The sequence below is a fragment of the Sphingobacterium sp. SGL-16 genome (assembly GCF_011043515.1).
GTDB lineage: Bacteria > Bacteroidota > Bacteroidia > Sphingobacteriales > Sphingobacteriaceae > Sphingobacterium > Sphingobacterium litopenaei.
This window is the reverse complement of the sequence record NZ_JAAKGQ010000015.1, coordinates 1-57,671: the sequence shown is the minus strand read 5'-3', so window position 1 is coordinate 57,671 and position 57,671 is coordinate 1. Positions and strand designations below refer to the sequence as shown.

The following is a 57,671-nucleotide window of genomic DNA, read 5'->3' as shown; positions in this document are numbered from 1 at the left end:
TATCTCGAGATAGGGAATAGGTGGTTCCTTTCCATGATGCAATACTGTGTGAACCATCTAATTCATTGAGCGCTTCTGCGTACATCAATAGTATATCGGCGTAGCGAATAGCCGGTTCGGCTTTTTGCACAATACGCTCTGCAATACCTCCCTCATAAGTATCACTTGGATGAACATATTTTTTAATACCGAATCCTGTTCTTAACCAGTATGCATTCGAGGAATTGAAACCGTTTCCACGTGAATCTTCTCTATAATAGAATACTTGTTGATTTCGGTTACGTTCTTGCGTTTCATTGAAAAGTGTCCAGAAACTACCGTTGAAAGCTACAGAAGCATAAAACCTTGGTTCTCTATTTGCGTATTGGAGAGATACACCTTCCATCAACGGTCTGTATCGACGCGCTGCAACGTCATTGGCCGTTACATAACCTGTTGCCCGGTTGGATCCATTTCCACGTCCTATTTCTTTATCTTTACCCGGTACATCCGTACCGTCATTCATGTAGTAGGCATCTACCAATTTTTGCGTCAATCCATGCGTATTCCAACCTGTTGCTGATCTTGGCAAGGCATGCGCAACCATCATTCTTATATCTTCCGAGCTTTGATTGTTTCCTCTGGTAAAGATCAGTTCTGGATTACCTGAAGGTACAAGTGTTCCATCAAATACTTGTGCATAAGATTTCGTAGGATCTATGTTCGCCCAACCCAATGGCCAATCCTTGTTGGCAAAATTACCATCGTTTGGTGGGATAATAGTAGCATCATTTCCCGTTACTTGGATAGGAACAGTATATAATTCATATACACCGAGCTCCATAACATCACGAGCAGCAGCAGCAGCTTTAGCCCATTTTACTTCTTGATATTCTGCTGACAATAATCTTTTACCTTCATGATCCACAAGCTTTGCAGCAAATTCAGAATTATTACCGTTTGCCATTGGACTTGCAGCATATAGTAAGGCTTTAGCACGTGTGGCTAATGCTGCACCTACTGTAGGTCTAGCGGAAGCATCTTGTCCTCTAGATAAGCCCAATTTTTCCATTTCTTTGGCCGCTTGTAGCATTTCACTACTGATAAATTCGGCACATTCTTCGTAAGTATTTCGTGGTGTAGCTAATTCGTCATAACTATCCGTATAATCCAATCCCTCATCTGGAAGTATTGGAATAGGACCGTATTTACGAAGCAATAGCCAGTACAGGTAAGCACGTGCGAAGCGCGCTTGTCCACGATAATCTTCGATTTCATCAGCAGACATTTCTTTATTCATGTATATCTTATGAATAAATGTTGTCGCATTTCGTATCCCACGATACGATTGCGTCCATGAACCTTGCTTGTCGTTTTCGGTATACAATCCCATTTTGAACATATTGTACGATAGTTCATTTTTCGAGGGATCATAATCTTTGTCACGGTCACCGTAATACATATCATCCGAAAAATTGTGCGGTGTATTACCTTTACTCGCTACGTCCGCATTAATACCCTTAAATTCTTCAAAGATGTGAGCTAGCCATTGTTCAGCATAGTTTTTGCTTTCAAAAACTTTCTCCTCAGTCATTCTATCTTTAAATAGTGTGTCGGATTCTAAGTATCCTTTTTGACAGGAACTAATACAGATAAAAGCTATTAGTATAGGTAAATAATATATTGATTTTCGCATTTCTTTTACTTTTACAGGTTTATGTTTACACCAAAAGTTACTGATTTTGGCAATGGATAATCTTCTCCTCGAGGTGTCGCCAATTCCGGATCCCAAAGTTTGAATTCTGACCAAGTCAACAAGTTGTGGCCTGCTAAAAAGAGTCTAATATTGTTGGTTCTGATTCTATTAGTAAGACTTTTAGGCAGTGAATAACCAATATCAATGTTTTTAAGTCTTAAGTATTTACCATTTCTTAACCAATAAGTAGATTCTCTGAAATTATTTGGATTTGAGCCATAACTTAATCTTGGGTAGGAAGCATTTGGATCTTCTGTAGAAGGATCTCCTGAAATATCTGCTGAAATCCATCTGTTATCTCCCATAATCCCTTTCATGACCTGTCCCCATTCACCTTCACTAAACACATATACTGTCTTTCCGTAGGTAGAAAAAGTGGATTTTCCCGCACCTTGAATATGCAAATTGATGTCGATTCCTTTCCATTGAAATGAAGATCCTAAACCATATATTAAATTGGGTCTTCTAGTCGCACCAATAGCTACAATATCACCATTGTCGACCACGCCATCTCCGTTTACATCTTTGTATTTGATATCCCCAGGTTGGTAAACCCCGAAGGTCTGTGTAGGGCTGTTTCTGATATCTTCATAGTCTTTAAATAGACCCAATGCTATCAAACCTTTCGCTTGATCTACACGAAATCCTTCTGAATTTTGGTACGGATAAACATTGTTTTCTTCGTCTCTTTCTATTATTTTATTTTTGCTATAGGTGACATTTCCACGGGCTGTAATGTTTACTTCACCTATTTTTTGTCTATAAGAGAATCTTCCTTCGAAACCTTTAGAACTAACCTCTCCAACATTGGCGCGAGGAATACTTTCTAATCCTACAATTTCAGGTAGGAAATTTCTTGGCATATAAATGTCGGTACGTTTCTCATCAAACAATTCAATAGAACTTTCAAATTTGTTTTTGAATAGATTGATGTCGAAACCTAAGTTTTTCTTAATAGATACCTCCCAAGATACATAAGGTGAAGCTACTTGGGAGTATCTTAATCCTCCATATCCTCTATCAGATCCGAAGTCAGCCCATTGGTATCCTCCTGCCGTAGAGATATTGTAAAGATAAGGGAAACGCTCACCTCCCATGAGTTGGTCATTACCTGTTTTACCATAAGAGAATCTTACTTTTAGCAAATCCATCCAATCGGCATTTTCTTTAAATATTTTTTCTTCTGAAATATTCCAAGCAAAGGATACAGCAGGGAAGAAGCCGTATTGATTGCCGCGAGAAAAGTTTTCAGAACCTGTATATCCAAAGTTGAAATCTGTAAAGTAGCGATTTCTAAAATTGTAGGTTAGTCGACCAGCTAAAGCTTCATTTCTGCGCGCTATACCATTTTTAATATCATTTCCTAAATTAACTGTTTGAACAAGTGCATCACGCGTAAAGCGTGCTACAGCACCTACATTGTGCCCATTGAATCCACGGTCATAATTAAACATGAAATCTAAGAATTCCCTTCTATTACCACTAGCAGAACTCTCTTGATACATTTCTCTTGGATCCGATACTTTATAGAAAATAATTTCTCCAGTATTCACATTACGTGCTCGATCTGCGCGCCATTGTTCTGGCCATTTTAACCTTCTAATATTATTGTTGTTCCAAGTATCATAGCCAATTATTCCCCTTCCGCGAAGACCTCTTGTAATAAAATCTAAATTTTGTTCAACATTAATGTCAATTTGAATATTATTAGTCCAGTTTTCGTTATAGCCTGACTGTGTAGCCATTACCCAAGGATTGGTTTTATTTCCTTCACCTGCAGCAGGAATCCGTCCATTGGAATAGGTTATCGGATAATTAATTGGGGAATATCCAAATAAGGCACCCCAAAAGTCTCCATCTCCTAAGCCCGGACTATTGCGCTTTCCTAAAGCTCCCGCTACGCCGACTTTTAATATTGTAGTTTTGGTGATGTTCATATCAGTATTAAGACGGTAATTCCATCTTTTGTAATTGGCGTTGGTATTGTAATCCTTTTTTAGATTTTCATCAATTTTATACATACCACCTTCCTCGATATAGCTACCTGAAACGAAATATCGTGCAGTCGAACCACCACCACTCATATTCAAATTAGCACGGTAGGTCATAGCGCCGTCGTTTAATAATTTATCTTGCCAATCTACATTTGGATACAAATCGGGATCAAGCCCTAATCGTAAAATTTCAAGTTCTTCGGGTTGGTAAACTGGCTCAAAATTTCTTGTAATACGCGCTTCATTTAAAAGCTTAGCGTAGGTAAAACCATCTTCAAACTCCGGCGTGATGGTACGCGTATTATAAATGGTTTCACTTTTGACACTGATGTTGATTTTACCTTCTTTACCACGTTTTGTAGTGATTAAAATTACACCATTAGCTCCTTTGGAACCGTAAATTGCTGTTACTGCGGCATCTTTAAGTACGGATATGGATTCGATATCTTCGATGTTAATATCATTGATGTTTCGTTCGATATTGTCCACAAGAACTAATGCCGATGTTCCTCCTCCAAAAGTAGATATACCACGAATCCAGAATTCAGATATATTTCTTCCAGGTTGTCCGGATTGCATCATCGCCATTACACCAGCTACATTTCCCGCCAAAGCATTCGTAATACTAGAAGTAGGATTCGATTTCAAATCATCAACATTCACTGTTGTGACAGCTCCTGTGAGGGTCAGTTTAGTCTGGTTACCCATACCCGTCACGACTACCTCTTCTAATACATTGGATTCATCTTCGAGTAGGGTAATATTAATCTTGAAATCATCTTTAATCAGAATCTCTTGGGTTTTATAACCTACTGATCTGAAAACTAATTTTTTATAGCGTTCTGCTTTAATTTTGTATTGTCCTTTATTATCTGTGATTGTTCCCAGGCCAGGTGCATCCAGTACATGGACAGTAACACCTGGTAAAGGATTTTTTTGTGCATCTAAAACAATACCAGTTACTTCAACTATTTCCTGTGCTAACGTCAGACTGATGACGCTAAGAAGTAAAAAACAGGTTAGTAAGAATTTATTCATAATTCTATGCTGTTACTAAGGTTGTGATTTTTTGAATATTACGTGTTATTTGGTTAGCTTAATTATCACCTTCCAAAGCAATTTTTCTGAAGCGTCTATTGGCACGATCACCGATATAGAATGCTTTCTCTTCCTCACTGTAGGCAATACCGGTAGGTCTATCAAAGCGAGCTTCCAATCTTAAATCACCGTCCACATAACCCCATGGATTACCGTTGAGACTAGAACTTCCGCGTCCAGCAAAAGTGGATACAATACCATCTGGTGTAAGTTTGCGAATCGCGTGATTTAATTGGTCAGTGAAATAGAAATCATATTCATCAGTTTTGCCAGCAGCGGCATAATCCTCATTTTTCACGAATACACCTTGATAAGGCTCATTAAGTCTTACGCTTGCTCCTACACCATCTGTATAACCCGCACTTTTTAACTGCCCACAAACCAGATAAGGTTGGTTAAATTGTTTCTTTTCCCAGTTGTAGTCCACGCGCAATATATAATGTCTATTAATCACAATGATATACGCATAGTTCCCTGTTGGATGAATAAATGTCTTATATTCCCATTGTGGATCATGTACAAAGAATAGAGTTTCATAATCTTTCTGCCCTAAACCCTGAGAGAAATACTTATTCATATCAAATTTGAAAAATTGACCTTTTTCGTAACTGTTGAAATACATCTCTCCATTGACTGGATGTACAGTAGCGCCGTTGCATTGACGGTAGCGTGTTAAAATTTCTGTATCTAAAAAGTTTCTTCCACGAGATAATAGGGTGGTGGCACCATCATTTTCACCTCCGCGATCTTCTGCAATAATCATATGATCTCCATCTAAAGTGAAATCTACGCTGCGTGGTCTATTGAAGTTGGATCTCACTTTGGTTACGGTACTGTCCTGAAAATTCAGTAAGTATAGCCCATTATTATTGTCAAAAGTTACCCACAAATGCTTTGGATTTTTAGGATCAAACTTCATGTGTGAAGGTTCCCAAAATCCACTGGCCATTTTATTTTGGTCAGGATCTTTGAATTTTCCATCTCTCCAAGGTTCATCTCCGCGTTCATTGCGGTAGCCTATTACGGTAGATACTACCATTTTACGTTGATAGGCAAACTTTTCGTTTGCTTTACCAATAACTGGAGTTTGATTTTCCCCAATACGCACCTCGATATCCCCTTCATATGCCTTAGATGGAACTAAGCAATAAATAGATTCTCCTTGTGCACTAATCACAATTGCTGGTTGTCCACCAATAGTGACATTAATGATAGAAGGATCGTTCCCAAAGTTTTTGCCATAAATTACTAAGCGTTGGCCCGCTCCACCAGTTTTCGGTGTAAAATCGGATACCACTACGGGTTGGCTAGGGTTGAAGGGTGTGACCGTTTCTGTGGTTTGTTGTTCTGATTTGCATGACCATAATCCAAATGCAATGGTTAATACCATCCATAGCAAATGTTTGTAATTATGGGTAAAGCTTAATGTAGTTATGTTTCTCATAAGCGATATAATTGGCTAAATGTTTTTCTTAGAAATAACTTAATTATTTAAGAATAGCTAAATCGTTTTAGTTAATTGACTTTAACTTTCGATTTTTTTAGCTGACAAGAACCAAATAATTCATTATCCTATTTGGTTGGGCTTGCGTGCGACAATAATTAAATTTATTATGCTAATTTATTTATAATTGATTACTCAAAGTTAGCTTATAATGAATTGGTTGGGATGTCAATTTTTCTCATTAAAGATGTAATTTGTCTCATATATTTTACATACGATTTATTAATTAATATCTTCGAAATAGAAGGGTATAACAACCTGACCCTATGAATTTTATTTGCTAAATTATAAACTATAATGAATATTTCCCTTAAAAGAGCTCTAGCCTGTTGTTTTTGCATTTTATTGATGTGGTGTAATACAGAAGCTTTAAAGCTAAAGGCTTCAACTACAGATACATTTCAATTGAAGCCCCATAATTCGGATCTAAATAAAAGTATGGAATTGCTAGATAATGCATTACGCTATTACTTTTCGCAAGATTATTCAACCATGTATAGATTTTACAATCCGTTTACGCAAGAGCGTTCGCGAGAAAAGGCAAGCGTGTGGATGTATACTTCTGCTATTGAGGCTGTGAATTCGATTTTAAAATCTTTGCACCAATCTTCTTCACAAGATTTGGAGACCATTAAAAAGTATAAAAATCTACTCGAGAAATTATATGATAACGCGGATTATTATTTAGGCACTTTTGAGCTTACCTCATTTACACAAACAAATACCTGGAGTGTATATGCTGTGGACAGAGTGAATGAAAAAGGAAAGGCTAGAGTATCAGGTATTTATAATGTATATGACGATCAAATGTGGTTGATTCGCGAGTTGTTAGATTCGTATCATTTAACAAAAAATGAAACATACTTGCAAAAAGCAGAATATTTAACATCTTATGTACTGGATGGCTGGGATGCGACGCGGGACGAAAATGGTAAAGAATATGGCGGGATTCCTTGGGGACCAGGTTATGTCACCAAACACGCCTGTAGTAATGGTCCAATGATTAGTCCGCTTGTTTGGCTGCACGAAATCTATAAAGGAAAAAAGGATAAGGTCTTTGAGCGATATATTGATACCAAAGATCGTAAAACTAGAAAGACTAGGTCGATAAACAAGAAAGACTATTATTTGGCTTACGCTGTAAAAATATATGAATGGCAAAAGAAGTATTTACTAAATGATAATGGAGTGTATACGGATATGATGGGAGGCTGTGACCCGAATTGTTCTATTGTTTATGAAGAAATAAATGGAGAAAAGTTCAGAGCACACACCGCATTGAATAAGCCAATTGGTAAAAATTTTACCTATAATAGTGGCACTATGCTTTCAGGAGCTGTAGACTTATATCGAGCAACAAAGAAAAAAGTCTATTTGGAAGAGGCCAAAAATTTGGCTAAGGCGAGTTTTGAGCATTTTGCAAAACCTAATTTACAAGTACAAAATCATTACACTTTTCCACATGAGGGATTTAGCAATTGGTTTAATATTGTCCTTTTAAGAGGTTACATAGATTTGGCCCCATTTGATAATTCAGTAACTCCATATATTGAAGCATTCCATAAGAATATAGCGTATTCGCATGTTAATTTTAATTATAAAGGTTTATTGCCTTCAGATTTGTTAGGAGGATGGAATAAAGACGAAGCGAAAAACCAAGTCGAGGGCATGTTTATGTTCTCCTTTGCGACGCAATGGGCATTATGCGATCAATTCAAGAAGAATAAGAAATAGCAAATAAGGACATACTAATCGAGAGGTATGTCCTTATTGTTTTGTTTATTTTGAAATTCACTCGGACTTAAACCAAACTGTTTTTGAAAATTCCTAGAAAAATGCTGAGCAGAGCTATAACCTAACAGGTTGGATATTTCGTAGATTTTTAATTTTCCTTGCGTAAGTAATTCAGCCGAACGACGAAGTCTGGTCAGATTAATTAATTCATTGGGTGAGAGACTAGAAACCACATTAATCTTTCTATATAAAGTAGGTCTACTCATACAAAGAATATCAGCCATTTTATCGACATTAAATTGCGAATTATCCAAATTCTCCAAGATAATTTCTTCAATTTTCATCAAAAACTCTTTGTCGCTCTGATTTTGTCCAATTTGTTGTATTTGCGAAGTCGGATTCTTAAAAAAGAATTCTCTTACGCGCGTACGGTTATTCAGTAAACTGCTTATTTGTGCACGTAAAAAGGCTAATGAAAAAGGTTTTTCGATGTACGCATCAGCGCCGTATTCCAAACCTTTGATTTTAGACTCCAAGGTATTTTTCGCCGTAAGCAGAATGATTGGAATGTGCGCTAAATTCATGTTAGTTTTGACTTTTTCACAAAATTCAAAACCATCCATATCCGGCATCATCACATCGCTGACTATAAGATCGAAATTTTCATGCTCAAAGAGGGCATAGGCTTCGACTCCATTTGATGCTTTGGTGATATGGTAATCTTCCATCAAATCATCGGCAATGAATTCGAGCAATTCAGCATGATCATCTATTAATAAAATATTGGCTTTAGCATTCATAGACATAAGTTTGGTTTAAAGGTAGTCGTAGCGTAAAGGTATTAAGATTTTTATTATCAATATTGTAATTAATTATTCCATTCATTTTGAGTGCCAGAGATTGCGATAATGCCAGTCCTAATCCGCTTCCAGGTATGCTTTTGTTGTGTTCTAAGCGGTTAAAAGGCTCGAAAACGTATTCTCTATCTTCATCAGGGATAAGCAGTCCATCATTTTTAATGGTTAATAGTAATACACTGTTCTCTTCATCTTTTTCAAGATGTAATTCAATTATCTTTTTGGAATATTTCAAAGCGTTGTTGAGTAAATTATTGCAAATAATTTCATAAGCATCCAAATCGATATACGATTCAATGTTTTTTGCTATGACATATGTCAATTTCTTATGTTGTGAATCTAGAGTCTCTCTGAAGTTATCAACAATATCCTGCGTCGCGAGGCTAATGTTTTTTAGTTCAAAATGGAATTTAAAACCTTTGGTTTCTACTTTTCTAAAATCCAACAGTTGATTGCTCAGCGATATCAAACGTTCTGTATTATTTTGAATATTCTTTAGCAATTTATCCGTAATTGGATTTTCAGGTACTTTACTAATCAATTTCTCCAGCGGTGCTTTTATCAACGTAAGGGGTGTACGAATTTCGTGTACTACATCCGTATAAAAATTGATTTTTGCTTGATAAAGCTCTTGTTCACGTTGATTTTGAATGGTCAATAAATGTTCTTTATTCTTTTGCTTTATTCGTTCACTGAAATGATATGCTACAAATAAAATAAGTCCTATAATAATAATGAAGTAAAGAATGAAAGCTGGAATACTTGCCCAAAATGGAGGTAGTATTTTTATTTTAAGTTTGCGTTCGCTGCTGATGGCTATGCCATTTGGATCCTCAGCTTTCACGACGAAATCGTAATTTCCTGGCAGTAATTTAGTAAAATGTGCGCGATTGGAACCATTTGTTGTGACCCAATCTTTATTTATACCATCTAATTTATAACTGTATTTTACGGATTGTGGCGAATCAAATAGTAAAGCTGTAAAATCCAGGCTAAATGAGGACTGGTTGTATTGAAGAATGATTTCATCAGTAAATAGTATAGAATGTTTCAATAGTGAATCAGGATCATATTGATGGATTTCCTTATTATTGATGGTTAATTTGGTAATATAAATAGGCGTATTAGCATTGTATTTTATTTGATTAAGTTTTTCTGGATTGAACCGAATCAAACCATTGATAGTGCCGAAATAAAAATTTCCCTCTCCATCATCAAATGCTGAGTTATAATTAAACTGAATCGAGGGCAATCCTGATTCTATATTAAATAATCGTGTATTATTTGATGTAGGGTTATATCTAGTTAGACCTTTAGATGTAGTAATCCAAAGGTTATTACTTTTATCTTCTAATATCGCGAAAACAATTTTACTAGGAAGCGATATTTTAGGCTTAACAAATTCAAAATCACCATTTTTGTATATTAACTTACTCAGGCCACCTTCGGTAGCTATCCAAATATTTCCCTTGGAATCTTCAGCAATAAAATTAATCTTATTGTTGGGTAGTGAATTTGGGTTGTCTGCTTGATGAATAAAATGTTTTTTAATTTTTTTGTTTGGGTGATACATATATAGCCCATTTCTCCAAGTGCCTAACCATACATATCCATTGCTATCTTCGAATACCGTAGTATAAGACATTCTAAAAGGAACATCTAGTATGGGATGAAAGAATTTGTTTTTTATATCGAAGGAATAATGCCCACGCGTCGAAGCAAGTAATATTTTTCCAGATTTACTCTTTTTTATATCATATAAGAAGTTGCTTTTTAATGAAGTTGAAGAGTTGCCATCATATTCGGCGTGGTAAATAACCCTTTTTTGTGTAGAATTGAAAATATCCATACCGTAGACGAAGGTGCCAAGTATGATATTGTCTTCATATGTTAGGAGACCGTGTATATTATTGTCTGCTAGACCTACATTTTCAACACTATAGTTTTCTATCTTATTAGTAAGGGGATCGAGCTTACTCAGTCCTCCATTTTCTGTACCCAGCCAGATTTTACCATTTTTATCTTTGTTGATGACTCGAACTACTGTTCCTAACAGATCTCCTCCTTGCATTTTGGACATGAATTTCTGAATAAGATTATTATTCTTATGGTAGTAATTAATGCCGCCAAAATATGTGCCCAACCAAATTCCTCCATCTTTATCTTTTAGAATGTTGTAAATAGCGTTGTCGGATAGACCCCAAGGATTATTTTCTGCTTTCTTGATATTGATGAATTTTTTACTTTCAATATTATATATGAATAGCCCTGATTCGGTAGCAAACCAATATTCTTGATTATTCAATTGAAAGATGTCGCGTACATATAAAAATTGCCTCAGATGTTCGATTCCTAACAGCCAATTTACTGTTTTGTCACCTTTTGATATGGATCCAACCCCTGCCTTAGAGGTGCCAAAAATTAATTGTCCTCGATCATTTTCAATAATTTTTTGAATGGCAAACCAATCTTTAGGGCCATATATGCGTTCAAGGTCGAGAATGGTTTTTGATTCAAATTGTTCTAATAAACATATTTTTCCAGTGAATGTTCCATAATATAATTTACCTTCATTCGTACAGTATAAAGCAGAAATATTATTTTGGTCAGCGGTTATTTTTTTGATTATTTTTTTAGTGAAATCATAAAAATAAAGATTTTGGTTAGCGATAAACCAAATATTATTTCTGTAATCTTTTTTGATTACGGGGACGTCAGAATTAGCGAATTCTTGATTCAGTAATGTAAAAGTTTCATATAGCGGATTATAAATGTAAATTCCCTGATCGGTGCCGATCCAAATTTGTTTGTGGTCATCTTCTACTAGCGAAATTATATTGTTAGCAATTGTATTGCGTAGTTGATTCTTGATATCAAAATGTTTGAAGCTATTTCCATCAAATCGATCGAGACCATCTTTAGTTCCGAACCACAAAAAACCGTAACTGTCTTGCATGCTACAGATAACTGTATTATTGGAAAGACCATCATTGATTTGGTAATGATTGAAGTAATAGGGCTGGGCATACAACGCTGTAGGAAGTATAATAACTATGAGGGCGCATAACCATAGACCTATATATTTCATCATGCTGTCGTGAAAATTTTTGTTTATAATGGTATCTGTAATTGTTATAAATATATAACCTATTTCTACAAAAATATACAAAGAATATATCTATAGTAGCATTCGAAGGGATAAATAGGGTGCATTGATACAAAACGATATTATTTTGAGATAAATTGTTGACAGGATTAGGAATAAGGCTTTTATATTTGAGTAATCAATTATTTCAAAATTATAATCCTATCTACAGATGAAAAGGCATTTATTTCTTGCACTAGTTTTAGGCTTGACTTTTTCTAATTTATCTGCGCAGCAGGAAACAATTGGTAGTATACAAGACTTGCCAGTAGAATCTAGCAATGTTTATTATATTAATAATCGTCAGCCTTTGAAGCAAAATGTGCTTATTAAGCTTCCTGTCGGAAATATTCGACCATCAGGATGGTTAGGACGCTATTTGGAATTGCAAAAAGAAGGCTTAACAGGTAATTTGGGCGAGATCAGTGCTTGGCTTTCAAAGAAAAATAATGCTTGGTTAAGTAAAGATGGTTCGGGAGATCATGGTTGGGAGGAAGTTCCGTATTGGCTAAAAGGCTATGCGCATCTGGGCTATATCTTGAATGATCCAAAGATAATTGAGGAATCCAAAATTTGGTTGGAGGCAGCGATTCAAAGCCAACGTCCTGATGGTTACTTTGGACCTCTAATTCTTCGAAACAATAAACCTGACTTGTGGGGAAATATGATTATGCTTTGGTGCTTGCAATCCTATTATGAGTACAGTGGAGATGAGCGCGTATTGACATTGATGACCAATTATTTCAAATGGCAATATAATTTACCAGATAGTTTCTTATTAAAAGATTATTGGGAAAATAGTCGTGGCGGGGATAATATCTTATCCGTGTACTGGTTATATAATCGCACTAAAGGAAATGAGTGGCTGCTTGATTTAGCGGAAAAATTACATCGCAATACGGCGGATTGGACAAAGCAAAATGATTTGCCGAATTGGCATAATGTGAATGTGGCGCAATGTTTTCGAGAGCCAGCAACCTTTTATTTACAAAGCCAAGATGCAAAACATTTAAAAGCTACGTATGACAATTTTCATTTTGTTCGCGAAGTATTTGGACAAGTTCCAGGCGGAATGTTTGGCGCTGATGAAAATGCTCGACCTGGTTACACGGATCCGCGACAAGGCGTAGAAACTTGTGGTATGGTGGAACAGATGGCTTCCAATGAGATTCTATTAGGCATCACGGGCGATCCATTTTGGGCTGATCATGCGGAGGAAGTGGCTTTTAACACTTATCCAGCAGCTGTGACGGCAGATTTTAAAGCTTTGCGATACATCACTAGTCCTAATATGACGATTAGCGACAGTAAAAATCATGCGCCTGGTATAGATAATAGTGGACCATTTTTGATGATGAATCCATTCAGCTCTAGGTGTTGTCAACATAACCACAGTCAAGGTTGGCCTTATTATGCCGAACATTTATATATGGCAACGAATGATAATGGTGTAGCTGCGGTTCTATATGCTGCATCGACGGTCGATGTGAAAGTCGGAAATAAAAGCGAAGTAAGTATTAAGCAAACTTCTAATTACCCATTTGAGGAAGTGATAAACTTTGAAGTGAACACCAAACAGAAAAATGTTCAGTTTCCCTTTTATTTACGCATTCCAAATTGGGCTGAAAAAGCTGAGGTAAAAATCAATGGAAAAAAATATAACGTGTCACGTGGAGCAAAATACTTCAAAATTGATCGTATGTGGAATAATGACGATAAGGTAGAACTTATTTTGCCTATGGCTGTAAAAGTCAAAACTTGGGAAAAGAATAAAAATGCAGTAAGTATCATGCGTGGCCCTTTGACTTATTCTTTAAAAATAAAGGAGCAATACGTTGAAAAAGACAGTAAGGTGTCAGCTATCGGGGATTCGAAATGGCAAGAGAATGCCGACCCTTCAAAATGGCCTTCTTATGAAATTTTGCCTGCCAGCGATTGGAACTATGGTATTGTAAAAAGTGAGTTGGAGCGTCCAGAGAATTTGACAGTCAACAAAAAAGCGTGGCCTAAGGATTCATTTCCTTTTGAAGCGAATACTGTTCCTATATCCATCACTATAAAAGCTAAACAGCTGAAAGAATGGTTAGTTGATCGGCATGGATTGACAGGTGAGCTCCCTTTAAGTCCGCTTGTGGTAGACAGCAAAGAGCAGGTCGTAGAATTGATACCGATGGGCGCAGCAAGATTGCGTATATCAGCATTTCCAGTTGTAAAATAATAATTAACATAATAACACAAATTTGATGAAAAGAAAGATTTTTGTAGCATGCCTAATGCTGGCGGGCCAGCTTACTTTTGCCCAAGAATGGAAACCAGCGGGTTCGAAAATTTCGACTCCTTGGGGTGAAAAAGTTAATCCACAACAACCTCATCCGGAATATCCTAGACCTATGTTGGTTCGTGAAAAGAACTGGCAAAACTTAAATGGTTTATGGAATTATGCTATTACAGCCGCTGACCGAAAAGAGTTTCCAGAAAAATGGGAAGGTAAAATATTAGTGCCTTTTGCTGTAGAATCTGCTTTATCAGGTGTAGGAAAAGAAGTCGGAAAGGATAAGGCTTTATGGTATCATAATACCATTACCTTGGATAAAAAGGTGAATAAGGATAATATTCTTTTGCATTTTGGAGCGGTAGATTGGCAATGTGATATCTATGTGAATGGAAGTTTAGTTGGACGACACGAGGGTGGTTTTGATTCATTTAGCATGGATATTACTTCTTTTGTAAAAAAAGGAGCCAAACAAGATATTGTGATTCGTGTTTGGGATCCTACAGATGACGGTCCTCAACCAAGAGGTAAGCAAATTAAAAATCCTCACGGAATTTGGTATACACCAGTGACGGGAATTTGGCAAACAGTATGGTTAGAGAGTGTGCCAAAAACATATATCGCGAGTACAAAACATACTCCACAATTGGATGAAGGAAAGCTAACTTTTGCTTCTAATATTGGAGGAGCTACCGCAGGAGATCAAGTCAAAGTAGTGGTATTAGATGGTAATAAAGTAGTAACAGAGCAAGTTGGTGACGTAAATTCTACTTTAGATATTAATGTGCCAAATCTAGAACAATGGTCTCCTTCCAACCCTAAATTGTACGATTTAGATGTACAGGTAATCCGTAAAGGTAAAGTGCTGGACCGCGCAAAAAGCTATTTTGCTATGCGCAAAATTTCCATGGAAAAAGATAAAAATGGTATTCAACGTATGTTGCTTAACAACAAGTTTGTATTCCAATATGGACCTCTTGATCAAGGCTGGTGGCCTGATGGATTGCATACTGCTCCCTCGGATGAAGCGCTTAAGTTTGATGTTATCAAAACAAAAGAAATGGGCTTCAATATGATTCGTAAACATATCAAAGTAGAGCCCGCACGTTGGTATCGTCATTGTGATAGTTTAGGAATTTTAGTTTGGCAAGATATGCCGAGCGGGGATTTAGGAGGAAATAGCTGGGATATGCAGCCGGGAAAAATTTCAGGAGATAGAAGAGACAAAAATCGTTCTCCAGAATCTGAAGCTTACTACCGTAAAGAATGGAAAACCATTATGGAGACATTGCATAATTATCCAAGTATTGTGGTATGGGTTCCTTTCAATGAAGCTTGGGGACAATTTAAGACTAAAGAAATTACAGAATGGACGATAGCGATGGATAATTCAAGATTAGTGAACAGTGCTAGTGGTGGTAATTTTATGAATACTGGACATATTTTGGATATTCACAACTATCCAGACGCAGCTATGCCTGATCCAGATTTGTTTGGAGCTACACAAATTTTGGCGTTGGGTGAGTTTGGTGGACTTGGTTTACCTGTAGATGGACATGTTTGGCAGCAAAAAGACAATTGGGGCTACCAAAGTTTCAAGAATAAAGAAGAATTATTTAACAGATATAGACAACTGATTGAAAAATTGGATAAACTTATTCCAATGGGACTTTCTGCAGCAGTTTATACGCAAACTACAGATGTAGAAGTGGAAACAAATGGTCTAATGACGTATGACCGCAAAGTAATTAAGATTCCTGAAACACAATTAATTGAGGTACATCGTAAGTTGTATGCTCACTAGAGCCAGGTTATTTTAAACACTACACTATGAATTTTTTGAGAAATAAAATCACTTTTTTGGTTGTTTTGGTTTGCTGTGCTATACATGTGTTAGCGCAGCAGTCAAACTCCAAAAATCAACTTAGAGCACCTGCATTTCCTTTAATTACTATTGATCCCAATACTAGTGCATGGTCTTATTCGGATAATTTGTATGATGATGCTGTTCGTCATTGGACAGACAAACCGTTTCCATTGTTGGGTGTAGTTAAAGTCGATGGTATTGCATATCGTTTTCTTGGAAAAGAGGAAATTGAGCTTGAGGCTATTGCGAAGATGGGTGAACACGAGATTTGGTCTGCGAAATATACGGTGAACGAACCTTCTAAAGATTGGACTCAAATCAACTTTACGGATTCGGATTGGAAAACTGGAGCTGCTCCATACGGTACGTTGGATAATGAACCTAATTCCAGAACGGATTGGCAGGAACCTAAGATTTGGGTACGCCGGGAAGTGATATTGAACGAAGATTTAGGTGGTAAAAATGTGTATCTGGAATTTACGCATGATGATGATGCTATAATGTATGTAAACGGGATCGAAGTCGCTAATACTGGACAGGCTACCGGCAAAAATCGGAGAGTAAAACTTTCTGAAGAAGTGGTTAAAACTTTGAAAAAAGGCAAGAATATCTTAGCAGGTTACTGTTATAATCGAGTGGCTAATGGATATTTTGATTTTGGAATGTATACGGAAAGAAAAAATACTATTTCCTTTACACAAACCGCCCTTCAAAAATCAGTAGATGTTCAGGCAACGCAAACGCATTATCAATTTGAATGTGGACCAGTTGATTTAAACATTTCCTTTATTGCGCCACTATTATTGACCGATCTGGAATTAGTTTCTAGGCCTGTGAATTATTTAGCTTACGAAGTGACCTCTCGGGATGGAAAAAAACATGATGTACAGCTTTATCTCGAAGCTTCTTCACATTGGGCATTAAATTCTCCTTTGCAAGAATCCACTAGTTCAACGTATAAATCTGGAAATTTACAGTATGTAAAAACAGGAAGTAAAAGTCAAGAAGTGTTGGCTAAAAAAGGTGATCATATTCGTATCGACTGGGGTTATTTTTACATGGCTGCTGATGCGAACAAATCGAAATCAGCTACAGGAAAGGGAACGACTTTGCGCGAACAATTTCTTAAAGGGCAAACGCTTCAATCAACAGCAAATGGAAATCAGCTTGTCTTAACCCAAAATTTTACTGTTTCTACTAAACACTCTGACAAAATTATGCTGGGATACGATGATATTTATTCCATTCAATATTTTGGTAAAAATCTTCGTCCATATTGGAATAGACAGGATAACAGCACGATTGAAAAACAATTTCAACTAGCAGACAAAGACTTTGCGAAATTGAAACAGGCATGTGATAAATTTGATGCCGAACTATGGAACACGGCTATACGTGTAGGAGGATATGAATATGCAGCCTTGATAGCCTTGTCGTACAGACAGTCTATCGCAGCGCACAAACTTGTACAGGCTCCGAATGGTGATCTGCTATGGTTATCTAAGGAAAATGACAGCAATGGTTCTATTGGAACTGTGGATGTTACTTATCCTTCTGCACCACTTTATTTGTATTACAATCCCGAATTGGCAAAAGGTCTTCTCAATCATATTTTTTATTACAGTGCGAGTAAAAAATGGACAAAGCCTTTCGCTGCACATGATATCGGGACATATCCAATTGGTAATGGGCAGACCTATGGGGGTGATATGCCAGTGGAAGAATCTGGTAATATGCTGATTCTGAGTTATGCAATTGCTAGAATGGAGAAAAATGCTGATTATGCCAAAAAACATTGGGAAGTACTTACAACATGGACGGATTATTTGGTAGAACATGGTTTGGATCCCGATAATCAATTGTGTACAGATGATTTTGCCGGACATTTTGCACATAATGCGAATTTATCGGTCAAAGCTATCGTAGCGATTGGTTCCTATGGATATTTGGCGGAAATGTTAGGAAAAACGGATGTATCCAAAAAATATATTGCCATAGCAAAGGATATGGCTGCAAAATGGAAATCTATGGCTGCAGACGGCGATCATTACCGTCTCACATTTGATAAGGAAGGTACTTGGAGTCAAAAATACAACCTAGTGTGGGATAAGCTTTTGGATATGAATATCTTCGATAAATCTATCTTCAAAACAGAAATAGACTATTATCTCACCAAGCAAAATCAATATGGTTTACCGCTTGATAACAGAAGAACATATACAAAGACAGACTGGATTATGTGGACTGCAACTTTAGCAGATGATATGGTGACTTTCCAAAAATTTATAAATCCTGTTTATAAATTTATGTATGAAACTACAGATCGCGTACCTATGTCTGATTGGGTTTATACGGATAAACCTACACGAGCAGGTTTTAAAGCGAGATCAGTGGTGGGAGGTTATTTCATAAAGATGCTTGAGGAAAAAATAAACAATCAAAAATAGTATATCTGGTTATTCAAATCTGAACCTCATCAATTTCCACATTGATGGGGTTTTTCTTTATCAATGGGGTTACAATGGTATCAGATTTGCGTATATTTAATAGACTTAACGCTGAAATTTTATGGATATTAAAGTAAGATTGCTTTCGAAGAAAGATTATTCGGATTTGAAAAAATCTATGACCGAAGCATATCATGGGGTAGGAGATGTCTGGTCAAGGGAGAATATTGTGGATCTAATTGATGTATTCCCTGAAGGACAATTGTGTGTCGAAGTGAATGGACATGTAGTAGCCTGCGCACTTTCTATTATTCTCAATTCGAAAAAAAACAACATATACGATTCTTATTATGAAATCATCGATGACGGGAAATTCTCCAAGCACGATTACGAGGGAGACACCCTGTACGGAATAGAAGTATTTGTGCATCCTGAATTCAGGTCTTTGCGTTTGGGTCGACGTTTGTATGATTCCCGCAAGGAATTGTGCGAGCAGATGAATTTGAAAAGCATTATCGCTGGAGGACGTATTCCTAATTATTACAATTATGCTGAGGAGATGAGTCCTCGTGTTTATATTGAAAAGGTTAAGCGTAAAGAAATCTATGATCCTACCTTGACGTTTCAATTATCGAATGATTTCCATGTTAAGAAAATTTTAAAAAATTACCTGCCCGAGGATGCAGAATCCATGGAATTCGCGACGCTGTTGGAATGGAATAATATTTATTATGAACCTGATGCCCGATCCAATTCGGCAACAAAACAAGCTATTCGATTGGGATTAGTACAATGGCAAATGCGTTCGTTTAAAAATCTGCAGGAATTCTACAATCAAATCGAATTTTTCGTGGATACGGTTTCAGATTATGGTACAGACTTTATTATGTTTCCCGAATTTTTTAATACGCCATTGATGAGTCCATATAATGACTTACCCGAGCGTATGGCTATGGAAAAATTAGCAGAACATACCAAAGAAATCAAACAAAAGATCACGCAATTTGCGGTTTCCTACAATGTGAATATTATAGCTGGTTCTATGCCTTTGTACGAGCGAGGGAAATTATATAATGTAAGTTATCTGTGTCATCGTAATGGACACGTGGATCAATACCGTAAGGTACACATTACGCCTAATGAGTTTAAATACTACGGTATGGTGGGCGGAAGTGAAGTGAAAGTATTCGATACAGATTGCGGAAAAATTGGTTTATTAATTTGTTATGATGTGGAATTCCCTGAATTAGGGCGTATTCTGGCAGATCAAGGCATGCAGATTTTATTTGTTCCATTTATGACGGATACGCAGAATGGATATATTCGCGTACGTCATTGTGCGCAAGCAAGAGCTATTGAAAATGAATGTTATGTGGCTATTGCGGGCTCGGTAGGTAATTTGCCTCGCGTCAACAATATGGATATTCAATATTCGCAGTCAGCAGTTTTTACCCCTTCGGATTTCGCCTTTCCGAATAATGCTATTAAAGCGGAAGCTACACCAAACACAGAAATGGTACTAATCGCCGATGTGGATCTGTACGCTTTACGCGATCTACACGAATATGGTACGGTTAAGATTATGAAAGATAGAAGGAAAGATTTATACGAAGTAAATCTACTGAAATAAGAAAGAGCTGCATTTTTTGCAGCTCTTTGCTTTTATAATAAATTGATATTTTCTTCGGCTAGGATTTTCTTTTTGTGATCGTCCCATATACTTACTTGAACTTCTCCGATATGCGATAATTTGAGCATAAACATACATACACGAGATTGCCCAATACCACCACCAATGGATTCTGTCAATAGATCATTCAACAGCATTTGGTGAAAAGATAATTGTGCTCTATCTTCACAATTTCGGATTTCTAACTGTCTTTGTAAAGCTTCTTTACTGACGCGTATTCCCATGGATGACAATTCAAAGGCACTATTTAAGATAGGATTCCAAACTAAAATATCACCATTCAAACCTTGGTAGCCAGCCTCATTTTCTGTACTCCAGTCATCATAATCTGCGGCTCTTCCGTCATGCGCAAAACCATTGGACAATACACCACCAATACCATATAAGAATACAGCACCGTATTCTTTTGCAATAGCGTTTTCTCGTTCTTTAGGAGTAAAATAAGGGTATTTTTGTAATAATTCTTCCGAAGAGATAAATGTAATTTCGGCAGGAAGAATAGCCTTTAAGTGCGGAAATTTAGCTTCTATGTGTTTTTCAGTTTCTACTAAAGAAGAGTATATATCTTTTACTGTTTGTTGTAGAAAAGCTAAGTTTCTATTTTCTGGTAGGATAACTTTTTCCCAATCCCATTGATCCACATAAATAGAATGTATTGGCGAGTAATCTTCATCTGGACGCAAAGCGCGCATATCTGTGATGATTCCTTCGCCAGCTTCCAGTTCTAATTCTTTCAATCGTACGCGTTTCCATTTCGCTAGAGAATGTACAACAACAGCGCGTTGTTCATTCAACGATTTAATCGGAAACGAAACTGGTCTTTCAATACCGTTTAAGTCGTCATTAATTCCTGTTCCATCCAATACGATCAAAGGTGATGAAATTTGTATTAAGTTTAAAGCTTGTTTTAAATATGTTGAAAAAGTATCCTTAACAAACGTAATGGCTTGTTCTCTTTGTAATAATTCTCTGCCCATTAACTGATTAAATAATTGGTTATTATGTTATGATAAATGTAGGGAAAGCTACGAAATTTCATTAAAATAACAACCTATAAATGTGATTTTTAATAATATTATAAAAAGAAAGAGCTGCATTTGCAGCTCTTTAATATTTTAAGTAGAAAACTGCTTAAACGGAGAAGCTTTCGCCACACGCACAAGTTCTTGATGCATTTGGATTGTGAAATTCAAAACCTTTACCGTTCAAACCGTCAGAATAATCTAGTTCTGTGCCTGCAAGATATAAGTAGGATTTGATGTCCAAACAAATTTTTACGCCGTTATCTTCAAAAAACTGATCGCCTTTTTTCTCTTCGTTATCAAACTTAAGATCGTAAGAAAGTCCTGAACAACCACCACTAACCACAGCAACACGTACAAAATAATTTTCATCGTACTTTTCGTCGGACATGATTTGTTGTATTCTCTCTTTCGCTTTTTCTGTTACAGTCACCATAATTATTAATCTTTTAAGATTAGAACAAAGTTCGTAAATAAATTGCAACCCACAACTACAAACCGTATGAATTTTGTCATTTTATTAGAGTACACCGGACTTGTACAATTGCCAAATAGGAGAGTCCTTTCTGATTTTTTGTACTGCAGATTTAATGTCTTCAATAGCAACATCTAGTTCTTCTTTGGTTATAAATTTAGACAAGCTAAATCGCAAACTGCATAATGCATCCTCGGCCGCTATTCCCATCGCTGTCAGCACATGTGAAGGATCTCGATCACCTGATACGCATGCTGAACCCGATGATACGGCTATATTGATCAGTTTGGGCATCAATTCAGCACTTTTCACATGTTTGAAAAGAATGTTTGTCGTATTGCACAAACGGTCAGCATGAGATGCGTGTACAGCTGTATCTTCGATCTCTTGCAGAATTCGGTTTTCAAAATAATTCCTTAGTTCAGCTGTTTGTTCTTGATATTTTAAGGATATAAGTTCAAAAGCTTTGCCCATTCCAACAATTGATGGTGTATTATAAGTTCCGCCTCGCAGACTATTTTCTTGTTTTCCGCCTGTAATCAGAGGTTCAATTTGAATTGGTCTGGTCTTCCTTTTAATGTAAAGTCCTCCAATTCCTTTTGGACCATGTAATTTATGTGCACTGAAGCAGCAAATATCAATTCCTGACTTGGCATAGTCGAAAGCATATTTGCCAATAGCTTGTGTTGTGTCACTAAATAACAACACATCTTTGGAAGAGATAATCTCAGCTATTTTAGCTAGAGGATGAATGACGCCCGTTTCATTGTTTGCTTGCATAAGACATACTAAAATCGTTTCGGGACGAATGCTATTTTCTAAATCCGACAGATTGATATTACCTTGATTATCCAAAGGTAAGTAGGTAATTTCAGCTCCTTTTTTTGTTAAGATTTCTAAAGTTGTCAGAACAGCTTTATGTTCTGACTTAGTCGTGATAATATGCTTGCCAATTGATTGATAACGCTCAAATATGCCACGTAATACCATATTAATAGATTCCGTAGCGCCACTGGTAAAATAAATTTCTTTTGATGAAGCGCCGAAATAGTTAGCAATACTACTTCTTGATTTTTCTATAGCTTGATGTGCAGTTCTGCCCAATTTGTGCTGTAGACTGGAAGCATTACCATATTCTTCCTTCAAAAAAGGTAGCATAGCATCCAATACGGCATCATCTATACGTGTGGTGGCATTGTTATCTAGATAAATCATTGTATAAAGTTATTCAAAAACTAAGGATTACCATTCGAAAATTGTATATTTTGTGGAATTGAAAAATAAAATTATATGGAAAACTTTGAAGGAAGAATTGAAAAACTTATTGATTTGTTGGTACTAAAGGTCCCAGAGTTAGTGGCAGGTGTAGTAATTCTCATTGTAGGGCGATATGTAATTAAATTAATTTTAAAAATTTTAAATTCAAGATTTGAGAAGAGGAATCTGGATATATCCATAAGAGGATTTATTTTAAGTTTATTGAAATTTGTATGCTACACGCTATTGATTCTAACTGTAGCAAGCACTGTTGGCATTCAAACTACCTCTTTTATTGCTGCTTTATCCGCTTTTGGATTGGCAGTTGGTATGGCATTACAAGGTAGCTTATCCAATTTTGCTGGTGGAGTCTTAATCCTTTTATTTCGTCCTTTTGAGGTAGGGGACTATATCGATAGTCAAAATGGATCAAGTGGAACAGTAGAAAAAATTGATTTATTGTATACAACGCTTAAAGATGCGAATGGTATCCGAATATTTAGTCCTAATGGTACTTTGGCAAATTCTGTAATTAAAAACTTTACAAAAATTACTTCTCGAATATTTGATTTTATCGTGGGTATCGGGTATGAGGATAATATTAAAACTGCGAAGGAAATAATTTTAAATATTCTAACCAAAGAGGAATATATTTTGAAAAGTCCGGCTCCTATGGTTTTTGTAGATTCATTAGGAGATAGTTCTGTCAATTTAACTGTAAGAGGTTGGATTGATCGTGACCAATATTGGGATACGTTCAATAGTCTTCAGGAAAAAATAAAATTAGCTTTTGATGATAAAGGTATCACTATACCTTATCCGCAAACAGAAATGTTAATAAAGAATGCGCCTAAAGATTTACAGAATTAATCCAACGAATTAGTCAGCACATAATAGCGAAAAGCCACAATAGCTTGTTGAAATTTTGATAATTTCGAGGGGTCAAGCTTGCTGTATTTAGGCAATATAGCTTTATTAATGTTATTTAATATCTTGAAAAATTTCTTTTTCATACTTTTCGCTTTTAGTCTTACTAAAATAAACAAAAAAGTCTTGTGATTCGTTCACAAGACTTTTTTATGTGGAGTATTTTAAAGCTTATCTGTTAAGAATTTCTTTTTCTCTGTTCCATGTGAAAGCAGTAAAGATAATTGCCAATACCGATGAGGCTAGAATCATTTCGAATGAAGCATCCCAACCGCTTTTATCCACCAATCCGCCTAATGCCGCATTCGCCAACATATCACCGATGAAATAGCCAAATAAACCTGTTAGACCTGCTGCGGTACCCGCTGCTTTCTTCGGAACTAAATCCAATGCTTGTACGCCAATCAACATTACTGGTCCATAGATTAAAAAGCCGATTGTCCATAATGCAATGTTAATTACCCAAGGATTATCACCCGGTGTCAACCAGTACAACAATACCGCTAAGAAAGTAACTGCCATAAATATAATGGTCACGGGTGCGCGTCTTCCTTTGAATAGTTTATCACTCATAATCCCACAAAGGATAGTACCAGGGATAGCTGCTAATTCATAAACTGATGCAGACCAAGCTGCTTCAGCAGAAGAGAATCCTTTGGCTTCTTGCAGGAATGTGGGTGCCCAGTTGATAATACCATTTCGGACTAAATACACAAAAGCATTCGCGATAGCAATAAACCACAACAGCCTATTGTTGAATACATATTTGAAGAAGATTTCTTTTGCTGTGAATTCTTGCTCTTGCGATTCCTCATAAGTTTTTGGGTAATCGTTTTTGTATTTTTCGATAGGAGGTAAACCACAAGATTGAGGTGTATCACGCACAAAAAGAATCACAATAAGGGCAAATAGCATAGCCACTAAACCTGGAAAATACAATCTAGCTTGCCAGTCTACAAATAATTCCACACCCAAAATGGCTAATGGACCTACTAAAAATCCACCTACATTGTGTGCTAAGTTCCAAATAGACATCGTAGTACCGCGTTCTTTGATGGAGAACCAGTGTACGACCACACGACCACATGGAGGCCATCCCATTCCTTGTACCCAACCGTTTATAAAAAGCAAGATAAACATGATGGCAACGGAAGAAGTAGCAAAAGGGGAAAAGCCCATAAAAATCATCGTCAACGACGATAATACTAAACCAATCGCTAAGAAATATCTGGCATTACTACGGTCTGAAACATTCCCCATTACGAATTTACTTAAACCGTAGGCAATAGAAATTGCGGACATCGCAAAACCTAATTCTGCTTTACTATAGCCTAATGTATCTTGTAAATCTTTAACAGCGAACGAGAAATTCTTACGTACAAAGTAGTAAGCGGCATATCCAAGGAATATCCCGATAAAGACTTGTATACGTAATTTTTTGTATTCTGGATCTATTCTATCTGCTGATAATAGTTCCTTGTGTTTTGGTGGTTTTAAAAAATTCAGCATGTATTTTCTAAGGTTTGATTTTAAAATAGGTTAGGATAGTCACTAATAATACCATCCACGTTCAACGCTTTCAACGCTTCAATTTCTTCTTTGGTGTTAACTGTCCAAGGAATAATTTTGATGCCTAATTGATGTGCCTGCTCCACGAAATCTTTGGTTACAATTTTATAATTAGGACTAATGATAAAAGGTTTAAAACCCAAATCTTCTATCAATTGCACTGGAGTTTTTGTGTTTTTTGCATCGATTAAATAAGATGTACGAATTGTAGGGTATTTTTTGTTGATGTATTGGATCGTGCGTTTGTCAAAAGATTGGATTACCGTTCTTTTGTCAATGCCTTTGTTGAAAACAACTTTCAATAATAAATCTGAAAATTCCTTTGGCTCAGGATGTGCTACGTTGTCTTTTTTGTCACTGCTTTTGGTTTCGATATTATAAAACATCTTTTTGCCTTTAGCTGCAGCATATTTTTCAGATTCTTCGACCAAATCCTCTAGAAGTGAAATTTTTGTTGACACCTTTTTTTGCTGTGGGAAATCAACATTTCCTTTTAATCCCAAATCAAACTGTTGCAACTGGTCATAAGTATAATCGTAGATTAAACCTTTGTTGTCCTTTCCTTCTAATTCTTTACCGCTGTTATAAGTAACGAATTTTGGATTTAGAAAATCATCGTGATAAACAACTACTTTCTTGTCTTTGGTGATATGACAGTCCATTTCCAATGTAGTGACTGTTGGCAAATCCATTGCTACTTTCATAGCGCCAATAGAATTTTCAGGATACAATCCACGCGCACCTCTATGACCTTCGTAAGCGAAAGTAGGGAAGTTGGGTTCTACATTTTTTGACAAGTGCATTTGCTTACAAGATATGAATGCGGTACTTGAAATAAGAATAGATAAAATTATGTTTTTCTTAATAAACATGGTTTATAGTAGTATGTGGTCGTAAAAATAACTAATAAACACAGTTCACAAAAATGATATTGTATTAAACAATGTAACTTCGATAGGACATTTCTATGAATAGAAAATGTCCTACCGAAGTTGAATACTATAAAGTTATTGCTCTTATGGAGCAGGAATCATTTTTGTTGAATTGTTGGTTTCAATTTGATTCAATGTTGAATTATCCGTTAAAGAAATCAAATTGAATGATCTAGCTGTGGTCCAAGTTGCAGATGTTACATTATAAGTTCCGCGCAATTCGTAGAATTGTTGTTGAACTGGAGCTCCCGTAGGGTAAGGTACAGCAAATGTATTGTTGCCTTGGCGATAGAAGCGATCACTTGTTCCGGTTACAGTATAATGATCTGTATTCGTCACTCGATAACCTCTTTCTTGACCTGTAGAAGGTGCATAGCTACGAAGACCATATAATGCTCCAGTGCCCGGACCAATAAAGATAACATCCATTGGTTCTGTTTCATGATCTACAGCTGTGCCCTTGAATACAGCTAAACCTGAGGTGAGACCAGAGTTAGCGAATAAACCTGAGCTTTTATCTCCGATTCCATCAGCGCCAGGATTATTAACATAATCATATTGTGTGATCCATTTTGCATTATCCATGCTAGTAGAATTAGGACCATTGATTTTTGCTCCAGTTCCTCCTACATAGAAATATTGCCCTTTTTGAACAGATCCAGAAGTAATATTTATTTTGTATGTACGTGCGACCGATGCATTATTCAATGTGTAAGTTCCTGAAGCCCATCCTTGTGGTGGATAATCCTGTCTACGGTCAAGTTGACCAGCAGATGGCGCTGCAGTAGTTCCCGCATTGTTACATATAATAACAGAATACGCATTCGCATTATTATCAAATGTAATATCACGTAAGGCTAGGAATTGGATGTATTCATAGTTACCATCTGCTCCATTAGGATCTGGCATGAAACCCGAAATCACAAATGGTAAAGAATCTGGATGTGGTTCATTTGGATCAAATACTTCTCTAGAAATAGGAGCTGGCATCACAAGTCCGCGATCTGTTTCAGTAATGCTTACAGTGAATGTTACATCTCCTTTTGCTGTAGGATTACCATTCAAAGGAATACGAATTTCACCTGCTGTAGCTTCTAATTTTACGAGAAGATTTTCTACTTTGTCTATTCCAGCAGCACCAGCACCAGTTACATTCACTGAAAAATGAATCTCATCACCTACTATTCCTTTTTGGTAAGGAATAGTGATGTAAACATCTTCAAGAGTTTCACCGATATTGAATAATTCTGCATTAAGAGAAGCTTCTCCCAAAGTCAATCTTCCGTCTTCTTGAGCAACAGCTATCTCACTTATCTCTTCGCCGACTTTAATCTGGATGTTAGCAGTTCGTTGTTCTCCTTTATTTGGCGTTACAGTTACTAAGACAGGTTGTCTTTTTCCTGTACCAGTTCCTGAGGTTACATCAAAACTTATCCAATCCGCATCTGGAGCAGAAACAGTCCAAGATTCTCCGTTCGTCGTAAAGGCAAATCCTTTTTCGCCACCTTCCCAAGGGAATGCGAGTTCACTCGTCGTTTTGTCCAAAAAGAAACCTATAACCTCGTCTTTGCTACATGAAGTAAAAAGGCCGAAGAATAAAGCTAATAACAAAACGTAACTTTTAATTCCTTCTTTTTTCATCTTAATATTTTTTTACAATCAATGGTTAGTATAATTGGTAGGCAAATACTCTATATGCTTAGCGCATAGAGTAAGTGAAAGCTTTAGGCCTTACCATTGTTTCTGTATATTTATTTCCAAACTCATCTTCTACGGTTATTTCTAATGTCGAAGTGGCATTAGATGCAGTAGCTAAGAATAAGTGAGCAGAATTTACCGTCACAAATGACGAGGTCGGTTCTGCATTGGCATTCAAGCGCTGCATCTCATAGGATATAATATGTAAAGGGTCTTTTTTACGTACACGAGTTACAGGTAAAGTGTTACCATTTTCCTTCACCGTAACTTTCCAATTATCTTGGTATCCCCATACATTAATAAGCACTTGGTTATTTTTATTTGCTGTAGCAAATTCACCAGCATAGCCTGCAACTTTTCCTTTAAACTCATCCGTAGCACTTGGTGTATAAGTAGCTGAAGTAATGTGTATATTATTCAAATCGTATGATCTGAATTGATAGTCTTTATCAAATCCTATACTCTTATAATACCATTGTTGGTTTCTTCCTGTCATCTCCCAAATCGCATAACCACCTGGACTACCATCTCTAGAGATATGGTTTGCTGCTGATGTAGCACCAGTCCACCACCAAGTTGCACTTACTGCAGCAATATTTTGTTCATATACGTTAGAACCTGCAGGAGAGTTGCGGTAATTAATATGGGTGTGACCTGTAGCTACTTTTACGTTTGTGAACTCCGATACCGCAGCTAAAAGCTCTGAAGTATTTTCCATTGCATTGTTGAAATTTCCGTTTTGATCGGGATTTGTAAATAATGGAACGTGAGTAGCGATCACAATCGGTGTGCTCTTGTCCGTAATATAAGATAAGTCTTTAGCCAACCACGTCAATTGTTCTTGGTCTAAAAAGTCTCTGTAGTTTCTTTCACCAACAACGCCTTGACTTCCGCCATCATTCAACCACTGCATGTTATCCAAAATAATGTAGTGAACACGGCCAATATTGATAGAATAATAAGTAGGTCCTAATACTTTTCTGTATTCAGCCGCACCTAACCAGTCATTCGCACTTACATAAGGGTTGTAGTCATGATTACCAATAACATTATAAATTGGGAATTCTAAGCTCTTGATTTGATCGACATAGTTTTCTAATTTAAAGTTATTTGAATACCAGTATTGATCCCATGTCTGATCACCTAAAGTAATACCATAGAATTTTTTATTTTGACCTTTGTATTCCTCATAGACATTCTTTACATCTTCAATGAAACTTTGAAATTGTGTCAAATCATTATTTCTGTTTGCAAGGTGCATATCAGTCATAAAAGCCACCACATGGTTTTCATTATTTACTGGAAATAATTCAAAATCTTTGATTTCAGTAGCAGAAGCTAACCCCGCAAGTCTCTTGAAAAACTGAGGAATAGTATTGATTACCGATACTTCATAGTTAGCAGGTACCGTAATGAACACAAAACCATGTTTCTTAGCAGAAGGTAAGTAATACACACCATTCTGATCGGTGACAGCAAATTCGATACCATCTGAAACGATGACGTTTGCCACACCTTGGCCATTGGAATGTACCGTTCCTTTTACTGTCATTCCTTCACGATCCGGAATACTAGCATTGAAGATGCGGTTTACAAATGTTCTACCTAAAAGTTGATCTAATATTCCTCGTTGTATGCGGATTTCATATTCTCCGTCTCTAAAATAAGGGCTATTTTCTAGAGCCACTTTCTCGTCTTCTATTGTTTTAATCCCCAATTTAATAGTTCCACCACCTTGGCCTCCACGTGGAATAAATGTGATACTATCTGTTTGTTCAAAACCTTTTCCTTCGATAGTGATATCAGATTCATTGGTTACATTATACACATATGGAATATTGATATGTGTGACTTTAATGGAGGTTTGAATTTTATCCTCCGTGGTATCGATAATCTTATCTTCACAGGCTGTAAATACAGTAGTAAAGATGAAAATTAACATTAAAAATATATTAAATTTTTTCATGATAGTCAGGTTATATAGTTTAGTAACTTCTGAAAATAGCAAAATCATCCACACCTAATCTTCCACCAACGTTGTTTGCTTGAGGACGATTTATTCTGAAGCGAACAGGGCCTTGAATATTCATTAAGAATATGGCTTGCTTGCTGTCCATACTTTCCGTTGTTGTATGCGCATCTCTAATTGGTTCACCAGCTTGCTGCCATGTAGCACCTTTGTCTGTAGAGTATTCTAATTTGAACCAGCTAGTAGGGTCATTCCAATACGATCCGTAGAAGAAAGTTACTTTGGAAGCACCATTTGGCACATCAAAATCCATTTGCAATAACGCATCTAAAGAAGCATGGTTTTGTTGGAAACGAACAGCATTCGCACCCGAAACAATACGATCTCTTCCTTGTGTCACACCTAATAATGTTTGTTGGAACCACCAAGGTCCTGTGGAAAGGACGACAGTTCTATTGGCGTATCCATCTTTTGGTGAATCAGGATTCTCAAATGTCTCAGGCCATCCTGCATATATTTTACCACTTGGATAAGCCATGTCCGCATACGTTAACAAACGTAAATGAACTTCCTCTTGCTGTTTCGACACTATTCCTCTAAACGTTGCACTAGGAGCGACCACTTCCTCAGCGAAATTTGCTTCATTGCTAACAGTTACATACACTTTATTGCCACTTCCATCTGCTAAAGGTCGTGAACCTTTAATTTTTTCTCCTGGGTTAGGTTCAACTTCTAAATCCGACGTAATTTCTACGTATGTAGATTCATAATTGTCATATTGTTTGTTAAGCGAAGAAATAGCTACTGCTTTTGCAACAACAGGGTTATTTCTGTTGATGATATACGTATTGTTGTGATCAGCGCCTAATAAAGCTAGTACGCCTTCACGACGTCCTAATGTAAGACCATCTACCCAGATGTCTACTGAATCGCCCAGCTTATAGCGTTGCGGATCAGCTACTTCTAACAATATACCACGAAGCTGTCCTCTCCATTCATTCTGTACAGCAATGTAATTCTTAGGGAAATTATTGCCTTCATGAGTGGATACTACTAATGCTTTGATATGATTAGCACTTGTTAGTTCAGTATCGGTAAGTTTAACATCGTCTTGTTTGTGAAGATTGCGTAAAGCATAAATAGAAATCTCCGGATTATTCGTACCGATAGCTTCATTTATATCTTCCTTGAAACAACTTGAAAGCAAAGTTGCTGTAATCCCAATATATATTAATTGTTTTATTCCTCTCGTTTTCATAGTCTTCATATTTAATTAGCAGGTTGCCACCACATTAATCCGTTTGGAGTATTTCCTCCCATACGAGCAGATGCTTCATCATAATTAACTTTATTTAATGCCTGAGTGATTAACGGATAAGTCATTCTTACTGGCATTTTGCGTCCTTCTAAACCTGGTCCTGGAATTAAATCCAAAGCTTTAGTTCTGCGGTATTCATACCACTGTTGGAAGTCTGTAAAGAATAAAGCAAAATACTTTTGTAAATGGATTTTCTTCAATTTGGTTTCGTCTGTGTCGGTAGGGAAGAAGCCTACACGTTCATTGCTAAAGTAATTTACAGGTACATTTGCATCCCATATTTGCATAGCCGAGTTTACACCATCTTGATAATGTTGCCACGAATCTCCAAACGTAAATCCTCTAAGTGCACATTCTGCTAATATAAATTGCAATTCCGCATAATTTAGGATATTACCTAATTTAGGACTTGTCTTTAAAGACAGGTGAAATGTAGACTGACGCTCAGGTACTAATCCGCGTGGATAACCAGATTGCATACCTAAATAAGTACCTAATGTTGGTTGAGTAGCCCACAAAGCAAGACGAGGGTCACCAAGCGCAATTAAATTTTCAATAAAGAAATGTGAATAGCCTTTATTACCATTGAAATCAATGTCGCGGGCATTCAAGTAAGGATTGATATATGGCTCTTGCGAAGAGAAATAAAGAATAGCTGAATCATCATGACTAGCCATAATAGGATATTGTGATGATTTAGTTTCTACAATTTCACGAATTTTCACCGCAGCATCCAATTCTGGTTTATGAGAAACACGTAGCAATAATCTTAGGTAAAGTGAATTACCAAACTTGCGCCATTTTTCTGTATTTCCAGCAAATAGAGGATCCATGTTTTTTTGTGCATCAGGAATCGTATTATCCGTCAACAATTGATTGGCTTGTTCTAATTTTAAGAATAGATCACGATAAATATCTATTTGCTTATCATATACGGGTGTCGTATTTAATTCCTTGTATCCTAGATTACTTTGGAAATAAGGAATGTCACCATACATATCCGTAAGTAATGAACTAACCCATACATCTAAGATTCTAGAGATACCTTGGTAAGCTTGGAAACCTGCTTGTTGAGCTATTCCCGCACTATGGTAAATATCACGAATGTTAGTAAGTTCTACATACCAGTTTCTCCACATCGCCTCAGTTTCTGTTGCACGAACCTCATAACGGTGAAACTCTAGATTGTTGTTAGTTGTAACTGTAACCTGCATTAGCTCGTTATTAATACGCATATTACGGTCAATATTAGCTAATATGGTTTTATATATTGTGGGACCCAATAAAGCTTGAGGCGATACTTTCGCCGCTTCATTTGGGTTGGTATTCACATCCACAAAATCTTTTGTACAACTCAATGAGGTAATGCATAAAGTTGCAGCGGCTATAATTAAGTTAAATTTAAATTTCATAACAATTCGATTAGAAAGACACGGATAAGTTAAGACCAAAATTGCGTGTTGAAGGGAATTGAGCTATCTCACCACCTTTTTCCACACCACTTGCATTTAATGATCCAAATTCAGGATCAAACGCAGGCCAGTTACTAAATACAAGAAGATCACGTCCATAAATACCTACAGTCACTTTGCTAGCTTTTAACTTGCTCAATACGTCTTTTGGTAAAGAATAATCCAAACGTGCTTCTCTTAACTTAACGAAGTCGGTAGAAAATGTATTTGATTCAATGTTATCTCTGTTGAAATGGGTACGGTAATAATCTCCTGCAGCAACCACAACATTATTTGGAGAATACGTACCGTCAGCATTTTCGATTACACCATTACCAATAATTCCGTTATATCTTCCTGGAATAGTTTTTCTTAATTTACCTTCTTCCATCAGTACCGCATGTGTCAAAGAGTAACCAACACCACCGAACTGACCATCAAATAAAACGTTGAATCTTAGGTTTTTGTAGCTTAATGTAGTACCGATACCAAATTTTTGTCTTGCATTCGGATTTCCGATGTAAATAACATCGTCAGTATACACAGGCAATCCTGAACTGTATACTATTTGACCCTCAGGACTACGTAAGTAACCCAATCCGTACATATCACCAAAACGTCCGCCTAGTCTTGCTTCTACAGTACCACGGCTTCCGTAAATAGTAGATAATACTAATGGTTTATCTTCGTCCATCACTGGCAATTCTTCGATTTTAGTATCAAAAGCTGTGTAATTACCGAATAATGACCAACCAAATCCTTGAGAATTTTTAATGATATCGCCGTTCAATTCAATTTCAAGACCTTTATTACTTACCTTACCACCATTGATGATTTGGTTTCTATAGCCCGATGATGGATCGATAGGCGTTTCGATGATTTGATTTACATTGAATCCTTTATAAACTGTTACATCTATTTTAGCACGGTTTTTAAACATTCTAAATTCAGTCCCTAATTCGTACGAAATTTTATTTTCGAATGTTAATTCTTCATCTGGAATAGATGTAGGGTTGGATGCACCACCTGGGAAGTTGGTTTCGCGAGGGTAGGTGTAACTATTTAAGTATGGGCGTTTACCACCACCTCCGACTGCGGCTGCACTCGCTCTAAATTTCCAGAAACTGATATTTTGAGGAAGTTCAAATACATCCGACAATACCACACTGGCATTTACTGAAGGGTAGAAGAAAGGCTTAACATTTCCTTTTTTAGGAGAAGCTAAAGTACTAGCCCAGTCCGTACGTAATGTAGCATCTAAGAAGACTACATCTTTATAACTGGCATTACCCATTCCGTACAAACTGTTAACAGCATATTTAGACAAATATGGAGAGTATGTAACCGTTGTAGCGGAATTAGAGAAATTATATTCGTTAGGAACACTTAATGATCTTGTCCAGCCATCTTCTCTATCATACACGTTTACTAACATCGCTCCACCGAAGTTTCCGCCAAATTTGAAATCCTCATTTCTCTGATTGTTGTAAGTGAAAAGGAAATCCGCATTCACTTCTTGGTTGTAGACACCTTGTTCACGGTAGTAACCAAAAGCATATTTGTACGTGTCAAAAGGTCTTGACTGCGTACGTTGATCGTAAGAAAAGTCTAGACCACCACGAAGCATCAAACTCAGTTCGGAAGTGAATTTGTAGTCCGCTTGAATATTACCAATAACTTGATGTTTGTTTTGGGAGTTAATCATGTCATAAGACATGGTTTTTGGATTATCCAATAAGTTAGAGAATGGCGTTGTTTGTTCAATACCATATCTATTTGGTCTCCAGTTATCTTCAAACCATTTGGAATCCATGTTTGGAGTAATACCACGAACAAAATACATATAACTTTGGTTGTTATAACCCGAGTTAGGTAAGTTGTCAGATCCACGGTGGTTGTAATTAATTTTGGTAGAGAATGATAACTTCTCTGTAAGTTGGTTTGTTAAGTTACCCGCTATGGAGTTCCGGTTATATCCCATGTTTGGAATAATCCAAGAATTATAAACGTTAGTATAAGCGAAACGAGCAGATGTTTTATCTGTCGAACCCGAGATGCTGATACTATTTGTCGCAGTAACATCTGTCGTAAATAAATCTTTTCTATTGTTTGGATAAGCTTGCCACAATGTACGATTTGGTGGAGCTATTCTATAATATTCTGGATCATATTGGTAGAACATTTGTCCATCAAATTTCGGACCCCATGCCGAAGAAGTACTAAATGTAGATGATCCATCATCTGTTTGTCCATACGAGTAGTAGAGGTCTTGACCAATATCACCTTGTCCGTATTCATATTGATAATCTGGCCAACGGTTAATAGTTCCAAAAGTAGTATTGGAGTTTACAGAAACACCAAATCCACCACCTTTTTTGCCTTGTTTTGTCGTAATAATCAAAGCTCCATTTGCACCACGATAACCATATAATGCGGATGCCGCAGGACCTTTTAATACTGTTATGGATTCTATATCATCTGGATTGATGTCTGCTAATGACGAACCAAAGTCAACAGGAGAATCGTCTGCTAAATAATTGGATTGACCAGTAGTAGTCATTCTTTTACCAGCTTCCATGACAACACCATCAATCACGATAAGTGCACTGTTGTCACCTGAAAACGAAGTTTCGCCTCGCAATACGATTTCATTTGATCCTAAAGGACCTCCATTGGATTTCGTAACATTCAAACCTGCTACTTTTCCGACTAAGGCATCTGACCAGTTGTTAGATATCGCATCAGTTAATTGTTCTCCTGAAACCGTACTAACGGAATAACCAAGAGCCTTTTGTTCTCTTTTGATTCCTAACGCCGTAACAACAACCTCGTCGATATCTTGAGAAGATTCGGTTAATCGGATAGTAATGTTACTGTTCGCTGTACTATACTTTTGAGTATAAGATTCATATCCAATAAGATTAAATCTTACCTCTGCTCCTGTAGGAACATCTAAAGTGAATGTACCATCTACTTTAGATGATGTCACGGCTTTTCCGTTCACCTGAATAGAAACATTAGATAGGGGCTGATTGGTTTTAGAATCTAAAACTTTACCACCTATTTTTATGGTCTGCTGTAATACCCATGCATCTGTAGGTGTCTTTTCATAGGCAAATGCATTTCCCACAAATGGGCTAGAAATAAGTGCAAGCCAAACAAGTTTGGTCTGAAATGGTCTATCTCCATTTCCCCATTTTATTTTATTTAACATAGGAGTATGATTAATTCGTTGCTAATTTGCAAAGCTTAAATTAAGTCGATGTTAAACTTATATTAAGCTAATTGTTGGTTATGTTTCTTTTCTTAATTTATCTATATATGTTTATCATTAATGTATGACAAGATATAGTAATGCTGCTAATGCTGCGCCTATCATTGGCCCCAATACTGGAACCCATGCATATTCCGCATTAAATGACGCTTTGTTTTTAATGGGTACTAATGCATGAACAATGCGCGGTCCCAAATCTCTCGCTGGATTGATCGCATATCCCGTTGTTCCTCCTAATGAAAGTCCTATTGCCCAAACAAGAAAAGCCACTGGTAGTGCACCAATAGAGCCTAAGCCAATAGGTGTGGTGGAATTCAAAGTGGCATCCTTAAAATGCAGAATAGTGAAAATTAGAACAAAAGTCGCTAGTGTCTCACTTAGCAAATTGCGAGGTAAGTTTTTGATTGCAGGAGAAGTGCAGAATACTGCTTGTTTAGCGCCAGCATCTTCTGTTTGGTCAAAATGATCTTTGTAGAATGCCCAAACGCAAAAAGAACCAAGCATAGCACCTGCTAATTGCGCAGCCATATAGCCTAATGCTGTCATCAAACTCATTTCGCCCATGATTAATACCGATAAACTAACAGCGCAGTTCAAATGTGCTCCGCTATAGGGGCCTGCAATCGTAACGCCTACGAAAACAGCTAAAGCCCAAGCAGTACTAATCACAATCCAGCCAGAATTGTTGCCATTTGTTCCTTTTAGAAGGACATTGGCTACAACTCCACCTCCCAGAAGGATTAATACAGCTGTTCCAATAAATTCAGCTAATAAAGGTGTCATAATAGTAGTTTATTAGTTATAATTTTTTAGTCTTTATAGTTAGCCCAGAATTTTGCTGTTTCAGTTGCTCTTTTCCATTCACGCAACAGCTCTTTATTCGAACCTTCTTCTGATTTAGCTTCGAAAGCCTTATCTTCTTTCCACAGAGATTTTAATTCATCAATATCACTCCAAAATCCTACTGCTAGTCCCGCCAAGAATGCGGCACCCATTGCTGTAGTTTCCGTGATAGCTGGACGAATAACTTTGGTTTGTACAATATCGGCTTGAAATTGCATCAAGAAGTTATTGTTGGTAGCGCCACCGTCCACACGCAATTCCTGGATTTGGTTTTCCGAATCGTTTTCCATGGCTTTCAAAATATCATAAGTCTGATAAGCGATGCTTTCCAAAGCTGCACGTGCAATATGTGCGTCTTTTGAACCTCTTGAAAGACCGACGATAGTTCCACGTGCGTTAGCATTCCAGTGTGGTGCACCTAATCCCGAGAATGCAGGAACTAGATAGACTCCATTGGTATCCGGAACACTCGTTGCCAAAGCTTCTACCTCAGATGATTTTTTGATAATGCCTAATTCATCCCTTAACCATTGTACAACAGCTCCACCAATGAAAATACTGCCCTCTAAGGCATAATTTACTTCCTTGCCAATTTTCCAAGCAACTGTAGTGACCAATTTGTTTTTTGAAATTACAGGCTTACTGCCAATATTCATTAACAGAAAACAACCTGTTCCATAAGTATTTTTAGCCATACCTTCTTTTGTACATAACTGACCAAAAAGCGCAGCTTGTTGGTCTCCTGCAATACCCGCTATCGGAATATTTACATTGCCAATTTCCAATGAAGTATGACCGTAAAGTTCAGAACTGCTTGCTACTGTTGGTAACATCGATTTTGGGATATCAAAAATATCTAGTAACTCTTGATCCCAATCTAAAGTATGTATATTAAGAAGTAATGTTCTTGAAGCATTAGTTACATCAGTAACATGTTTTTCACCATTTGTCAAATTGTATACTAACCAAGAATCTACGGTTCCGAAAGCTAATTCACCATTTTCAGCCATTAGACGCGCTCCTTCCACATTTTCTAAAATCCAATTAATCTTAGAAGCAGAAAAATACGCATCAATTAAAAGACCTGTTTTTTCTTGAATCAAGGTGTCTAATCCTTTTTCAGCAATTGATTTACAATAATCTGCCGTGCGTCGATCTTGCCATACTATCGCATTACAAATGGGTTTTCCTGTTTTGCGATGCCAGACAATTGTCGTCTCACGTTGATTGGTGATGCCTATTCCTTTTATAGAATCAAGTTTTACATTAGCTTTTGCGATAGCTTCGGTCATGACAGCAAGCTGTGTAGACCAGATTTCTTGCGCATCGTGCTCTACCCATCCTGATTTAGGATAGATTTGTTTGAACTCTTTTTGCGCTACTTCCACAATCTCCCCATTGTGGTTGAATAAGATAGCGCGAGAACTCGTAGTACCTTGATCTAAGGAAAGAATGTATTCCTTTTTCATATCAAATTTGGTTTATAGTGTTACTATTTATTGTTATAGCGTATAGTTTTTGACTAATGCACTATAATTTTCCAATTGTGCTTTAACCCAATTTTCATCTTTTTGCAGTTCGTTCGCCATTAATTCGGCCACTCGAGGTGCTGCTAGAAGGGATGCTTTGGCATCTAAAAGAAGAAAACGAATTCTACGTGCTAAGAAATCTTCAATGTTGTAAATCATTTCATTTCTGCTTGCCCAAACTACTTCTGCTTCGATAAAATCATAATTTGGATGTAGTCTATTACCTAATGAAGGTGTTTCTTTAACCAAATTTTTGATTTGCTCAGTATCTGAACCGTACACTTGCCAATGTCCCTCACGTCTCTCTGTAGAGTAACCATGGATTTGAAGTGTGGTTGTTTGACAAGCTTTTGGTGCAAGATTTCCTGTTGTAATCGCTAAGTCTACAGTTTCTTCTGCCATCTTACGATAGGTAGTCCATTTACCACCTGTAATAGTGATTAATCCAGATTTACTTTTGATTAATTTGTGATCTCTAGAAATTTCTTTTGTACTGTTGCTGTCATTATCAGTAGGGGCAGCCAAAGGTCTTAAACCAGCGAATACACTTAATACATCTTGACGGGTAGGTGCGTTGTCCAAATAATCATTCGCTGTAGTCAAAATGAATTGGATCTCTTCTTCCAAAGGGCGAGGCTCAATTTGATGTGCATTCAAAGGGGTATCCGTCGTGCCTAATAAGACTTTGTCATGCCAAGGCACACCAAAAAGTACACGACCATCACTTGTTTCGGGAATCATAAGGGCATCAATATTGCCTAAGAATTTTTTGTCAATTACAATATGTGCTCCCTGGCTTGGTCTTACCAAATTTTTATGAGCAGCCACATCTAATTTCAAAATATCATCCACAAAAATTCCTGTAGCATTAATTACTGCTTTGGATTTAATGGTGTATTTCTTATCCGTATCTCTATCAATAAATTCAATGCCGGTTACAGTACCCTTGTCGTCTTTTAAGATAGCTGATGCTTCAGAATAGTTTAATACAACAGCACCATGTTCTGAAGCAGTCTGCCCTAAATTTAATGCTAAACGTGCATCGTCAAATTGACCATCAAAATATTGGATACCACCGATTAAGTTTTTCTGTTTTACTTTTGGTAGTTTTTCGATAACCTCAGACTTACTCAATAACGTTGATTTACCAATACGAAGTTTACCTGCAAGCCAATCGTATAACTTTAAGCCAATCAAAAATTTCATTTTGCCAAAGAAATCATACGAAGGGATAACAAAACTTTGAACAAAAGAAACATGAGGGGCATTTTTGAAAATTAAACCGCGCTCTTTTAAAGCTGACATTACCAATTTTACATCACCGTTAGCCAAGTAACGAACTCCTCCGTGGACAAGCTTCGTACTTTTACTTGATGTACCTTTTGCAAAATCATACTTCTCGACAAGTAATGTTTTATAACCTCTGGATGCGGCATCAACTGCTATACCTAGGCCCGTAGCACCACCACCGATAATCGTAATGTCCCATTCTTGGGTGCTTTCAATGCTTCTAATAGCTTCGTTTCTAGTAAATTTCATTTTGAATAGATGTAATTGTGTTTTGGTTATCGCGTAAAATTAATAAAAAACGTAAACAAACGAAACAAAATGAAAAATATTTTATCTTTTTCTTTCGTTTTAGAATTAATTGATAAATTAGACCATTATGAATAACGTCGAACGTCATCAACACATTATCAGGGAAGTAAACCTTAAAGGACATATATCGGTAGTAGAACTTTGTGAAAGTTTAGGAGTTTCATCCGTAACAATACGAAAGGATTTACAATTTTTAGAAGATTCTGGATTGGTGTATCGGACACATGGAGGCGTAACCAAACAAAACCCTTATCAGACAGATCGTTCAGTTATTGAAAAAGAAAAATTGCATGAGGCAGAAAAACGTGCTATTGCAAAAGCTTCCGCTAATTTTTTGACGCCAAATGATTCCATTATCATTGGATCAGGTACGACTACACAATTTTTTGCGCGCGAGATAATACCTCAAGGTCATTTGACCGTGGTTACGTCTGCATTAAATGTCACTTTGGAACTTTTAAAGCATTCTAATGTAGAGGTTATTCAGTTGGGAGGTTCTGTTCGACATACTTCTTCTTCCGTGACAGGTCAATATGCTATTAATACCCTGGAACAATTTTTTTGCTCCAAACTTTTTCTAGGTGTGGATGGTATAGATTTAGAATATGGCATTTCTACTACTAGTGCGCAAGAAGCTTTGTTAAACCAAAAAATGATTTCAGTCGCTCAACAAGTTATTGTGCTAGCGGATTCAAGTAAATTTAGCAGAAAGAGTTTTGGTAAAATTGCTGATTTCTCTAATATAGATGTTATTATTAGCAACGAAATACCTTCTTCTTTCCAAGAATTATTTGATTCTCTGGGAATACAAACCATCGTATGTAAATAGCATACCATTAGGAAACAAATACAAAATTTTGTTGTTATACTTATTGTATGACAATAAGAAACCTATACAAAAATATCCTTCCGTTTGTCAAACCTTACAAACATCTAATTTTTCTAGCATTAGGATTGACAGTAATCGGATCATTTGCAGCACAGATTAATGCATTTGTACTGAAATATACTGTAGATAAAATAAGTGATTTGTTGGTAAACAAAACCCCACTCCAGCAGGGCATGCATATCATAGGGATTATTTCTGCCATCTTGTTAGGAAAAGAAATCATTTATTCGCTGGTACAATTCGGCCAGAAGTTTTATGGGGAGAAATTAAAAATTATGATTGCCCGGGACTTTTCGCAGACTATTGTCGAGAAGATTCTGACCTATAGAATGGCATTTTATACCACCGAGTCCAATGAATCAGGTAAATTACAAACGCGTATTGATGCTGGAATTAGTTCATTGACACGTTTGGTGCAGAATTTCTTCATAGACATTTTACCGCTTTTTACGACAGCTATTGTAGCTTTGGTATGCATGTTTTTGGCCAACTTTTATGTTGGTCTTATTGGACTTATTACCGTTCCTATTTATTTCTATATTTCTCAATTACAGGCCACCAAATTATCTGGTTTCCGTCGTAATATGCGGTTTTTCAGAGAGAATAAAAGCAATCAAATTATCAATCTTATTGATTCTATCACGGTAATCAAATCCTTTGTGCGAGAAGACGAAGAAGCCGAACGTCATCGTAAAATTCAATACGATATGACGGAAAATCAAATGTCTACACGCAAGACGAGTTACCTTTTCGATAGCCTAAAAAGTTTTGTGGAGCAGATCGGTATCGTATTGGTAATTATTCTTACAGCATATTTTGTGCTGGATGAGCAAATGACGCTAGGGGCAATTATGTTTCACATCATGTTATTTAACAATGTTTCTGCCCCAATCAGACAACTGCATCGTATATATGATGAGGTGAATGATGCTTTGATATATTCAGAAAGCTTTTTTGAAATTTTAAAGGCTGACGATCAAAAAGAATTAACAGGATATTATAGACCAACAAAAATTACTGGTGCTATCGAAATGCGTCATGTAGATTTTGAATATCCCAATGGAACACCAGCCTTGTACAATGTATCAATGCGTATAGAACCTAATGAGATTACGGCTTTAGTTGGCTTGAGCGGAGCGGGCAAAAGTACCGTTATTAATGTTTTGGATAAGTTTTACTATCCTACATCGGGCGATATTTTTTTAGATGGAGTGAATTTAAAAGAATACGATACAAAATTTTTGCGCGAGAATATTGGCTTGGTCCTTCAGAAAAACCACATTTTCAAAGGAACTATTGCGGATAATATCCGCTATGGAAAGATTACAGCATCCCTTGAAGATGTGATGGAAGCTGCGAAGAAAGCGTATATCCATGAACAGATAATGGAATTGCCAAAAGGATATGATTCCGAAGCTCATTTATTATCCGGAGGACAGCAACAGCGTATTGCAATAGCCAGAATGTTTTTGAAAAATCCTCCGATTATATTTTTGGATGAACCCACGGCCAATTTGGATGCTATAGCGACAGAGCAAATTAAAAATAGTCTAGATGCGATCAAAGTCGGGCGTACAGTAGTAATCGTATCTCATTCCATTTCCCAAATAATTGACGCTTCTCATATTATTGTGATGGAAAAAGGTAGGGTAGTGGAAGACGGAACACACGATGATTTATACGATCAAAAAGGAACTTATCATCGTATTTTTTCCGCTATGGCGAATAGCCTGAATATTCAGAAGATTACTAAAAGTATGCAGGATAATTAATGGATGAATCAAAGGAACCCAAATAAAAATAGCGAAGTAAATACTCCGCTATTCGTTGATATAAATTGAAAATTATCTAAAACTTAGCTCCAATAGTAAACAATGCATTTGTGCGTTGAAGTTTTAAATCTGCGATTGGTTCAAAACTTCCTCTATCGTACCAAAAATCACTTAACACATAAGGTGCAGCGCTGTAAGAATTAACTTGATGTACAATAGCTATATCAGCATATAAGGTGTTCGTCAATTTGAAACCTAGACCAACACTACCACTAACATTAGTTTCTTCAGCATATTTGTAAGGATTGCCTATAAAGTTGAATCCTGCACGTCCACTGATAATATTATTAATCAAATATTCACCTCCTAAACGAACATTCACTGCACCTTGCAGCTCATCCTTGATAATATCATTCATATTTTGGAATGAGTTAAATCTTGAAGGATTACTGTATCGTGTAGTATTGTAGGTTATATATTCCATTTCTGCACTAAATAATCCTCGATTAAAGAATTTAGTAGCGCCTAATGCGAATTTCCAAGGCGTAGTTAAGTTATAATCTTGATCACTTGAGTACAATTTTGACTCATAAGTGTGAAATGAATTATTAGATCCCATATCAGGAAAAAAACTAACATCAGTAAAGGCGTCAGTAGTTTCGCTGATGCTTAACAACGTAGGAGTGGTGATTGTTAAGCCAATATTCCAATCGGTAGCAGGCTTGTAGATCATACCTAATTTAAAGTCAACACCTGAACCTTCACTAATTTGAGAATAATCATCTATTAGTTGATAGCTTTTATCTCCAAACTTTATATAATCAGCAGAGGTCGGGTTAGCGAAATCAGAATTTGGGTTGTCCTTTGCTACATCTACTGCAAGTTTTGTCAAACCATTTTCTTCAAATATCTTACTCTTTTCATATTTAAAGAATGACAAACCTAAAGTACCTCCGATATAGAATTTATTATTATAGTTTGCACCAAAAGCGAGAGCAGTATTACTATGGTAACCTTTTGTTAATAAATCATTAACTTGATCTTTATCATAGCCTTCTTCTGCTAAAGGGAAGTATCCATCTGCTGGATTAGCAAATTTTTCAACAAGATAACTATTATAAAAATCATTTTCAAAGCCTTTATCTTCAGCCATGATGTCTGTAAGATTATTTACATAGGATGTTTCATTATTTATTCCATTGTAAATAATTGAATTATTGAAATTCTGCTTTTTATTGTAGCTGATTCCCATATTAAAATTTTGCCAGCCTGCATACCCCGCTATCTGATTTCTATTGGGAAAATTAAAAACTACACCAGCTTGCGAAACGCCAAAATTTCCTTTATTACTATTAGAATTAGTGCCAAAGAAATCGGCCTTATTGCTGTTCTGTAAATAGTCAAAAGTAATGCTTATATCAGAGCGGCTGAAAAATCCAAGACCTGCAGGATTACCATTTACCGCAGTAATATCACCTCCTAGAGAAGTTTGTACATTTCCCATACCTTTGATTCTGGCTGAAGCTGGATTATCATCTTTAGAAAAAGAAACAGCATCGTCTACGGATTGCGCTTGAGCATATCCCCAAAAAGCGCTAGACACAAAAACAGAAAGTATAATTTTTTTAATATTCATGAGATTATTAGTCAAAATAAGGTTAAAGAAATGCCAGCTCATAAGAGCTGGCAAATATTTTTATTAATGTTATCTTCTTGAAGAACGCGAGCTTGAGCCCGATGAACTTGATCCAGAAGACGAGCTTCTTGATGAAGAACCTGAAGAACTGCTACCTACTGATGAAGAAGAACTTCTTGAAGAACTTCCTACAGAAGAAGATGAAGAAGAAGAGCTCGATGGTGTATATGAACTTCCTCTGCTACTGCTAGAAGATGAACTTGAACTTTCTCTAACACTTCTATTTGTTGTTGTAGATCTATTCGTGTTATCCGATGATGATCTCGACGAACGGTCTGTAGTAGTAGATCTAGTAGAAGGATATGTTGTAGTTGTTCCTCTTTCACTTGAAGTTCCTCTCTGGATAGTAGTACCTCTAGAATTACCCGAATTAGAATTTCTATCTGGAGTTACACTGCGTGAAGAAGTACCTCTTTGTATAGTTCCTCTTTCAGTAGTACTAGATGATCTTTCTGATACGCTACGTGAAGATGTTCCTCTTTGTACAGTACCATTTTCTCTGCGTGTAGTGCTAGTACGTGATGAACCTTCAGTATTTCTAGAAGATACTCTTGAACCTGTCACTATGCGTCCGCTTGCATCTCTGCTTACACTGCGAGAGGATGTTCCTGCTGTAGCTCTGTTAGTTGATCGATTATTAACCCTTGAATCGTATGAGCCACGATTTGTCGAGCGAACAGACGTATAAGTAGGGCGAACTCTATAACCATTTCCATAACCTACATTACTATATCCGTAATAAGGATGTCCCCAATGATTGTAATAAGAGTTATATCCCCAATACGAACCATAATAATATGGATTACCCCAGCCCCAACCGTATGAATAGTAAGGATTTCCCCATCCAAAGTTATAACCGAAACGTCCGTATGGATAGCCCCATCCAAACCCTAGTGACCAATTAGAACCCCAGCCCCAATTAGACCATCCCAAACCCATTCCACCATAACCATAGCCAAACCATGGATCAAAGAATGGATCATAATATGTCATACCTGGAGAAGAATAATAAAATCTATTGATACGATTAGCGTATTCTAGATCTTCATATCCATCCTCATAATATTCTTCATCAGAATATTCATCGGCATAATAATCATTATTTTGTTCTGTATATTGTTCGTCCGTATAGTAATAATCTGGACTTTGATAAGGTTGATCAACATTAGCCTGACGATTATTGTACATGTCATCTTTGTAAGCGATTTGCTTACTTGTTGAACATGAACTAATAGCCACGGCTATTGTCAATGCTAAACCACCTAATACTATTCTATTCGCTTTCATAATATCTTTATCGCTAGTTGTTGTAGATAATCCAACGTCTTTTTATTATCTTAGACGCGAATTTTAACAAAGGTTTAATACCTCTAATCAAAAATATAAATAAATTTTTACAGCGCGAGAATATGTGCTTTTTTAACATATATTTTCCGATTTATAAGATATAGTTTAAGCAATGAGTAAAGGAATAACAAGTCGTAGTGAAGATTATTCACAATGGTATAATGATCTGGTTATCAAGGCGGATTTGGCGGAGTATTCTGCAGTCAGAGGTTGTATGGTGATAAAACCTTATGGTTATGCTATTTGGGAGCGTATGCAAGCTATTTTGGATAAGCGGTTCAAAGAAACAGGACATAGCAATGCATATTTTCCCTTGTTTATTCCTAAATCATTTTTCTCCAAAGAAGCTTCTCACGTAGAAGGTTTTGCTACGGAATGTGCGGTAGTGACACATTATCGTTTAAAAAATGATGGTAATGGAAATATTATCGTAGATGAAGAAGCGAAATTGGAAGAAGAATTAATCGTTCGTCCTACTTCCGAAACTATTATTTGGAATACATACAGAGGCTGGATTGAATCATACCGCGATCTTCCTATTTTGGTAAACCAATGGGCGAATGTGGTACGTTGGGAAATGCGTACTCGTTTATTCTTGCGTACGGCTGAATTCTTGTGGCAAGAGGGGCATACAGCGCATGCGACTTCGGAAGAAGCTGTTGCTGAAGCACAACAAATGTTGGAAGTGTATGCTGAATTTGCGGAGAAAACATTAGCTGTTCCAGTTATTCGTGGTAGTAAAACGGAATCAGAACGTTTTGCAGGTGCATTGGATACATACACTATCGAAGCGCTAATGCAAGATGGTAAAGCATTGCAAGCTGGTACTTCTCACTTCTTAGGTCAAAATTTTGCTAAAGCTTTTGATGTGAAATTTACATCGAAAGAAGGAAAGCAAGAGTACGTATGGGCTACCTCTTGGGGCGTTTCTACGCGTTTGATGGGTGCATTGATTATGGCGCACTCGGATGACCAAGGTTTGGTATTACCTCCAAAATTAGCTCCAATTCAAGTTGTAATCGTACCGATTTTCAAAACAGCAGAAGAAAAAGCAAACATAGATGCTTTTGTAGATAATTTAAATGCAGAGTTGAAAGCGCAAGGTATTTCTGTGAAATACGATGACCGCGATACACAACGTCCAGGTTTCAAATTCGCGGAATGGGAATTGAAAGGTGTTCCTTTGCGCGTTGCGATTGGTGCACGTGATATGCAAAATGGTACCGTAGAATTAGCGCGTCGTGATACACAAACTAAAGAAACTGTTTCACAAGAAGGTTTAGGTAATTATATCGTTACCTTGTTGGATCAAATCCAAGATAATATCTTCCAAAAAGCGTTAAATTTCCGTGATTCTCACATTACAGAAGTAAATTCTTACGAAGAATTTAAAGATGTATTAGAAAATAAAGGTGGTTTTGTTTCTTGTCATTGGGATGGAACACCTGAAACAGAGAAACGTGTGAAAGAAGAGACCAAAGCTACTACACGTTGTATTCCTTTAGACTTCGCAGTGGAAGATGGCGTTTGTATCTTTACAGGTAAGCCTTCGAAAGGCAGAGTATTATTCGCAAAAGCATATTAATTTTTATTAAATAAAAATTCAAAATTTCATATCCGGAGAGCAAAGATTATTTCTTTGCTCTTTTTGTTTAAATTAGCTAGATGAAAATATTGATTTTAGGTTGTGGTTGGGTAGGAAAAGAGGTGGCAAAATATTATGTCGAGAAAGGTTGGCAAGTCTTCGCTACATGTACTTCGCAGGAGAAGAAGAATTACCTTTCTGCATTAGGTTTGCATGTTGCGGTAGTTAATTTTGATTTGAAAGATTCTAATTCTGAATTCCCCACTACCTTTGATTATATTTTAAACAGTGTTCCTGCCAGTTCTAAGAATTCTGTAGATGAAATATCTAATCGTTTTGAACATGTTCGACAATACATCGATAACCTAAAATTTCGAAAGCAAATCTATTTGAGCTCTATAGGGATCTATCCGGATCAGGATGGTGTTTTCACAGAAGACTATACTGAAGATTTGAATGAGAGGTTGTTAGTCGCAGAGCAAAAGGTAGAGTTGACAAATTCTCATATTTACCGTCTTGGAGGATTATTTGGAAAGAATAGAATTTTTGCCAAGTATTTTGCTAATCGTATCTGTATGACAGGCGATCAACCGGCGAATTTTATTCACGTAGATGATGTAGTGGCGTTAATCACAAAGGGATTTGACTCACATCTACATTATCCAATTTATAACCTTGTAGCACCAGAACATCCTTCTAAAAGGGATGTAATTTTAGCATCCGCTAAAAAATATGGTTTTGACTTACCCTTATCATTCAATTCTGAGAATTCTTTCCAAAAAATAGTTGATGGAAGTCTTATTATTAAGGAATTAAAATATAGTTTTAAGCATTCCTCCCCTGTAACCTTTTAAACTAATAATATGGTAAAAGAATATCATATCGTTTATGGCGAAAATTCATTAAATAATTTAATGATAAGCGATGTTATTGATTTATCAAATGAGAATATTAAATTAATTACTTTATTAGATACATTAGTATTAGGTCCTTTGTATGATTTAAAGACATTAAAAGGAATTAATGAACGTATTAATTGGTTTGAAGAATTTTTTCAAGAACCTGATTCTTACTATCACAGAGAGATAAAAAGCAAGGAACTCGCTGACAAACTAAGTGAGATAACTTCATTAGATACTGTTTATATGTGGCTAGGTGATGATGGTAATGAATACATATGGAAAGCAGCTACATTAAATTTTTTGAAGGATAAAAAAATCTCTATTTACACAGTCGATTGGGAAAATATTTCTTTTAATAACCATAATGGATATGATGCAAAATTGTTTTCATTGTATGTCTGTACATCGGAAAACATACAGCTTGCAAAACAATATTTTAGATTAATAACTAATAATGAAAAGCTATTTTTTGAAAAAAGTTGGGAGAAGTATTTAAGAAACAACTCCAATTTGAGAATTTTAAATAATCAAAATGAGATAGAAGAATCAAATATTACATATTTTGATGATATATTAATAACGCATTGTACTCCTGAATTTCAGTTTTCCTTCAAAGTAATTGGATTAACCATTGGTAATATGTATAATGGATATAATTCTAATGGAATAGGTGATTATTTTTTAATAGAACGATTAAAGCAACTTTGCTATGAAGGTCAGTTACAAATGCGAAATCAAGAGCATGGTCAGCGAAATGGACATATATTTGAAGTGGCTTTAGTAAAATAAAATGTCAGATTTTAATCTTAAAGAATTTTTGGATAGCAAGGTTGAGGAATATAATCAACCGAATTTTATACCCAATGATCCGATTTGTATCCCGCATCTTTTTACTAAAAAGCAGGATATAGAAATTATGGGCTTTATCGCATCGATATTAGCTTGGGGACAACGAAAAACCATTATTAATAAGTGTAAGGAGTTGATCGAGCGAATGGGCGGAAGTCCATATGATTTTATTATGAATCACAAGGAGGAAGATTTGAGATCTTTGTTGGGCTTTAAACATCGTACGTTCAATGATACGGATCTGCTTTATTTTGTAGAATTCTTTCGTTATCACTACAGCCGTTTTGATTCCTTGGAAGACGCTTTTCTAATAGGGCAGGAAAATTTGAAACCATCAGAAATTTCGATAGAAAAGTCTTTAAATGAATTCAAACTCTATTTCTTTTCGCTACCAGATTTTCCATTACGGACGAGAAAACATGTGAGTTCACCTGCTCAAAAGTCCACATGTAAGCGATTAAATATGTTTTTGCGCTGGATGGTTCGCCAGGATGATAAGGGCGTAGATTTTGGAATATGGAATAGAATTGCGCCATCCCAATTGATATGTCCTTGTGATGTACATGTAGAGCGTGTAGCACGTAAATTCCATTTAATAACATTGGAGAAATTGCAATGGAAGGCTGCTGTTGAATTATCGGAAAATTTGTATCAATTGGATGAATCGGATCCTGTAAAATATGATTTCGCTTTATTCGGCTTAGGCGTGGAAGGGGAGATGTAAACAAAAAAGTCATTTCCAATGAAATGACTTTTTTGTTTATCCAATATATTTAAACATTTCACGATGAGGACCGATGCCTGGAATATCAAACTCATCGGACATAAATTCGAATCCTAAAGCTTCATAGAAAGGAAATGCTATTGTGCGTGCATTGAACCATAGGTATGCTATACCCAATTGATTTTGAAGATGTGAGATACAAGCATTCAGCAATTCAGCAGCATAGCCTTTGCGTCTATGATCGGGATGTGTAGCCATTCCACGAAGACGATAAGCATCTTTCGGAAGTTTACCGTGATTTTCCTTCATACAAGTTAAGATGCAAGTTAACTCAATTTCTTCGTTATAATATCCTAGATGGAAGGTTGTGGGTAATGTATCATGATCAAACATACATTCTGCCTCTGGAAATCCGTTTCGTAAGACTAAAGAGCGCAAAGGGAGTGTTTGCTCTGCAGAAATAAAACGTATCATCTTTTGCTTAATTTCTCTAAAATATCCACAAGACGGTTAGAATATCCAAATTCATTATCGTACCAACCCACTACTTTTACCAAACCACCTACAATAGATGTTAACTGCGCATCAAAGACACAAGAATATGGATTGTTAATAATATCCACAGAAACTATGGGGTCTTCTGTATAATAAAGTACCTGTTTTAGTTCGTTCGCAGCAGCAACTTTGAATTTTTTGTTGATTTCTTCTACCGTAGTTTCTTTACTCAATGTACAGGTAAAATCCGTCAAAGAACCATTCAAAACCGGTACTCGGATACCTGCTCCACCTAATTTACCTTCTAAATGCGGAAATACATTGGTAATAGCTTTAGCAGCTCCTGTAGTCGTAGGAATGATAGAAGAAGATGCAGCACGTGCTCTACGCAAATCACGGTGAGGAGCATCATGTAAATTCTGATCACCTGTCATGGAGTGAACCGTCGTAATATAGCCGTCATTGATAACCCAGTTTTCATCTAAAATCTTTACTAAAGGTGCTACATTGTTGGTTGTACAAGAAGCATTTGAAAATAGGGGAGTATTCCAATCGAAATCTTGGTCATTAATGCCTAATACGACTGTTGGTACTTCCTTATCTGGAGATGGTGCTGAAATTATGACTTGTTTAGCTCCAGCCTCCAAATGTTGTGATGCTTTTTCTTTTGTTGTAAAATGCCCGGTGGACTCTACAACAACATCAATATTCAAATTTCCCCAAGGTAGATCCGCAGGATTTTTCTCCTGGGGCACTAAAATTTTATGCTCATTAATATACAGGTATTTTTCATCAAAGGTCACTTTCCCTTCGAAAGGCCCATGCACTGAATCATACTTGAATAGATGAGCTAAGGTAGATGTACTTGTTAAATCATTAATAGCAACGACATCAATATTTTCTAAATTTCGCTTTAGCAAATTGCGAAGCGTGTGTCTTCCAATTCGACCAAAACCATTTATTGCTATTTTCATTGATTTTATTTTGTGTATTCTTTTATGATTTCTTCGATTTTGCGATCACCATCCCAATAAGACTGTAATTTTCCTTCAGCTGTGTAAACATAGTTAGCTGGGAATTGCTTAGGAACGTGAATTTTTTGGATGAAATCTTGGTTTTTGTCGTATAACACTTCAACATTTGGCTTGCCAACCAATTCTTTTCCAAAAGTTTCTAAGAAATTTGCCATCAATGCTGGATCATTCATCGAAACGAAATAGATATTTATATTTTTAAGCTTGGCGTAATTTTTAGCGATTTGTCCTGCTTCCAATTGACAATGGCCACAGCTTGGATCGAATAATATGAAAGCTGATTTTTTGCCCTTTGGAATGTCCTGCTGTGTATAGCTGATGCCTGATTTTACTTTATAGAAGGTGAATTCTGGCAAGACAGGAGCTGGGGCTTTTTGAGATAATTCCTCTACTGTCTGTTGTTGCGCTTCTGCTGTAGTGGCTTCAGGACTGTGTGTGCTATGATCGTGTCCACTGTGATCATGGCCTTCATGATTTTCTACTTCAGTAGCTGTATTCGTATTGTTAGTAGAATTAGAACAACTCGAAAATCCAAGAATAGTACTTAATATTAGAGTTGAGATCATCATTTTTTTCATATAAATAGTTCTTTACACAAATCTATAAAAAATAACACGGTCTTCAGGAAAACTATCTATTTATGATGAATTTGTGATAAACGAAAAAGGCTATCCAAATGGATAGCCCTTAGTTTTATTTTTGAAGTTGTTAAAATTATGGAGTAACAACTTTTGGTTCTACAGCTTTTGGTTTAGATATACTGTTGTTGTTTTTACCTAAATCGTAAACAACAGGTGAAGCCAAGATAATAGATGAATAAGTACCAACTACGATACCTACTAAGATTGCAAACGCAAATCCTCTGATTACCTCACCACCGAAAATAAACAACACCACTAATACGAAGATAATTGTTAAAGATGTAATGATCGTACGTGATAACGTAGTATTGATTGCATGGTTTACGATTTCACCAAAGCTCTTATTTGATCCTACAGCTTTGCTGATATCCTCACGGATACGGTCAAATACAACCACGGTGTCATTTACAGAGTAGCCCAATACCGTTAAGAATGCAGCTACAAAGTGTTGGTCTATATCTAATGAGAAAGGTACTATTCCATCTAATAAAGAGAATAAACCTAACAAGATAATACCATCGTGAATAGTTGCAACAGCAGCACCTACTGAATATTGCCATTTGTGGAAACGTACAAAAATATAAACAGCAATAATTAATATAGAGATAATTGCTGACCAAGCCGCTCTATCAGTAATATCTGAAGCGATAGAAGGACCAACTTTTTGAGAAGATAAGATTTCGTATTTATTACCTGAAACTTTTTCTAATCCAGAATTCAATTTCGCTAATACTTCAGCATCTGCTTCATCCGAAGTTTCTTGGATATGGTAAGTCGTTGTTACACGAACTTGATTTGCACTACCAAAAGTTTTTACTTCTGTCGTAGATTGAAAGACTTCATCTAAGTTTTTACGAACTTCTTCCAAATTTACTGGTTGCTCATAACGTACAGTATATGTACGACCTCCTTGGAAGTCAACACCTAAACTAAACCCTTTAGTGAAGATTGATATAAATGAAATAGCAACAGCAATTAATGAAATAGTATAGAATATTTTACGTTTTTTGATGAATTGGAAATTCGCACCCAATAAAGTGTTTGCAGACCAAGGGAAAGAAACATTGATCTTCATATCACGCTCTAACATGAATTCGAAAATCAAACGCGAGATAAAGATTGATGTAAATAATGATGTAATAATACCAACCATCAAGGTAGTAGCGAAACCTAAGATAGGTCCTGATCCGAAGAAGAATAATACCACACCTACTAAGAAAGTCGTAATCTGACCATCTAAGATAGATGGTAAAGCGTACTTGTAACCATCTGCAATAGCTTGACGAATACTTTTACCTCCACGGATTTCTTCACGAATACGTTCGTTAATAAGTACGTTAGCATCTACGGCTGTACCCATTGTCAAAACGATACCTGCAATACCAGGGAGAGTCAATACCGCATTCAAGGATGCTAAGATTCCTAATAAGAAAAATACGTTGAATATAACGGCAATGTTTGCAGCCCACCCCGCTTTGTTGTAGTACGCTACCATGAACAACATTACAACTACAACAGCGATTAATGATGAATTCAAACCAGCGTCGATAGCCGCTTGACCTAAAGAAGGTCCTACGATAGCTTCTTCAACGATTTTAGCAGTAGTCGGAAGACGTCCTGATTTTAATACGTTAGCTAAGTCTTTTGTATCTTCAATAGTGAAGTTACCCGAAATTGATGAGTTACCACCTGCGATTTCTGATTGTACAGTAGGGGCAGAGTATACTACATTATCTAATACGATAGCGATAGCTTCTTTCTTTTGAGATGCTTTAGCCGTAACTCTTCTCCATTCTTTAGCACCATATGAGTTCATTTTCATACTTACTACAGGAGAGTTAGTTTGAGGATCAAACTCATCTCTGGCATCTGTAATTACATCTCCAGATAATACTGAACCTGTCTCTCCAGCGCCAACTTTGATAGCATATAACGATAATAAGTTAGCACTTTGCTCAGGTTTTACTGCCCACAATAATTTTACGTTAGCAGGGATTAACGCTTTGATTTCAGGTCTTTCAAAATAAGCGTTTACTTTAGCTGTATCTTTCAAAGCAGCGATACCTACTTGTGCACCTGGAGCTAACTGTTGTTGACCATCAGGAGTTTGGTAAATCGATGGCATCAACACGCTGAATAATGGATTTTGAGCAGCCATGTTTGCTACTGCAGCAGATGAATCTGTTTTAGCAGCTTTGTTACCACCTAAGTTCGCTAATAAATTTTCTTTCTTAGTCGTATCCGATGTTGCTGTATCAGCTTTAGCTACTGTATTCTCAGTAGATTTTAATGAAGAAGCTAAAGTTCTATTGATATTATCTAAAAGAGGATAAATCTGACCGTTGTCATGAGTTTCGTAGAATTCTAGCTTAGCAGATCCTTGTAACAATTTACGAACACGATCCGCGTCGTTTACGCCTGGTAATTCGATTAAGATACGGTTAGTTCCTTGTTGAATTTGAATATTTGGAGATGCTACACCAAATTTGTCAATACGTGTACGTAATACTTTAAATGAATTTTGGATAGCATTATCTGCTTCTACTTGTAAGAATTTCTTTACGTCAGCTTCTGAGCTGTTGTTAGAAATAAAGTTTGAATTATCTTTAGTAGCAAAGAATGAAGCTAATGTTGCAGAAGCACCACTTGCTTTATATTCGTTTATAAATAGATCAACAATAGAAGTATTAGTTGATTTACTTTTTTGAATTGCTGTAGTTAACGCATTGTTGAATTTTTCATCTTTAGGATTGTTCGCTAAGTTACGAATCAACTCATCCAATGAAATTTCCATTGTTACGTTCATACCGCCTTTAAGGTCAAGACCCAAAGGCAACTCTTGTGCTTTACATTCTCTGTAGGTAAATTTAGCTACGCCTAAATTATACACTACTTCTCCAGCGATAGAATCCAAATACGCTTTTTCTTTGGCAATGTCGCCACCTGCGTAAGCTTCAGCATCTCGCTCTACTTTCCTAGTAACAAATGTAAATGATAACGCGTAGAGACAGGCTACTGTCAATACGGCTACCAAAAATTTAATCAGCCCTTTGCTCTGCATTTTCTTATTCGTCTATTAATTTGATATAGTTTATGTTTTTATTACGATGTAATGATAAAAATATTTACCAAGATTCGCAAAGGTATAAAAAAAATACAGAAAGAAAACAAAGGAATGAAGAGATTAACTATATAAGGATTATATAGTTACAGGAAAGAAAAAAAATATTAAAGGGAACCATTTGATTCCCTTTTTTAGCTTATTTCTTATCTAAGAACGTATTTAATACCAAATGTAAAGCCATCTCCATGGAAATGTGCATCATTGTTTAATCTTAAATAAGGTTTATAATCTAAGTGCATAGCAAATGGAATTGTAGGGATTTTGTATTCTAAACCAATTTGAGGTCTTAATCCAAAACCAGTATCGCTATCACCTTTTCCTGTCCAGATATTTACTTGTGCACCAACACCCGCGTACCAGTGTAAACCATCAGCTCCATTGATAGGTCTTTCGTATTGCCAGTCACCACCTAAAGTTACCCAATGATCACCAAATGCTGCTTGCAATTGCAATGCTTGTGGACCATTTAAAGCTGTTTTGTATTGGATACCTACGTTAGCACCATCATTACCATCGAATACAATACCTAGTGCTGATTTGAAAGGAGTTTGTGCTTTTGCTTCATTAGCTCCGAAAGTCAAGGCACCCACTGCAATTAAAGATAAAAATACTTTTTTCATAATCTATAATTTGTTTTTAAGAACGAACTTGAGGTCAATCCTGAGTTCAGTGTTTAATTTTTATTGTGATAAAGCAAATATGTTGCCAAAGTATTTGAAAACTACGAATAGGTTAATATTAAAAATGGGATTTTAATTTTTTGTACTTATTATCCTTCTCTTAAATTCATGTCATTTGAAAATTAAATTATAATGTTGTAAGGATAGATAAGTATTTTTTATTAGTAATTATTAAATTATTTTGTATCTTTGTCCGGCAAATAGAAAACCCAAGAAAGGTATTTGCCATGCAATTAGATCCACAAAAATTCGTAGCTGAAGGTCTTACTTATGACGATGTATTATTAATACCAGCTTATTCAGAAATATTACCTAGAGACGTAGATACTAGTACTTATCTAACGCGCAAAATCAAATTAAATATTCCTTTAGTATCAGCTGCAATGGATACTGTTACTGAATCTGATTTGGCTATTGCTATAGCACAAGCAGGTGGTATCGGTATGTTGCACAAGAATATGACGATCGAACAACAAGCTGCTGAAGTACGTAAAGTAAAACGTTCGGAAAGCGGTATGATTCAAGATCCTGTTACTTTATTAGAGAATGCGACTGTTGGTGATGCTTTCAGTATTATGAAAGAGCACAAAATAGGAGGTATTCCAGTTATTGATGGCGCAGGTAAATTGGTAGGTATCGTCACAAATCGTGATTTGCGTTTCCAAAAAGATATGACTAAGCCTATTAAGGAATTAATGACTAAAGATAATCTTGTTGTAGCTCCAATAGGAACAGACTTAGTGAAAGCTGAAGAAATCCTTCAAAATTATAAAATTGAAAAATTACCAGTTGTAGACGGTAATAATGTACTAAAAGGACTTATTACTTTTAAAGACATTCAAAAATATAAACATTATCCTAATGCGGCTAAAGATGGACATGGTCGTCTTTTAGTAGGTGCTGCTGTAGGTGTTACAGCTGATACTATTGATCGTGTAGATGCTTTGGTGGCTGCAGGTGTGGATGTCGTTACCATTGACACTGCACATGGTCACTCATTAGGTGTAATCAATAAATTAAAAGAGGTAAAAGCTAAATATCCAGAATTACAAGTAATTGTGGGTAATATTGCTACAGGAGCTGCCGCAAAAGCATTAGCAGATGCAGGTGCAGATGGTGTTAAAGTCGGTATTGGTCCGGGTTCGATTTGTACAACTCGTATTATTGCAGGGGTAGGTGTTCCTCAGTTGTACGCCGTATATGAAGTGGCTAAAGCATTAAAAGGTACGGGAGTTCCTTTGATCGCGGATGGTGGTATCAAACAAACTGGTGATATTGCGAAAGCAATTGCAGCTGGTGCGGATACAATTATGGCTGGTTCATTGTTCGCGGGGGTTGAAGAAGCTCCAGGCGAAACCATCTTATTAGAAGGTCGTAAATTCAAATCTTATCGTGGTATGGGGTCTGTAGAAGCTATGGAAAAAGGTTCAAAAGACCGTTATTTCCAAGATGTAGAAGCAGATATCAAAAAATTAGTACCTGAAGGTATTGTTGGCCGTGTACCATACAAAGGAACATTGGCTGAAGTTGTTTACCAATATATTGGTGGTTTGAGAGCGTCAATGGGTTATTGTGGCGCGGCAAGCATTGAAAAATTAAAAGAAGCTCAATTTGTACGTATTACTGGTGCAGGTTTGAGAGAATCGCACCCACACAATATTCAAATCACGAAAGAAGCGCCTAACTACAACAGTAGAGGTTAATCTTTTACTTTATAATATTTTTAA

General features: G+C 36.4%; 39 protein-coding genes (1 of these 39 running past the window's edge). 13 read left to right on the top strand and 26 right to left on the bottom strand.

The window, feature by feature from the left end; all coding sequences use genetic code 11:
- The 3 genes in view from G5B32_RS07290 to G5B32_RS07280 are tightly spaced (at most 58 nt apart) and all read right to left on the bottom strand, a layout consistent with a single transcriptional unit that may run on beyond the window.
- Positions 1 to 1,675, bottom strand: partial view of a RagB/SusD family nutrient uptake outer membrane protein gene (locus G5B32_RS07290; protein ID WP_165290890.1) — the 5' portion only. It extends 377 nt beyond the left edge of the window; 1,675 of the gene's 2,052 nt are visible here — the first part of the coding sequence; it begins with the start codon at positions 1,673 to 1,675; its stop codon lies off the left edge, out of view.
- 11 nt (positions 1,676 to 1,686) lie between these two features.
- Positions 1,687 to 4,767 (bottom strand): SusC/RagA family TonB-linked outer membrane protein, encoded by a 3,081-nt coding sequence (locus G5B32_RS07285; protein WP_165290889.1) that lies wholly within the window; start codon positions 4,765 to 4,767, stop codon positions 1,687 to 1,689.
- 58 nt (positions 4,768 to 4,825) lie between these two features.
- Positions 4,826 to 6,271 (bottom strand): IPT/TIG domain-containing protein, encoded by a 1,446-nt coding sequence (locus G5B32_RS07280; protein ID WP_206366824.1) that lies wholly within the window; start codon positions 6,269 to 6,271, stop codon positions 4,826 to 4,828.
- A gap of 498 nt (positions 6,272 to 6,769) precedes the next feature.
- On the opposite strand from G5B32_RS07280, the gene G5B32_RS07275 reads away from it, so the two are divergent.
- Positions 6,770 to 8,065 (top strand): glycoside hydrolase family 76 protein, encoded by a 1,296-nt coding sequence (locus tag G5B32_RS07275; RefSeq protein WP_165290888.1) that lies wholly within the window; start codon positions 6,770 to 6,772, stop codon positions 8,063 to 8,065.
- 14 nt (positions 8,066 to 8,079) lie between these two features.
- On the opposite strand, the gene G5B32_RS07270 is transcribed toward G5B32_RS07275, so the two are convergent.
- Both G5B32_RS07270 and G5B32_RS07265 read right to left on the bottom strand, forming a co-directional pair.
- Entirely contained in the window at positions 8,080 to 8,865 is a 786-nt protein-coding gene (locus G5B32_RS07270) for a response regulator (RefSeq protein WP_223815338.1), read from the bottom strand.
- Positions 8,855 to 12,013, bottom strand: coding sequence for a two-component regulator propeller domain-containing protein (locus tag G5B32_RS07265; RefSeq protein ID WP_165290886.1), 3,159 nt, complete (start codon positions 12,011 to 12,013; stop codon positions 8,855 to 8,857). Before G5B32_RS07265 ends, G5B32_RS07270 begins: the two co-directional genes overlap by 11 nt.
- Before the next feature lie 226 nt (positions 12,014 to 12,239).
- Between G5B32_RS07265 and G5B32_RS07260 the strand changes: the two genes are divergently transcribed.
- The 4 genes from G5B32_RS07260 (at position 12,240) to G5B32_RS07245 (ending at position 20,283) form a co-directional block, all read left to right on the top strand.
- A complete protein-coding gene (locus G5B32_RS07260; protein ID WP_165290885.1) occupies positions 12,240 to 14,285 on the top strand; it encodes a beta-L-arabinofuranosidase domain-containing protein in 2,046 nt (681 codons plus the stop codon).
- Between the two features lie 25 nt (positions 14,286 to 14,310).
- Positions 14,311 to 16,143 (top strand): glycoside hydrolase family 2 protein, encoded by a 1,833-nt coding sequence (locus tag G5B32_RS07255; protein ID WP_165290884.1) that lies wholly within the window; start codon positions 14,311 to 14,313, stop codon positions 16,141 to 16,143.
- Between the two features lie 26 nt (positions 16,144 to 16,169).
- On the top strand, positions 16,170 to 18,653 hold the full coding sequence (locus G5B32_RS07250) for a glutaminase family protein (protein WP_165290883.1): 2,484 nt from the start codon (positions 16,170 to 16,172) through the stop codon (positions 18,651 to 18,653).
- Between the two features lie 121 nt (positions 18,654 to 18,774).
- Positions 18,775 to 20,283: a bifunctional GNAT family N-acetyltransferase/carbon-nitrogen hydrolase family protein gene (locus G5B32_RS07245; protein ID WP_165290882.1), complete on the top strand. Its 1,509-nt coding sequence runs from the start codon at positions 18,775 to 18,777 to the stop codon at positions 20,281 to 20,283.
- A gap of 32 nt (positions 20,284 to 20,315) precedes the next feature.
- On the opposite strand, the gene asnA is transcribed toward G5B32_RS07245, so the two are convergent.
- From asnA to G5B32_RS07230, 3 genes are all read right to left on the bottom strand, one after another.
- Positions 20,316 to 21,320: an aspartate--ammonia ligase gene (gene asnA, locus G5B32_RS07240; RefSeq protein ID WP_165290881.1), complete on the bottom strand. Its 1,005-nt coding sequence runs from the start codon at positions 21,318 to 21,320 to the stop codon at positions 20,316 to 20,318.
- 154 nt (positions 21,321 to 21,474) lie between these two features.
- A complete protein-coding gene (locus tag G5B32_RS07235) occupies positions 21,475 to 21,801 on the bottom strand; it encodes a HesB/IscA family protein (RefSeq protein WP_165290880.1) in 327 nt (108 codons plus the stop codon).
- 84 nt (positions 21,802 to 21,885) lie between these two features.
- Positions 21,886 to 23,055, bottom strand: a complete 1,170-nt coding sequence (locus tag G5B32_RS07230) for a cysteine desulfurase family protein (protein WP_165290879.1) — start codon at positions 23,053 to 23,055, stop codon at positions 21,886 to 21,888.
- A 75-nt stretch (positions 23,056 to 23,130) separates the two neighbouring features.
- Between G5B32_RS07230 and G5B32_RS07225 the strand changes: the two genes are divergently transcribed.
- Complete coding sequence (locus tag G5B32_RS07225; protein ID WP_165290878.1) at positions 23,131 to 23,967, top strand: mechanosensitive ion channel family protein; 837 nt, start codon at positions 23,131 to 23,133, stop codon at positions 23,965 to 23,967.
- Here G5B32_RS07225 and G5B32_RS07220 read toward each other — a convergent pair.
- The 11 genes from G5B32_RS07220 to G5B32_RS07170 form a co-directional block, all read right to left on the bottom strand.
- Positions 23,964 to 24,110, bottom strand: a complete 147-nt coding sequence (locus G5B32_RS07220; RefSeq protein ID WP_165290877.1) for a hypothetical protein — start codon at positions 24,108 to 24,110, stop codon at positions 23,964 to 23,966. The two genes, G5B32_RS07225 and G5B32_RS07220, sit on opposite strands and share 4 nt — an antisense overlap.
- An 85-nt stretch (positions 24,111 to 24,195) precedes the next feature.
- The gene (gene glpT, locus G5B32_RS07215; RefSeq protein WP_165290876.1) at positions 24,196 to 25,533 is read right to left on the bottom strand and encodes a glycerol-3-phosphate transporter; all 1,338 of its coding nucleotides are present in this window, start codon (positions 25,531 to 25,533) and stop codon (positions 24,196 to 24,198) included.
- Between the two features lie 20 nt (positions 25,534 to 25,553).
- Positions 25,554 to 26,396 (bottom strand): glycerophosphodiester phosphodiesterase family protein, encoded by an 843-nt coding sequence (locus tag G5B32_RS07210; protein WP_223815337.1) that lies wholly within the window; start codon positions 26,394 to 26,396, stop codon positions 25,554 to 25,556.
- A 213-nt stretch (positions 26,397 to 26,609) separates the two neighbouring features.
- A complete protein-coding gene (locus tag G5B32_RS07205; RefSeq protein ID WP_165290874.1) occupies positions 26,610 to 28,166 on the bottom strand; it encodes a BACON domain-containing protein in 1,557 nt (518 codons plus the stop codon).
- Between the two features lie 58 nt (positions 28,167 to 28,224).
- Entirely contained in the window at positions 28,225 to 30,189 is a 1,965-nt protein-coding gene (locus G5B32_RS07200; protein WP_165290873.1) for a calcineurin-like phosphoesterase C-terminal domain-containing protein, read from the bottom strand.
- A 19-nt stretch (positions 30,190 to 30,208) separates the two neighbouring features.
- Entirely contained in the window at positions 30,209 to 31,459 is a 1,251-nt protein-coding gene (locus G5B32_RS07195) for a DUF5689 domain-containing protein (protein ID WP_206366823.1), read from the bottom strand.
- A 2-nt stretch (positions 31,460 to 31,461) separates the two neighbouring features.
- The gene (locus G5B32_RS07190; protein ID WP_165290871.1) at positions 31,462 to 32,922 is read right to left on the bottom strand and encodes a SusD/RagB family nutrient-binding outer membrane lipoprotein; all 1,461 of its coding nucleotides are present in this window, start codon (positions 32,920 to 32,922) and stop codon (positions 31,462 to 31,464) included.
- A gap of 10 nt (positions 32,923 to 32,932) precedes the next feature.
- Positions 32,933 to 36,175 carry a SusC/RagA family TonB-linked outer membrane protein gene (locus tag G5B32_RS07185; protein WP_165290870.1) on the bottom strand — a complete coding sequence of 1,081 codons (3,243 nt, stop codon included), beginning with the start codon at positions 36,173 to 36,175 and terminating at the stop codon, positions 32,933 to 32,935.
- Positions 36,176 to 36,292: 117 nt separating this feature from the next.
- A complete protein-coding gene (locus tag G5B32_RS07180; protein WP_165290869.1) occupies positions 36,293 to 37,018 on the bottom strand; it encodes an MIP/aquaporin family protein in 726 nt (241 codons plus the stop codon).
- Between the two features lie 26 nt (positions 37,019 to 37,044).
- Complete coding sequence (gene glpK, locus G5B32_RS07175) at positions 37,045 to 38,547, bottom strand: glycerol kinase GlpK (RefSeq protein ID WP_165290868.1); 1,503 nt, start codon at positions 38,545 to 38,547, stop codon at positions 37,045 to 37,047.
- Between the two features lie 33 nt (positions 38,548 to 38,580).
- A complete protein-coding gene (locus tag G5B32_RS07170) occupies positions 38,581 to 40,146 on the bottom strand; it encodes a glycerol-3-phosphate dehydrogenase/oxidase (protein ID WP_165290867.1) in 1,566 nt (521 codons plus the stop codon).
- Positions 40,147 to 40,273: 127 nt separating this feature from the next.
- On the opposite strand from G5B32_RS07170, the gene G5B32_RS07165 reads away from it, so the two are divergent.
- Both G5B32_RS07165 and G5B32_RS07160 read left to right on the top strand, forming a co-directional pair.
- Entirely contained in the window at positions 40,274 to 41,035 is a 762-nt protein-coding gene (locus G5B32_RS07165; RefSeq protein ID WP_165290866.1) for a DeoR/GlpR family DNA-binding transcription regulator, read from the top strand.
- 47 nt (positions 41,036 to 41,082) lie between these two features.
- On the top strand, positions 41,083 to 42,867 hold the full coding sequence (locus tag G5B32_RS07160; protein ID WP_165290865.1) for an ABC transporter ATP-binding protein: 1,785 nt from the start codon (positions 41,083 to 41,085) through the stop codon (positions 42,865 to 42,867).
- A 76-nt stretch (positions 42,868 to 42,943) separates the two neighbouring features.
- On the opposite strand, the gene G5B32_RS07155 is transcribed toward G5B32_RS07160, so the two are convergent.
- Both G5B32_RS07155 and G5B32_RS07150 read right to left on the bottom strand, forming a co-directional pair.
- Positions 42,944 to 44,503 carry a hypothetical protein gene (locus G5B32_RS07155; RefSeq protein ID WP_165290864.1) on the bottom strand — a complete coding sequence of 520 codons (1,560 nt, stop codon included), beginning with the start codon at positions 44,501 to 44,503 and terminating at the stop codon, positions 42,944 to 42,946.
- Positions 44,504 to 44,572: 69 nt separating this feature from the next.
- A complete protein-coding gene (locus G5B32_RS07150) occupies positions 44,573 to 45,850 on the bottom strand; it encodes a hypothetical protein (protein WP_165290863.1) in 1,278 nt (425 codons plus the stop codon).
- Between the two features lie 172 nt (positions 45,851 to 46,022).
- On the opposite strand from G5B32_RS07150, the gene proS reads away from it, so the two are divergent.
- From proS to G5B32_RS07130, 4 genes are all read left to right on the top strand, one after another.
- Entirely contained in the window at positions 46,023 to 47,495 is a 1,473-nt protein-coding gene (gene proS / locus G5B32_RS07145) for a proline--tRNA ligase (protein ID WP_165290862.1), read from the top strand.
- 80 nt (positions 47,496 to 47,575) lie between these two features.
- Positions 47,576 to 48,349: an NAD-dependent epimerase/dehydratase family protein gene (locus G5B32_RS07140; protein ID WP_165290861.1), complete on the top strand. Its 774-nt coding sequence runs from the start codon at positions 47,576 to 47,578 to the stop codon at positions 48,347 to 48,349.
- Between the two features lie 9 nt (positions 48,350 to 48,358).
- Complete coding sequence (locus tag G5B32_RS07135) at positions 48,359 to 49,186, top strand: DUF3658 domain-containing protein (protein WP_165290860.1); 828 nt, start codon at positions 48,359 to 48,361, stop codon at positions 49,184 to 49,186.
- Between the two features lies 1 nt (position 49,187).
- Positions 49,188 to 49,970 carry a TIGR02757 family protein gene (locus G5B32_RS07130; protein ID WP_165290859.1) on the top strand — a complete coding sequence of 261 codons (783 nt, stop codon included), beginning with the start codon at positions 49,188 to 49,190 and terminating at the stop codon, positions 49,968 to 49,970.
- 36 nt (positions 49,971 to 50,006) lie between these two features.
- Here G5B32_RS07130 and G5B32_RS07125 read toward each other — a convergent pair whose 3' ends face one another.
- From G5B32_RS07125 to G5B32_RS07105, 5 genes are all read right to left on the bottom strand, one after another.
- The gene (locus tag G5B32_RS07125) at positions 50,007 to 50,444 is read right to left on the bottom strand and encodes a GNAT family N-acetyltransferase (RefSeq protein WP_165290858.1); all 438 of its coding nucleotides are present in this window, start codon (positions 50,442 to 50,444) and stop codon (positions 50,007 to 50,009) included.
- Positions 50,441 to 51,439 carry a type I glyceraldehyde-3-phosphate dehydrogenase gene (gap, locus tag G5B32_RS07120; RefSeq protein WP_165290857.1) on the bottom strand — a complete coding sequence of 333 codons (999 nt, stop codon included), beginning with the start codon at positions 51,437 to 51,439 and terminating at the stop codon, positions 50,441 to 50,443. Before gap ends, G5B32_RS07125 begins: the two co-directional genes overlap by 4 nt.
- Before the next feature lie 5 nt (positions 51,440 to 51,444).
- Positions 51,445 to 52,068 carry a TlpA family protein disulfide reductase gene (locus G5B32_RS07115; RefSeq protein ID WP_223815334.1) on the bottom strand — a complete coding sequence of 208 codons (624 nt, stop codon included), beginning with the start codon at positions 52,066 to 52,068 and terminating at the stop codon, positions 51,445 to 51,447.
- A gap of 145 nt (positions 52,069 to 52,213) precedes the next feature.
- Positions 52,214 to 55,201 (bottom strand): protein translocase subunit SecDF, encoded by a 2,988-nt coding sequence (secDF, locus tag G5B32_RS07110; RefSeq protein WP_165290855.1) that lies wholly within the window; start codon positions 55,199 to 55,201, stop codon positions 52,214 to 52,216.
- Positions 55,202 to 55,407: 206 nt separating this feature from the next.
- On the bottom strand, positions 55,408 to 55,884 hold the full coding sequence (locus G5B32_RS07105; protein WP_165290854.1) for a hypothetical protein: 477 nt from the start codon (positions 55,882 to 55,884) through the stop codon (positions 55,408 to 55,410).
- A gap of 287 nt (positions 55,885 to 56,171) precedes the next feature.
- Between G5B32_RS07105 and guaB the strand changes: the two genes are divergently transcribed.
- Positions 56,172 to 57,647 (top strand): IMP dehydrogenase, encoded by a 1,476-nt coding sequence (gene guaB, locus G5B32_RS07100; RefSeq protein ID WP_165290853.1) that lies wholly within the window; start codon positions 56,172 to 56,174, stop codon positions 57,645 to 57,647.
- Positions 57,648 to 57,671 lie beyond the last annotated feature (24 nt).

Bases quoted from the DNA above. Each gene is read 5' to 3' on its own strand.
- G5B32_RS07285 (WP_165290889.1), bottom strand. From the start codon at position 4,767: ATGAATAAATTCTTACTAACCTGTTTTTTACTTCTTAGCGTCATCAGT.
- G5B32_RS07280 (WP_206366824.1), bottom strand. From the start codon at position 6,271: ATGAGAAACATAACTACATTAAGCTTTACCCATAATTACAAACATTTG.
- G5B32_RS07275 (WP_165290888.1), top strand. From the start codon at position 6,770: ATGGAATTGCTAGATAATGCATTACGCTATTACTTTTCGCAAGATTAT.
- G5B32_RS07270 (WP_223815338.1), bottom strand. From the start codon at position 8,865: ATGAATGCTAAAGCCAATATTTTATTAATAGATGATCATGCTGAATTG.
- G5B32_RS07265 (WP_165290886.1), bottom strand. From the start codon at position 12,013: ATGATGAAATATATAGGTCTATGGTTATGCGCCCTCATAGTTATTATA.
- G5B32_RS07260 (WP_165290885.1), top strand. From the start codon at position 12,240: ATGAAAAGGCATTTATTTCTTGCACTAGTTTTAGGCTTGACTTTTTCT.
- G5B32_RS07255 (WP_165290884.1), top strand. From the start codon at position 14,311: ATGAAAAGAAAGATTTTTGTAGCATGCCTAATGCTGGCGGGCCAGCTT.
- G5B32_RS07250 (WP_165290883.1), top strand. From the start codon at position 16,170: ATGAATTTTTTGAGAAATAAAATCACTTTTTTGGTTGTTTTGGTTTGC.
- G5B32_RS07245 (WP_165290882.1), top strand. From the start codon at position 18,775: ATGGATATTAAAGTAAGATTGCTTTCGAAGAAAGATTATTCGGATTTG.
- asnA (WP_165290881.1), bottom strand. From the start codon at position 21,320: ATGGGCAGAGAATTATTACAAAGAGAACAAGCCATTACGTTTGTTAAG.
- G5B32_RS07235 (WP_165290880.1), bottom strand. From the start codon at position 21,801: ATGGTGACTGTAACAGAAAAAGCGAAAGAGAGAATACAACAAATCATG.
- G5B32_RS07230 (WP_165290879.1), bottom strand. From the start codon at position 23,055: ATGATTTATCTAGATAACAATGCCACCACACGTATAGATGATGCCGTA.
- G5B32_RS07225 (WP_165290878.1), top strand. From the start codon at position 23,131: ATGGAAAACTTTGAAGGAAGAATTGAAAAACTTATTGATTTGTTGGTA.
- G5B32_RS07220 (WP_165290877.1), bottom strand. From the start codon at position 24,110: ATGAAAAAGAAATTTTTCAAGATATTAAATAACATTAATAAAGCTATA.
- glpT (WP_165290876.1), bottom strand. From the start codon at position 25,533: ATGCTGAATTTTTTAAAACCACCAAAACACAAGGAACTATTATCAGCA.
- G5B32_RS07210 (WP_223815337.1), bottom strand. From the start codon at position 26,396: ATGCACTTGTCAAAAAATGTAGAACCCAACTTCCCTACTTTCGCTTAC.
- G5B32_RS07205 (WP_165290874.1), bottom strand. From the start codon at position 28,166: ATGAAAAAAGAAGGAATTAAAAGTTACGTTTTGTTATTAGCTTTATTC.
- G5B32_RS07200 (WP_165290873.1), bottom strand. From the start codon at position 30,189: ATGAAAAAATTTAATATATTTTTAATGTTAATTTTCATCTTTACTACT.
- G5B32_RS07195 (WP_206366823.1), bottom strand. From the start codon at position 31,459: ATGAAGACTATGAAAACGAGAGGAATAAAACAATTAATATATATTGGG.
- G5B32_RS07190 (WP_165290871.1), bottom strand. From the start codon at position 32,922: ATGAAATTTAAATTTAACTTAATTATAGCCGCTGCAACTTTATGCATT.
- G5B32_RS07185 (WP_165290870.1), bottom strand. From the start codon at position 36,175: ATGTTAAATAAAATAAAATGGGGAAATGGAGATAGACCATTTCAGACC.
- G5B32_RS07180 (WP_165290869.1), bottom strand. From the start codon at position 37,018: ATGACACCTTTATTAGCTGAATTTATTGGAACAGCTGTATTAATCCTT.
- glpK (WP_165290868.1), bottom strand. From the start codon at position 38,547: ATGAAAAAGGAATACATTCTTTCCTTAGATCAAGGTACTACGAGTTCT.
- G5B32_RS07170 (WP_165290867.1), bottom strand. From the start codon at position 40,146: ATGAAATTTACTAGAAACGAAGCTATTAGAAGCATTGAAAGCACCCAA.
- G5B32_RS07165 (WP_165290866.1), top strand. From the start codon at position 40,274: ATGAATAACGTCGAACGTCATCAACACATTATCAGGGAAGTAAACCTT.
- G5B32_RS07160 (WP_165290865.1), top strand. From the start codon at position 41,083: ATGACAATAAGAAACCTATACAAAAATATCCTTCCGTTTGTCAAACCT.
- G5B32_RS07155 (WP_165290864.1), bottom strand. From the start codon at position 44,503: ATGAATATTAAAAAAATTATACTTTCTGTTTTTGTGTCTAGCGCTTTT.
- G5B32_RS07150 (WP_165290863.1), bottom strand. From the start codon at position 45,850: ATGAAAGCGAATAGAATAGTATTAGGTGGTTTAGCATTGACAATAGCC.
- proS (WP_165290862.1), top strand. From the start codon at position 46,023: ATGAGTAAAGGAATAACAAGTCGTAGTGAAGATTATTCACAATGGTAT.
- G5B32_RS07140 (WP_165290861.1), top strand. From the start codon at position 47,576: ATGAAAATATTGATTTTAGGTTGTGGTTGGGTAGGAAAAGAGGTGGCA.
- G5B32_RS07135 (WP_165290860.1), top strand. From the start codon at position 48,359: ATGGTAAAAGAATATCATATCGTTTATGGCGAAAATTCATTAAATAAT.
- G5B32_RS07130 (WP_165290859.1), top strand. From the start codon at position 49,188: ATGTCAGATTTTAATCTTAAAGAATTTTTGGATAGCAAGGTTGAGGAA.
- G5B32_RS07125 (WP_165290858.1), bottom strand. From the start codon at position 50,444: ATGATACGTTTTATTTCTGCAGAGCAAACACTCCCTTTGCGCTCTTTA.
- gap (WP_165290857.1), bottom strand. From the start codon at position 51,439: ATGAAAATAGCAATAAATGGTTTTGGTCGAATTGGAAGACACACGCTT.
- G5B32_RS07115 (WP_223815334.1), bottom strand. From the start codon at position 52,068: ATGATGATCTCAACTCTAATATTAAGTACTATTCTTGGATTTTCGAGT.
- secDF (WP_165290855.1), bottom strand. From the start codon at position 55,201: ATGCAGAGCAAAGGGCTGATTAAATTTTTGGTAGCCGTATTGACAGTA.
- G5B32_RS07105 (WP_165290854.1), bottom strand. From the start codon at position 55,884: ATGAAAAAAGTATTTTTATCTTTAATTGCAGTGGGTGCCTTGACTTTC.
- guaB (WP_165290853.1), top strand. From the start codon at position 56,172: ATGCAATTAGATCCACAAAAATTCGTAGCTGAAGGTCTTACTTATGAC.